Annotated in this window: 56 protein-coding genes and 1 pseudogene; 30 read left to right on the forward strand and 27 right to left on the reverse strand. The window is 65.0% G+C overall.

The features are described 5' to 3' along the window. On the reverse strand, positions 1-860 hold an 860-nt coding region (locus AB0P21_RS41085), incomplete at its 3' end, for a hypothetical protein (protein ID WP_363704972.1). 798 nt (positions 861-1658) lie between these two features. Between AB0P21_RS41085 and AB0P21_RS41090 the strand changes: the two genes are divergently transcribed. From AB0P21_RS41090 to AB0P21_RS41100, 3 genes are all read left to right on the forward strand, one after another. Then, on the forward strand, positions 1659-2351 hold the full coding sequence (locus AB0P21_RS41090) for a GAF and ANTAR domain-containing protein (protein ID WP_363704974.1): 693 nt from the start codon (positions 1659-1661) through the stop codon (positions 2349-2351). Between the two features lie 454 nt (positions 2352-2805). After that, positions 2806-3099, forward strand: a complete 294-nt coding sequence (locus tag AB0P21_RS41095) for a hypothetical protein (protein WP_363704976.1) — start codon at positions 2806-2808, stop codon at positions 3097-3099. Between the two features lie 178 nt (positions 3100-3277). Then, positions 3278-3616, forward strand: coding sequence for a hypothetical protein (locus tag AB0P21_RS41100; RefSeq protein ID WP_363704978.1), 339 nt, complete (start codon positions 3278-3280; stop codon positions 3614-3616). 359 nt (positions 3617-3975) lie between these two features. On the opposite strand, the gene AB0P21_RS41105 is transcribed toward AB0P21_RS41100, so the two are convergent. After that, entirely contained in the window at positions 3976-4995 is a 1020-nt protein-coding gene (locus AB0P21_RS41105; protein WP_363704979.1) for a WYL domain-containing protein, read from the reverse strand. A 103-nt stretch (positions 4996-5098) separates the two neighbouring features. Here AB0P21_RS41105 and AB0P21_RS41110 point away from each other — a divergent pair, with 103 nt between their 5' ends. The 4 genes from AB0P21_RS41110 (at position 5099) to AB0P21_RS41125 (ending at position 8021) form a co-directional block, all read left to right on the forward strand. Next, entirely contained in the window at positions 5099-5554 is a 456-nt protein-coding gene (locus AB0P21_RS41110; protein ID WP_363704981.1) for a VOC family protein, read from the forward strand. Between the two features lie 108 nt (positions 5555-5662). Continuing rightward, on the forward strand, positions 5663-6064 hold the full coding sequence (locus AB0P21_RS41115; RefSeq protein WP_363704983.1) for a DUF1761 domain-containing protein: 402 nt from the start codon (positions 5663-5665) through the stop codon (positions 6062-6064). 28 nt (positions 6065-6092) lie between these two features. Continuing rightward, on the forward strand, positions 6093-7127 hold the full coding sequence (locus AB0P21_RS41120; RefSeq protein ID WP_363704985.1) for an aldo/keto reductase: 1035 nt from the start codon (positions 6093-6095) through the stop codon (positions 7125-7127). A 144-nt stretch (positions 7128-7271) separates the two neighbouring features. Further along, a complete protein-coding gene (locus AB0P21_RS41125; RefSeq protein ID WP_363704987.1) occupies positions 7272-8021 on the forward strand; it encodes a methyltransferase domain-containing protein in 750 nt (249 codons plus the stop codon). 61 nt (positions 8022-8082) lie between these two features. Here AB0P21_RS41125 and AB0P21_RS41130 read toward each other — a convergent pair whose 3' ends face one another. After that, entirely contained in the window at positions 8083-9060 is a 978-nt protein-coding gene (locus tag AB0P21_RS41130) for a TerC family protein (protein ID WP_363704989.1), read from the reverse strand. A gap of 464 nt (positions 9061-9524) precedes the next feature. Between AB0P21_RS41130 and AB0P21_RS41135 the strand changes: the two genes are divergently transcribed. Beyond that, a complete protein-coding gene (locus AB0P21_RS41135) occupies positions 9525-10007 on the forward strand; it encodes an Asp23/Gls24 family envelope stress response protein (RefSeq protein ID WP_363704991.1) in 483 nt (160 codons plus the stop codon). A gap of 211 nt (positions 10008-10218) precedes the next feature. Here AB0P21_RS41135 and AB0P21_RS41140 read toward each other — a convergent pair whose 3' ends face one another. Beyond that, positions 10219-11076 (reverse strand): hypothetical protein, encoded by an 858-nt coding sequence (locus AB0P21_RS41140; RefSeq protein ID WP_363704993.1) that lies wholly within the window; start codon positions 11074-11076, stop codon positions 10219-10221. Between the two features lie 348 nt (positions 11077-11424). Here AB0P21_RS41140 and AB0P21_RS41145 point away from each other — a divergent pair, with 348 nt between their 5' ends. From AB0P21_RS41145 to bla, 4 genes are all read left to right on the forward strand, one after another. Then, positions 11425-13473 (forward strand): tetratricopeptide repeat protein, encoded by a 2049-nt coding sequence (locus AB0P21_RS41145; RefSeq protein WP_363704995.1) that lies wholly within the window; start codon positions 11425-11427, stop codon positions 13471-13473. Positions 13474-13662: 189 nt separating this feature from the next. Continuing rightward, a complete protein-coding gene (locus AB0P21_RS41150; protein WP_363704997.1) occupies positions 13663-13902 on the forward strand; it encodes a hypothetical protein in 240 nt (79 codons plus the stop codon). Between the two features lie 305 nt (positions 13903-14207). Further along, the gene (locus AB0P21_RS41155) at positions 14208-14834 is read left to right on the forward strand and encodes an APH(3') family aminoglycoside O-phosphotransferase (protein ID WP_363705078.1); all 627 of its coding nucleotides are present in this window, start codon (positions 14208-14210) and stop codon (positions 14832-14834) included. A gap of 206 nt (positions 14835-15040) precedes the next feature. Next, the gene (bla, locus tag AB0P21_RS41160) at positions 15041-15922 is read left to right on the forward strand and encodes a class A beta-lactamase (RefSeq protein ID WP_363704999.1); all 882 of its coding nucleotides are present in this window, start codon (positions 15041-15043) and stop codon (positions 15920-15922) included. A gap of 174 nt (positions 15923-16096) precedes the next feature. On the opposite strand, the gene AB0P21_RS41165 is transcribed toward bla, so the two are convergent. Continuing rightward, positions 16097-16414, reverse strand: a complete 318-nt coding sequence (locus tag AB0P21_RS41165; RefSeq protein ID WP_363705001.1) for a hypothetical protein — start codon at positions 16412-16414, stop codon at positions 16097-16099. A gap of 148 nt (positions 16415-16562) precedes the next feature. After that, positions 16563-16682, reverse strand: a pseudogene (locus AB0P21_RS41170) (thiamine pyrophosphate-binding protein); the annotation flags it as partial. A gap of 166 nt (positions 16683-16848) precedes the next feature. Here AB0P21_RS41170 and AB0P21_RS41175 point away from each other — a divergent pair. From AB0P21_RS41175 to AB0P21_RS41190, 4 genes are all read left to right on the forward strand, one after another. Next, positions 16849-17478: a DUF998 domain-containing protein gene (locus tag AB0P21_RS41175; RefSeq protein WP_363705003.1), complete on the forward strand. Its 630-nt coding sequence runs from the start codon at positions 16849-16851 to the stop codon at positions 17476-17478. A gap of 31 nt (positions 17479-17509) precedes the next feature. After that, on the forward strand, positions 17510-18772 hold the full coding sequence (locus AB0P21_RS41180; protein WP_363705005.1) for a histidine kinase: 1263 nt from the start codon (positions 17510-17512) through the stop codon (positions 18770-18772). Further along, entirely contained in the window at positions 18769-19425 is a 657-nt protein-coding gene (locus AB0P21_RS41185; RefSeq protein ID WP_363705007.1) for a response regulator transcription factor, read from the forward strand. The genes AB0P21_RS41180 and AB0P21_RS41185 overlap by 4 nt, the downstream gene beginning before the upstream one ends. Before the next feature lie 190 nt (positions 19426-19615). Beyond that, positions 19616-20386 carry a GAF and ANTAR domain-containing protein gene (locus AB0P21_RS41190; RefSeq protein WP_363705009.1) on the forward strand — a complete coding sequence of 257 codons (771 nt, stop codon included), beginning with the start codon at positions 19616-19618 and terminating at the stop codon, positions 20384-20386. Positions 20387-20771: 385 nt separating this feature from the next. Here the strand turns inward: AB0P21_RS41190 and AB0P21_RS41195 are convergent, their stop codons facing one another. The 7 genes from AB0P21_RS41195 to AB0P21_RS41225 are packed head-to-tail and all read right to left on the reverse strand — an operon-like array spanning position 20772 to position 30864. Further along, the gene (locus AB0P21_RS41195; protein WP_363705011.1) at positions 20772-22799 is read right to left on the reverse strand and encodes a glycosyl hydrolase; all 2028 of its coding nucleotides are present in this window, start codon (positions 22797-22799) and stop codon (positions 20772-20774) included. 12 nt (positions 22800-22811) lie between these two features. Beyond that, on the reverse strand, positions 22812-25397 hold the full coding sequence (locus AB0P21_RS41200; protein WP_363705013.1) for a glycoside hydrolase family 2 protein: 2586 nt from the start codon (positions 25395-25397) through the stop codon (positions 22812-22814). Positions 25398-25432: 35 nt separating this feature from the next. After that, positions 25433-26239 carry an ATP-binding cassette domain-containing protein gene (locus AB0P21_RS41205; protein ID WP_363705015.1) on the reverse strand — a complete coding sequence of 269 codons (807 nt, stop codon included), beginning with the start codon at positions 26237-26239 and terminating at the stop codon, positions 25433-25435. Then, the gene (locus tag AB0P21_RS41210; RefSeq protein ID WP_363705017.1) at positions 26236-27168 is read right to left on the reverse strand and encodes an ABC transporter ATP-binding protein; all 933 of its coding nucleotides are present in this window, start codon (positions 27166-27168) and stop codon (positions 26236-26238) included. Before AB0P21_RS41210 ends, AB0P21_RS41205 begins: the two co-directional genes overlap by 4 nt. After that, on the reverse strand, positions 27165-28124 hold the full coding sequence (locus tag AB0P21_RS41215) for an ABC transporter permease (protein ID WP_363705019.1): 960 nt from the start codon (positions 28122-28124) through the stop codon (positions 27165-27167). The genes AB0P21_RS41210 and AB0P21_RS41215 overlap by 4 nt, the downstream gene beginning before the upstream one ends. Before the next feature lie 14 nt (positions 28125-28138). Beyond that, positions 28139-29128: an ABC transporter permease gene (locus tag AB0P21_RS41220; RefSeq protein WP_363705021.1), complete on the reverse strand. Its 990-nt coding sequence runs from the start codon at positions 29126-29128 to the stop codon at positions 28139-28141. Between the two features lie 32 nt (positions 29129-29160). Continuing rightward, positions 29161-30864, reverse strand: coding sequence for an ABC transporter substrate-binding protein (locus AB0P21_RS41225; protein ID WP_363705023.1), 1704 nt, complete (start codon positions 30862-30864; stop codon positions 29161-29163). A 212-nt stretch (positions 30865-31076) separates the two neighbouring features. Between AB0P21_RS41225 and AB0P21_RS41230 the strand changes: the two genes are divergently transcribed. Next, positions 31077-32093: a LacI family DNA-binding transcriptional regulator gene (locus tag AB0P21_RS41230; RefSeq protein WP_363705025.1), complete on the forward strand. Its 1017-nt coding sequence runs from the start codon at positions 31077-31079 to the stop codon at positions 32091-32093. 381 nt (positions 32094-32474) lie between these two features. Here the strand turns inward: AB0P21_RS41230 and AB0P21_RS41235 are convergent, their stop codons facing one another. The 3 genes from AB0P21_RS41235 to AB0P21_RS41245 all read right to left on the reverse strand — a co-directional run bounded on the left by AB0P21_RS41235 (position 32475) and on the right by AB0P21_RS41245 (position 34240). Then, positions 32475-33146, reverse strand: a complete 672-nt coding sequence (locus AB0P21_RS41235; protein ID WP_363705027.1) for a GAF and ANTAR domain-containing protein — start codon at positions 33144-33146, stop codon at positions 32475-32477. A 129-nt stretch (positions 33147-33275) separates the two neighbouring features. Continuing rightward, positions 33276-33662, reverse strand: a complete 387-nt coding sequence (locus AB0P21_RS41240; protein WP_363705029.1) for an STAS domain-containing protein — start codon at positions 33660-33662, stop codon at positions 33276-33278. Further along, positions 33659-34240 (reverse strand): sigma-70 family RNA polymerase sigma factor, encoded by a 582-nt coding sequence (locus AB0P21_RS41245; protein WP_363705080.1) that lies wholly within the window; start codon positions 34238-34240, stop codon positions 33659-33661. The genes AB0P21_RS41240 and AB0P21_RS41245 overlap by 4 nt, the downstream gene beginning before the upstream one ends. A 463-nt stretch (positions 34241-34703) precedes the next feature. Here AB0P21_RS41245 and AB0P21_RS41250 point away from each other — a divergent pair, with 463 nt between their 5' ends. The 5 genes from AB0P21_RS41250 (at position 34704) to AB0P21_RS41270 (ending at position 37708) form a co-directional block, all read left to right on the forward strand. Further along, positions 34704-35174, forward strand: a complete 471-nt coding sequence (locus tag AB0P21_RS41250; RefSeq protein ID WP_363705031.1) for a hypothetical protein — start codon at positions 34704-34706, stop codon at positions 35172-35174. A gap of 22 nt (positions 35175-35196) precedes the next feature. Further along, the gene (locus AB0P21_RS41255) at positions 35197-35628 is read left to right on the forward strand and encodes a hypothetical protein (protein WP_363705033.1); all 432 of its coding nucleotides are present in this window, start codon (positions 35197-35199) and stop codon (positions 35626-35628) included. A gap of 310 nt (positions 35629-35938) precedes the next feature. Further along, the gene (locus AB0P21_RS41260) at positions 35939-36679 is read left to right on the forward strand and encodes a hypothetical protein (RefSeq protein WP_363705035.1); all 741 of its coding nucleotides are present in this window, start codon (positions 35939-35941) and stop codon (positions 36677-36679) included. Position 36680: 1 nt separating this feature from the next. Beyond that, a complete protein-coding gene (locus tag AB0P21_RS41265; RefSeq protein ID WP_363705037.1) occupies positions 36681-37109 on the forward strand; it encodes a phage holin family protein in 429 nt (142 codons plus the stop codon). Beyond that, positions 37085-37708 carry a DUF3618 domain-containing protein gene (locus AB0P21_RS41270; RefSeq protein ID WP_363705039.1) on the forward strand — a complete coding sequence of 208 codons (624 nt, stop codon included), beginning with the start codon at positions 37085-37087 and terminating at the stop codon, positions 37706-37708. The genes AB0P21_RS41265 and AB0P21_RS41270 overlap by 25 nt, the downstream gene beginning before the upstream one ends. A gap of 605 nt (positions 37709-38313) precedes the next feature. Here AB0P21_RS41270 and AB0P21_RS41275 read toward each other — a convergent pair. Beyond that, a complete protein-coding gene (locus AB0P21_RS41275; protein ID WP_363705041.1) occupies positions 38314-38871 on the reverse strand; it encodes a hemerythrin domain-containing protein in 558 nt (185 codons plus the stop codon). 160 nt (positions 38872-39031) lie between these two features. Between AB0P21_RS41275 and AB0P21_RS41280 the strand changes: the two genes are divergently transcribed. Further along, the gene (locus AB0P21_RS41280; protein ID WP_363705043.1) at positions 39032-39238 is read left to right on the forward strand and encodes a hypothetical protein; all 207 of its coding nucleotides are present in this window, start codon (positions 39032-39034) and stop codon (positions 39236-39238) included. An 83-nt stretch (positions 39239-39321) separates the two neighbouring features. On the opposite strand, the gene AB0P21_RS41285 is transcribed toward AB0P21_RS41280, so the two are convergent. Continuing rightward, entirely contained in the window at positions 39322-39678 is a 357-nt protein-coding gene (locus tag AB0P21_RS41285) for a lycopene cyclase domain-containing protein (RefSeq protein ID WP_363705045.1), read from the reverse strand. Continuing rightward, entirely contained in the window at positions 39675-40031 is a 357-nt protein-coding gene (locus AB0P21_RS41290; protein WP_363705047.1) for a lycopene cyclase domain-containing protein, read from the reverse strand. The genes AB0P21_RS41285 and AB0P21_RS41290 overlap by 4 nt, the downstream gene beginning before the upstream one ends. A gap of 33 nt (positions 40032-40064) precedes the next feature. Between AB0P21_RS41290 and AB0P21_RS41295 the strand changes: the two genes are divergently transcribed. The 5 genes from AB0P21_RS41295 to crtI (AB0P21_RS41315) are packed head-to-tail and all read left to right on the forward strand — an operon-like array spanning position 40065 to position 45034. Further along, complete coding sequence (locus tag AB0P21_RS41295; RefSeq protein WP_363705049.1) at positions 40065-40931, forward strand: YihY/virulence factor BrkB family protein; 867 nt, start codon at positions 40065-40067, stop codon at positions 40929-40931. Beyond that, complete coding sequence (locus AB0P21_RS41300) at positions 40928-41620, forward strand: hypothetical protein (protein ID WP_363705051.1); 693 nt, start codon at positions 40928-40930, stop codon at positions 41618-41620. Before AB0P21_RS41295 ends, AB0P21_RS41300 begins: the two co-directional genes overlap by 4 nt. Positions 41621-41667: 47 nt before the next feature. Further along, positions 41668-42432: a carotenoid biosynthesis protein gene (locus AB0P21_RS41305; protein WP_363705053.1), complete on the forward strand. Its 765-nt coding sequence runs from the start codon at positions 41668-41670 to the stop codon at positions 42430-42432. Beyond that, complete coding sequence (locus AB0P21_RS41310; RefSeq protein WP_363705055.1) at positions 42429-43550, forward strand: glycosyltransferase family 2 protein; 1122 nt, start codon at positions 42429-42431, stop codon at positions 43548-43550. Before AB0P21_RS41305 ends, AB0P21_RS41310 begins: the two co-directional genes overlap by 4 nt. Continuing rightward, positions 43547-45034, forward strand: a complete 1488-nt coding sequence (gene crtI, locus AB0P21_RS41315; RefSeq protein ID WP_363705057.1) for a phytoene desaturase family protein — start codon at positions 43547-43549, stop codon at positions 45032-45034. Before AB0P21_RS41310 ends, crtI (AB0P21_RS41315) begins: the two co-directional genes overlap by 4 nt. Positions 45035-45041: 7 nt before the next feature. Here the strand turns inward: crtI (AB0P21_RS41315) and AB0P21_RS41320 are convergent, their stop codons facing one another. From AB0P21_RS41320 to AB0P21_RS41345, 6 genes are all read right to left on the reverse strand, one after another. After that, on the reverse strand, positions 45042-45749 hold the full coding sequence (locus AB0P21_RS41320) for a CDP-alcohol phosphatidyltransferase family protein (protein WP_363705059.1): 708 nt from the start codon (positions 45747-45749) through the stop codon (positions 45042-45044). A gap of 6 nt (positions 45750-45755) precedes the next feature. Beyond that, positions 45756-45992, reverse strand: a complete 237-nt coding sequence (locus tag AB0P21_RS41325; RefSeq protein WP_363705061.1) for a hypothetical protein — start codon at positions 45990-45992, stop codon at positions 45756-45758. 22 nt (positions 45993-46014) lie between these two features. Next, positions 46015-46983 carry a phytoene/squalene synthase family protein gene (locus AB0P21_RS41330; protein ID WP_363705063.1) on the reverse strand — a complete coding sequence of 323 codons (969 nt, stop codon included), beginning with the start codon at positions 46981-46983 and terminating at the stop codon, positions 46015-46017. Beyond that, complete coding sequence (gene crtI, locus AB0P21_RS41335; RefSeq protein WP_363705066.1) at positions 46980-48503, reverse strand: phytoene desaturase family protein; 1524 nt, start codon at positions 48501-48503, stop codon at positions 46980-46982. The genes AB0P21_RS41330 and crtI (AB0P21_RS41335) overlap by 4 nt, the downstream gene beginning before the upstream one ends. A gap of 30 nt (positions 48504-48533) precedes the next feature. Further along, positions 48534-49556 carry a polyprenyl synthetase family protein gene (locus AB0P21_RS41340; protein ID WP_363705068.1) on the reverse strand — a complete coding sequence of 341 codons (1023 nt, stop codon included), beginning with the start codon at positions 49554-49556 and terminating at the stop codon, positions 48534-48536. A 394-nt stretch (positions 49557-49950) separates the two neighbouring features. Beyond that, positions 49951-51039 carry a spore photoproduct lyase family protein gene (locus tag AB0P21_RS41345; protein WP_363705070.1) on the reverse strand — a complete coding sequence of 363 codons (1089 nt, stop codon included), beginning with the start codon at positions 51037-51039 and terminating at the stop codon, positions 49951-49953. Between the two features lie 225 nt (positions 51040-51264). Between AB0P21_RS41345 and AB0P21_RS41350 the strand changes: the two genes are divergently transcribed. Then, the gene (locus AB0P21_RS41350; RefSeq protein WP_363705072.1) at positions 51265-52092 is read left to right on the forward strand and encodes a sigma-70 family RNA polymerase sigma factor; all 828 of its coding nucleotides are present in this window, start codon (positions 51265-51267) and stop codon (positions 52090-52092) included. A 25-nt stretch (positions 52093-52117) separates the two neighbouring features. On the opposite strand, the gene AB0P21_RS41355 is transcribed toward AB0P21_RS41350, so the two are convergent. Both AB0P21_RS41355 and AB0P21_RS41360 read right to left on the reverse strand, forming a co-directional pair. After that, the gene (locus AB0P21_RS41355; protein ID WP_363705074.1) at positions 52118-52357 is read right to left on the reverse strand and encodes a hypothetical protein; all 240 of its coding nucleotides are present in this window, start codon (positions 52355-52357) and stop codon (positions 52118-52120) included. Between the two features lie 45 nt (positions 52358-52402). After that, positions 52403-53062: a hypothetical protein gene (locus tag AB0P21_RS41360; protein WP_363705076.1), complete on the reverse strand. Its 660-nt coding sequence runs from the start codon at positions 53060-53062 to the stop codon at positions 52403-52405. Between the two features lie 966 nt (positions 53063-54028). Between AB0P21_RS41360 and AB0P21_RS41365 the strand changes: the two genes are divergently transcribed. Continuing rightward, on the forward strand, positions 54029-54153 hold a 125-nt coding region (locus AB0P21_RS41365; RefSeq protein WP_363705083.1), incomplete at its 3' end, for a hypothetical protein.

Raw genomic sequence — 54153 nt, forward strand, 5'->3', positions numbered from 1 at the left:
CCCGTCGAGTTGATCGCGAAATGGTTGCCCTTCACGTCGATGTCATAGCGTTTGATCTTGTCTTTCTTGGTGTTGTAGATGACGATCTGCTCGAGTGGCTTCTTGTCGTCGAGTTTCAGGACGAACCCGGCGTTCGTCGCGTCACCCCAGAACGGGTGTACGCCGTGGTCGCCGGATTTGGTCAGGAGTTTCTTGTCCTTCGACTCGATGTCGATGACGCCGACCTCGTCGTCTTTGTAGATGTGGTAGACCAGATGTGTTCCGGTCGGGTTGATCAGCACATGGTCGACCTTGCCGTCGATGGTCTTGACTGTCGTCTGCTTGCCTGTCTTGACGTCGATCGTGATGAGGTCGGATCTCTTGTCGTCGTCGTAGTTCAGCGACAAGGCGATCGTCTTTCCGTCCGCGGTCAGGGCGACGATCCCTTTGATGTCGTACTTTTTGTCCGCGGTGTAGACGGTCTGTTCCTTGTAGGGGGCGTTCAGGCTGACCCGCTTGATGGTCCTTCCTTCCCGGAAGAAGGCCTCTTCGGTCGCGGGTGAGACGTTGCTGTGGTTTCCGTCCAGTTCGTCGGAGTTGGTCACCTGCCGAAACGATCCGTTCTTCAGTGACATCAGGTACAGGTTCTGAGCGCCGTCGCGGTCGGACATGAACACGACCGAGTTCATCGAAGGAACGTACGGATCGACACCGAGGTACATCTTGTTGTCGAGATCGTTCGACGTCGTAAGTTGCTGGACCTCGTACTTCGGATCCAAAGCCTTGAGCGTTTTCCACTCCGCGTCGTACCGCTTACCCTTTTCCCCGTGGCTGCCCGAAGCCTGGGCATAGCCCAGCGACGGCAAGCTGAGTAGGCTCATCGATAGTACAACCGTCAAGAATTTCGTCTGCGCACGCTTCATGAACTTGCACTCCTCGGTCAGCGACAACCCATCGACATCACTCACAGTGTGGTTGTGACTACGGAGTGTTGTGTATAGCGTGAGTTGCGTCTGGATCACTTCTGGATCTCACTCCGACTCCGCGCAGCCTGAGTGCTCGACTTTCTACCGTGATCAGCAGGGGTGGTCCTGAGTCCCAGCAAAATCTGTCAAGCGCTGGACGCGAGCCGAAGACCGGGCGCACGGCCCCGACCCGTAGATTTCCAAGCGACCTCGTCGGAGATGGGGTGAACTGAGACACAGTGGGTACAGGACGCCTACGTTGACCAGTGAGGCCTGCAGGCGTTGCGTCATCGAGAGTGCGAGGGTTCTGACCAGCAGCCCTGGCGGTTCGGCGTGGCCGGGTCCGTGTTGAGGCTTACTTCGGTCCCGGCCACGTACCGTCAAATTTGCCCAGGTGGCTCATCCGGGGTTGACGTGGTTCGTGGACAGCAGATGACCAGGTGCTGTTTGCTCAACACCCGGCCGCCACCCGCTTACAGGGTTGTGCGTACTTCAGACCGGACTACCTCTGGGATAGGTGTGCATCACGTCGGCTGAGCGGCATCTGCGGAACCGACGCCTTGACCCGGGCAGGTCGGTGATGTTCGGGCCTCGCCGAGACGCCGCCCACAGATGAAATCCTCAGGGTATTCGTGAACTTGTTCGGACGATGAGGCAAGATACGGATGCTCCGGAAGCGTGGGCGACTGTCGCTATGCGATGGGAGATTCATCCATGCCCCAAGACCACTCGTCGGCGCAGACATTCGCTCGTCTGGCCGCTGAGTTGCACGCGCTCGATACCGTCGAGCTGACGGTGGATGGAGTGGTGCAGTACGCACTGCAGGCTGTGTGGTGTAAGTACGCCTCGGTCGTCTTGATCACCAAGAGCCGACGTCCGGAAGTAGTTGCCGCTACTGACACCAAGCTCGCGGAGTTGTACCGCCTCCAGATCGAAGCGGGCCAGGGGCCGTTGCTCACCACGATCGCCGAAGAGGCCACCGTCTATGTCCCTGACGTGGCAACGGAGGACAGGTGGTCCGATAGCTGGTCTGCTCAACTCGCGCAGGCCGGACTCGCCAGTGCCATCCACCTACCACTCATGGTGGCTGGCCGGGCCCGGGCAGTCCTGAGCCTCTACAGCGACAAGCCGCACGGCTTCGATGCCGACGACTTGGCGGTAGCGCACATTCTGGCTGAGCACGCATCGGTCGCGATCTCTACAGCTCGCCACAACCACTCCATGACCCAAGCTGTGGATGCCCGCCGTCTGGTGGGGCAGGCAATCGGCATCTTGATGGAGCGATTCCAGCTCGACAGTGACCGGGCGTTCGAAGTACTGAAACGCTACTCCCAAGACAGCAACCGCAAACTGCGGGCTGTGGCCGACGAGATCATCGCAACCCGCGAACTACCCGACCGGAAGTGAACCTCGCATCTACATCTGGACAGAGCCGGATCAGTCGCAGACTCGGATTCGATCATCCGCGGGCCGGTACCGAAAGACGTGAATTAGAGCGGCCTAGGCAACGCTCCGCAGTTAGAACCAACGCGTCGCGGGTAGATCGCCGGACTTCCGCTCTCTAGCTCCGGCCGGTGTGTCGTCGCCGGGCGTTCGTCGACGACGCGCCGGCCGGGTCCAACCCCGCGCAGTGCTGCACAGCAGTGACCAACACAACCGACGCGGCTGCAGCATCGGTGGTCCGGACGGCTGACGGAACACAGTGCTGGCGGCCGACCAGGCGAAGAACGCGCTCGATCGCAGCGACGGCCGATAAGCACGACCACTAACCGCAGCACCTCATGCGACGCGATAGGCGGCCAGGACCGCCGGTGACGGTCCTGGCCTCTCGTCATCACACCACGCGAGAGGACAACACCTAATGACCGATCGAGTACGGCCACCCGAACTGCCCCCACCCGCCCCTGAGGAGCTGGCCGCGGTCGCCGTCTTGGCTCGGCACGCGTTCCAGGTTGCTGGCCAGCTGCGACAGCTATCGGAGCGGATGAGCGATCTGGGCTGGCACACCGACGAGTACAGCTATGCCGATCTGAGCCAGATTGCGGACTCGCTGAGTGGAATGAGCGGCCGTGCCGCGATGCACTCTGGCGACACGCACGTCCTGAACGAGGTCACAGGCAAGCCCTGGAAGCTGTTGGGAGGCGATGCGCACTGAGCACCGATAATCCCGCTGGCCGACTGGATCGCCGATGCGATCCCGGTCCGGATCGAAGCTTCGAGGTGACCGTATCCAGGTCGGCTGCTTGAGGCTCAGCCGCGCGGCGGAGCCGGTGGGGTGATCCGTTAGGCCAAGGCAGGTCTCGTGGAGGGGTTGTGCAGCAGTTCGCAGCTGTTTGGCCGGGTACCGGGGGTTCAGCACGAGATCTGTTCTGATCCAGCCGAAGGAGTCAGCGACGGGCAACACAACCGAGTCGGTCGACGTCGATGTCGATGTCTCGACCGCGTACAACCAGCGGACCCAGTTCGAGTCGTTCCCGCAGTTCATGGACGGCGTCGACGAGATCACGCAGCTCGACGACACCCATCTGCCCTGGAAGACCTGTGTCTCGCGAGTTCGACGCCACCGTGACCCCAGCACCCCGACGAGCGGGTCGCATGGAAGTCCGACGACGGCACCAGTCATGCCGGCGTCATCACCTTCCACCGCCTGGGCGACCAGCAGACCCGGGTGACCGCGCAGATAGACATTGACCCTGAAGGGTTCGCTGGGACGGTCGCCGACAAGACCGCATCATCTCCCGGCAGGTCAAATCCGACATGACCAACTTCAAGAAGTTCATCGAGTCACGCGGCGGCGACGAGACCGGCGCCTGGCGCGGAGACGTCAGCAACTGAACACCTTCGTGGGGGTGGCCCATCGCTGAGGTGATGGTCCGGTGTGAGCCCGTAGTGGCGGAACCGGCTGATCGACGGGGACCGAACCTGTCGCGTCAGCCAATGCGCCGATCAGCAGGTTCGGCCATCGTGGATTCACACCCGGCGATCACCTCAGTCACAGGCCAAGGTCCGGCCGGCCCAGCATCACCTGGTTTCACCAGGTGATGCTGGGGGTGCTTGTGCTCGTTGTTGCGAATCGTTCGGCGAGGACGGCGAAGGCGGTGGCCAGTTCTGGTGGGTCGATGACTTCCATGGGTACTTCGAATCTTCCGAATGAGGCGGCCAGGGCACCCCAGGACCATGAGCCTGCTCGGAGGGTGCAGGTGTGCTCGTCGATGGTGGTGACGGTTCCGTCGCCGGCGAAGGGGAGGACCTCGCTGGTGGGGAGGTGAAGGATGACAGTGCCTTCGCAGGGCCATTGGTTGACGTCGGATCCTTTGAAGCGGGCGGAGACGAATTCGTCGGCGTCTCCGCCCGGGACCGGGCGTGGGGTGAAGCGGGGACCGTTGGGTGTGCGTGGGTGGACGCGGTCGACGCTGTAGATGCGCCAGTCGTCGCGGTCGAGGTCCCAGGCGAGGAGATACCACCGGCCGTGAGAGGTGACCAGGTGGTGCGGTTCGGCGCGGCGCGGGGGTGACAGGGCGGCCGGCCGGTCGGCGTCGGCTGTGGCACTGGTGTGAGTGGTGTCGCGAGGGCTGTAGTCGAACCGAAGGGTTTCCCGGTCGCGGATGGCGTCGGCGAGGGTGACGAGCACCTCGAGTGAGATGGACCTGAGCGCTGCGGCGCCAGGTCGGCCGATCGAGGTCACCTTGATGGCGTCGAAGCGGCGCCGCAGACGTGGAGGCATCACTTGACGGATGGTGGCCAGGGCACGGATCGCGGATTCCTCGATCCCGGCTCGGATCGCGGGGGCCGCCTGTAATGCGATGGCGATCGCGATGGTCTGGTCGTCGTCGAAGAGCAGTGGTGGGAGCTCACTGCCCGCGGCGAGTCGGTATCCGCCATCGCGGCCCATGGTGGCTTCGATGCTGTATCCCAGCTCCCGGAGGCGATCGACGTCGCGGCGGACGGTGCGATCGCTGACATCGAGGCGGGACGCGAGCAGCGATCCCGGCCAGTCTCGGCGGGTCTGCAGCAGAGACAACAGGTTGAGCAGCCGCGATGTCGTCGTCATGTCGACCAGATTAGATCGAATTTAGGACAGAAACCGACCTACTGGGCTGTCAGAGTGGATGCATCGCGCCAAACGGGCCGATCTCACGAAGGAGCAAGCAAAGATGACGATCCAGCCGACCACCCACCTCAACTTCCGTGGCGACGCCCGCGAGGCGCTGGAGTTCTACCAGTCCGTGTTCGGTGGGCACCTCGTCGTCAACACCTACGCGGAGTTCGGCATGCCGGCCGACCTGCCCGGCGCCGACAAGGTCGTTTTCGGTCTGGTTGCCGCCGAGAACGGCTTCCGGGTGATGGGCTACGACGTTCCCGGCCAGACCGAAGGCTCGATTACGGGTGGCGGCTCGACGCGGCGGGAGAACAACACCACGGTGACCGACCAGGCCCTTTTCGTCTCGATCGGCTCCGACGCCCTCGACGAGCTCCAAAAGCACTGGGACGCCTTGGCGGTGGACGCCGACATCGTCGAGCCGCTGGCCGCGTCGCAGTGGAGCGCCGGTTTCGGCATGCTCACCGACCGGTTCGGTGTCACGTGGAGCTTCAGCGTCACCGCCAACTAAATCCCTGACCCTGCACAGCGGCGCGTGGGCCGGGTCGATCCGGCTCACGCTGCTGCTTTCATCTGCCCAGACAACTCTGCTCGCGAAGGAACAGCTGTGCTCACTGCCGTGTCTGACATCAACTGGCTCGCCGTCATCACCTCCACCATCGTGTTCGCCGTGCTGGGAGGCGCCTACTTCACGGCCGTCGGCAAGCCCTACAAGGTGGCCTTGGGGAACGAGAACCGGGAACTTCCCAAGCCCGGCCCGATCTTCATCGTCGGGCCACTGATCTCCAGCCTGCTCGTCGTCATCACGACCGCGACCTTGCTGCGCGCCCTGGCGATCGACACCCTCGGCGACGGCATCGTCTTCGGGTTCGTCGTCTCCATCGGTTATCTGGTCGCACAGACAGCGAACATCGCCATCAACCCGAACTTTCCCCGCCCGTTGCTCTACACCGCGATCAACGCCCCCTACTTCATCGTCTGCACGCTGGCAGCAAGCGCGATCCTCACCCTCTGGCAGTAACGCCGCACCCACCCGAAGGAGCACCACGATGAAGATGCGCCCCCTCGGACGCACTGGACTCCAGGTCAGTCCCTACTGCCTCGGCACCATGATGTTCGGTCCCCTCGGCAACCCCGACCCCGACGACTGCGCACGCATTCTCCACCGGGCACTCGACGGCGGCATCAACTTCGTCGACACCGCTGACGTCTACGGCGGCGGCGAAACCGAGGTCATCCTCGGTAAAGCGCTGACAGGGCGCCGCGACGACGTCGTCCTCGCCACCAAGTTCAGCGGCCCGATGGGCGATGACCCAAACCGTCGCGGCGCCTCCCGCCGCTGGATCGTCACCGCAGTCGAAGACTCCCTGCGGCGGTTGAACGTCGACCACATCGACCTCTACCAGATTCACCACTTCGACCCGGCCACCGACCTCGAAGAAACCCTGTCCGCGCTGACAGATCTCCTGACCGCCGGCAAGATCCGCGCGGTCGGCTCGTCCAGCTTTCTCGCCTCCGACATCGTCGAAGCACAGTGGATCAGCCAACGAAACGGCCTGGCCCGTCTGCGGACCGAACAGCCCAGCTACTCCATCCTTGCCCGCGGCATCGAACGCGACATCCTGCCCGTCTGCCACCGCTACGGCATGGGTGTCCTGACCTGGAGCCCACTGGCCTGGGGACTCCTCACCGGCAAACACCGCCCCGGACAGAACGCAAAGGTCTCACCAGGCCGGGCGAAGTGGGGACCACAGCACATGAGCGACCAGAACAAAGCCGCCGCCGTCGAGCAACTGGTCCCCGTCGCCGAACAGGCGGGTATCTCGATGACACACCTGGCGATGGCGTTCACCATGGCACATCCCGCCGTCACCTCAGCCATCATCGGGCCGCGCACCTTCGACCAGCTCGATGATCTCCTCGCCGGAGCAGACCTCAGCCTCAGCGACGACATCCTCGACCGCATCGACGAGATCGCTCCCCCCGGCACCGATATCGGCGTCAGCGAAGTCAGCTACGTCCCACCCTCACTGTCCAACACGACCCTGCGCCGCCACTCCATCAGCGACCGCGCCGCGGCATGAGAACAACAATCACGCCGCGGCTGCCTCGCCCGGACTGAATTCCGACGTGCTGAGTTCGTGGGCGACGTCCCAGTCAGGTGCGAAGAGCTGATCGGCTCGGAAACCTGTTGCGCTGAACTTACCGTCACTGATTTGCTGGCACGCATGGTTGACCTGAAGCGGACGGAGTACCCACTGTCGTCCAAGTACGACGCCGCTTGGTTGCTCAGCTGCGACATGGGGCCCAATCCGCTGTGGCTGCTCGAAGATCTCGCGCGCGATCTCGACCTGAAGTCCGGCATGAAGGTACTCGATCTGGGCTCCGGTAAGGGCGCGACCTCGGTCTTTCTGGCGAGAGAGTACGGCGTACAGGTCTGGGCGGCCGATCTCTGGGTTGATCCCTCGACCGTCGCAGCCAACTTCGATGCCCAAGGCGTCGACGCCGTCGCAATCAAGGCCGAGGCTCACGCGCTTCCGTTCGCCCACGAGTTCTTCGACGCGATCGTCTGTATCGATGCCTTCGAGTACTTCGGTACCGATGATCACTATCTTGCCTACCTGACCACGTTCCTCAAACCCGGCGGCCAACTCGGCATCGCCACCCCCGCGATGGTCCGCGAAATCCGCGACCTCGGCCATATACCCAAGCACATCAAAGAGCTGGTCGGTTGGGAGGCAACCGCCTGGCACACAGCAGACTGGTGGCGCTTTCACTGGGCGACCACCGACCTGGTTGAGGTTGTCTCCGCCCGCCTCCAGGAATCCGGTTGGCGCGACTGGCTCGCCTGGGCCGAAGCGAGTTCGGAACACAACGGCATCCCGGACGGCAGCTTGGAGATGCTCCGAGCCGACCAGGGCGAGTACCTGTCCTTCGCCCTTGTCTCCGCCCGCAAAACGAGCAAGACGCCGACCTGACCACAACGCTCGGTCGGCGCTGGGCTCCGGTGCGGATTCAATTGTCCGAACGACTTCCCCGTCAATCGGTTTCCCGGTCGGTGGAGCGACTTGCACGAAGTGATCCCGCGTGTGCGGTGACGGAAGTATCCCCGCGGGTCTTGAGCAGACTGGCGATCACCACAACGACGAGAATGGTGATGATGACGCCGAGGCTGATCGGTGTCGGTACCTCCGGGATTCGCTTGTCGATGTCTACGTGAGCCCAGTGCAAGATCAGCTTGACGCCGATGAAAGCCAGAATGATCGCTAGTCCGGCGGACAGATAGACGAGGCGGTCGAGCAGTCCCTTGACCAGGAAGAACAGTGCCCGCAGGCCGAGCAGAGCGAACGCGTTGGCGGTGAAGACGATGTACGGCTGCTCGGTGACGCCGAACACTGCCGGGATCGAGTCGAGGGCGAACAGCAGGTCGACGCCACCGATCGCGACGAGGACTACGAACAGCGGGGTGACCAGTCTCCGGCCGTCCAGCCGCGTGAACAGTTTGCCGCCGTTGTATTCGTCACTCACCGGGAGAACTCGGCGCGCTGTCTTGACGATGACGTTGTTCTCGACGTCGGGATCCTCGTTGCGGTGGCGAAACAGCTGCAAGGCCGTGTAGAGCAGCAGCGCGCCGAAAACGAGGAACATGAAAGAGAACAGTGACAGCAGCGTTGCGCCCACTGCGATGAATATTCCTCGCATCACCAGGGCGAGCAGGATGCCGAAGGTCAGCACTTTGTGCTGGTGTTCCTCCGGGACAGCAAAGGTAGCCATGATGATGACGAAAACGAAGAGGTTGTCGACCGAGAGACTCTTCTCGACGATGTAGCCGGCGAAGTACTCCGCTCCGAACACCGAGCCGTGGGCGCTAAGGAACCACAGCCCGAACCCGACAGCGACCAGTACGTAGAAAACAGACCACGCGGCGGCCTCTCGGAAGCCGACCCGATGCGGACGCACTGCTGCGACCGCCAGATCTACGGCAAGGAGCACGATGATGACGCCGATGGTCGTCATCCAGGTCACCGCGCTGATATCGAGCACTCGCCCTCCAGTTGTCCTCGGCAAGAGTCCGGCAGTTGGAAGACCGACCGTACACGCCGCATCCAGTCGCAGGGCCGAGCCTGGAGGCCGATGTCGTCTTCCCGGAGATGTCGTAGGGGATTTGTTGTTGACAGCACCTATCTCCGTGGTTTCACCACCTCCCGCGAGTTCTGATGGCCTCGCTGATGTGGGCGACGCCTCCGTGGCAGATGTCTCGACGCGATCGCCTCAACAGCAAGCGACCGATCAAGGAGCCCACACCATGTGGGCCTCTTGTCCCGCCGTTTCCAGCTGTGGCTGGTCGCGCGGACCGCTGGCACGTGACCACAGTCACAATAACCAACCTGCCACCAGGCCGTGACGAACCGGCACCAGCCGCTGTCTGACCAGTAACACCTTAAAGTCGTTACCAGAAACGCGAATCCGGAGGAAGATCGATGACCACCACTACCTCGAAGAAGACCACCGCGGTCGCGCCCGTCACCGGGACCGGAGTCGTTGCCGACAGCACCGGAGTGGTGGACGGCGGCCGGACCAGCATCGCCGACGTCGTCGTCTCCAAGATCGCAGGCATCGCGACCCGCGAGATCTCCGGCGTCTACGACCTCGGTGGTACGGCGGCTCGCACGGTCGGCATGATCCGCGACCGGATCGGCACCAAGACGAACCTGTCGCAGGGTGTGTCGGTTGAGGTGGGCGAGACCCAGGCTGCAGTCGACCTGCAGATCATCGCCGAGTACGGCGTCAGCATCGCGGACTTGGCCACCGCGATCCGCGGCAACGTGATCTCCGCGGTCGAGCGGATGACCGGCCTCGAGGTGACCGAGGTCAACATCTCGGTCTCCGATGTCCACCTCGAAGGCGACGACGAGACGACCGACGAGGCTGAAAGCGGCCTGGCTGAGCGCCATGTGCAGTGACTGTCCCCACAATTGATCCCACCGCCAGCGCGTGAGATCGACTTGGCCGAGCAGATCGCTGCCGCGGCCCGGATGGTTCCCGGAGTCGCCACCTGCACGGTGGCGCCTTCGGACAGGTCGCTACTTATCTGCCCGGCCTTGGCGAAGAAGATGACCTGGTGGTACTTCGCACCGATCACATCTCACCGGATCGGGCGGGTCGGCGCAGGGATCAACTGCCGGTGTCGGACCAGTGATTCGCGTCGTCGGTGGCGATGGGGCCGTAGTGCTTCAGGCCGTAGGTCGCGCCGACCTTGATGAGGTCGGGGTTCAAGCCTGATCTGGGCGTCGAGGTGATGGTTGTCGGGGGGCCGGTCGTGTTGGCGACAGTGATCGTGGCGGCTGTCCAGACAGTGGTCCAGTCGACCGCCATCCGGTAGCAGTGGCGGCTGTTGGCCGACGGCGAGGTCTTGTTGCCGTAGATCACCAATGCCTTCGCCAGTGCGGTTGCCGCGTTGGCCGAAGCTGTCCGGTCCGGATTGCCGTTGGCGTCTGAGTGAACCCAGCAGATGTCCACGCTGGGCTGACCGGCAGAAGGCACGAACGCGGGGACGGTGGCCGGGTCCAGGTTGTCTCTGGAGATCTTGTAGCTCCATTGCATCAGGTAGGCGCGCTGGAACGAGCGGAAGGTCGAGATGACGTCGACGTCTATGCCGGCCATCCGCATCGCGTTCTTGAATGCGTAGGCATTCGTCCGGAACGGTTCGGCGAGTTCGTCCATCGATCCCGATTTCGGGAATTTCGGCTCCCAGGACGCACCGCTGAGATGGTTGGTGTCGCAGGCCAGATAGGTGAACTCCACGGATCCGTCGGACCAGAAACAGCCGCCGCTGGCGGAACCTGTCACGGAGATGACGAATTTCTGCTGTTTGCCCTTGAAGGGGTTCTTGTGGGTCGCCGCCAGAGTGAATCCGTCGGTACTCGATCCGGGGACCACGACGTTTTGCGGTGTGGTGCCGTCACCCCAATCGATCTTGGTGGTGAAGGTACACCGAGACGTGTCGCCGACGGTGTAGTAGAAGATCCGCACCGTCGGGTTGGAGCTTTCGCATGTTCCTACGTCTTTGAAGTCACATTGTGTCACCGCGGCCGTGGTCGCCGACCGGTTACCGGCCCGCAGCGATGCTCCGGGTCCGGATCCGGCCGTCGCGGACAACAACGGCATCAGACTCGCGGCTACCATCGCCAAAAGCACCACGAGAACTCGGAACCGCATTCGTACGAACGATTGTTTCCTGTTCACTTGGACATCGACCTCCGTTGTCGTTGAGGGTCCGAGAATCTCTCGGCCGGCGTCTGCTGTCGCCGGATCCGAACAGATCCGAACGGAAGACGGAGCTGCCCTGAATGACAGGAAGGCTCAGAGAGGAGGTCTGGTATGACGGGTGAAGGCGTTCCCGAGCCCGACGGCGCGCACAACCTGGACGATTTCGCGAGCGCGTTGGTGCAGCTCCGCGAATATGCCGGACTGCCGTCGTACGGCGAACTCGTGCGTCGAATAGCGCGGATCCGGGCGGCCCGGGGCTTGCCGATCGGGGAACGGGCGCCAGGCCGGGTGACCGTGTACGAGTGTTTCCAGCCGGGACGGCGCCGGGTTGACGTCGCTCTGGTCACCGATCTCGTGCTGGCGCTCGGGCTCGCTGAGGACGAGGCCGCCCGTTGGAGCCGGGTGTGCCGCCAGCTCCAAGGGCGGACCGCGGGCGTCGTCGCGACGCGATCTACGTTGCCGCCGCCGGTGCCGACGTTTGTGGGGCGAGCCGACGAGATGGCGGCCTTGCTGGCCGCGACGGGTCCGGTCGTCATCGACGGGATGGCGGGATCGGGGAAGACCCAGTTGGCGCTGCGGGCTGGGCAGCAGTTGAGCGATCGCGGGTTGATTGACCTGGTGTTGTTCGCAAACCTGCGCGGCCACGATCCGCAGCGGTCGGCGGCGGCCCCTGCGGCTGTGATCGACCAGTTCCTGCAGATCCTGAAAGCGCCGACCGCTAGTGGTGCGTCGCGGACTGAACGGTTCCGGCAGTTGGTCGCCGGGCGGCGCGTCCTGGTCGTGCTCGACGACGCGGCCACCGCTGACCAGGTACTACCGCTGCTGGCTCCGGGCCGGATCTGGATCACCAGCCGGCGGGATCTCGGACGTCTCAAGGGCGCCGGCCGGATTCAGGTGCCGCCGTTGGGCGGCCGGGACACGCTCGAACTGCTCGGCGCCATCGCCGGGCCCGCCCGGTTCGTCGACGACGCGGCCGCGGGCGACATTGTCCGGCTGACCGGCGGTCTCCCGCTCGCGGTGAGTCTCGCAGGCGCCCAAATCGCCCGCCAACAGAGTTGGAGCCTGGCCGATCACCGTGATCGACTCCAGTTGCGCAGGCGTCAACTCCGCCTCGACGACGGGCTGACGGCGACCCTTGACGTCTCGTACGCCGGTCTCGCCCGCCGCACACAGGCGATCTTGCGAGCAGCGGCGCTACATCCCGGCGACCAGATCGGAACCGCGGAGATCGCCGTCCTCGCCGGCACCGACACAGCCACCGCCCGCTTCGAGCTGACTGTGCTCCAACGGGAGAACCTCGTCCTGCGGGTCGGGCCCGATCGTCATCTCCTCCACGACCTGGTCCGCGCGCACGCGACCCTTCAAGCTCTCGAGGAGGACTCCGCGACCAGCCGGCACGGCGCGCTCAACCGCCTGCTCGACCACTACATCCGGCGCTGCGTCACCGCGATGACAGCACTCCACCCTCAGCACGAAGCGGACTGGCACAACCTCCCCACGGCACCCGAGGACCTTGGCGAGCAGGCTGATCACTGGCTCGACGGCGAACTCCTGAACATCCTCGCCGCCGTCCGGGCAGCGATCGAGTGCGACCAGCCCGAGCGCGCGGTTCAGCTGTGGGTGCTGGTCGCCTGGCGCCTTTACCACCACGGGCAGCATGTCGACCAGCTCTCCATGTACGACGCCGTCAGCCTGGCGGCCGAACGCTGTGGAAATACCCAGGCGGCGGCGTTGATCGAGCGAAACTGCGGGTATGCGGCCAGCCGCCACGGCGACGACGCGCTGGCTCGGCGGCACTACCACTCTGCGCTGGCTTCGTTCCGCACCCATCAGGACAGGCGCAACGAAGCGGCGGTCCTCAACGGTCTCGGCGGGCTCGACATCTACAGCGGTGAGCCGGATCGAGCGATCGAGCACCTGACCCAGGCGATCCGGATCCAAGACCAACTTGGCCGGCGCAGCACCGCGGCGCTGAACAATCTCGCCGTTGCCTACTTCCGGACCGGACGCCACGACGAGGCGATGCAGTGCTACGAGCAGTCCATCCGGCTGTCGAACGAGACGGGTGACCTGCCGATGCTCAGGGTCGCGTTGTCCAACTCCAGCGGCCTGGCTATCTCCCTGGGCCAGCTGAATCGTGCCACCGAACTGGCAACCTAGGCACTCGAGCTGGCTCGGCGCCTGAAGAGCCGGAGCGGGGAAGGCCAGGTACTGATCAACATCGGCTGTATCGAGGCAGCCCAAGGCCGGTATCCGGCCGCGATCAGGACGCTGCGTCAGGCGATTGCTATAGGCAATGAACTTGGCGACCGCCACCTCGAGGTCCTGGGTCGCAACGAGCTGGGCCAGGTGCTGACCACCACGGGAGCCACCGACGAGGCATGGCGCGAACATGATCTCGCCGAGACCATCGCCACAGACATCGGCGACCACTACGAACTGGCTCGCGCCCACGACGGCCGCTCGGCGCTGCTCGCCGGTGCTGGTCAGCACGTGGCCGCGAGGGCGCACGCCGTACGGGCCTTGTCTCTGTACGACGAGCTCAGGGTTCCCGAAGCCGCCGCCTTGAGGACCAGGCACGGTTTATAGCTTCCGGTCCGACCGTAACTTCGGCGAGGCGAACGACAACTTGGCCTGACGCGGCCGATTGGAGCTTCATGCATTATTGACCGAACTGGCGGGCCGGCGAACTGTTGTCGTCGGCCGGAGCCCGCGGCACGACGCCGGCACATGGTTGGGAGCAGAGGACTGTGATGGAAACCGCGAAGCGCTTGATAAATCGTTACGCACATGGCTTCTGGGAACCCATCAGGACCGGTGCTTCCGGTGCCGAAGTGTATCGACTCTGGGGAGGCCAGCACCTGTTCGTAAAGGTGGACCGTGATTAGGCTGAGATCGCCGCCGAGGCAGACCGGTTGGCCTGGCTGGCAGGGCGAGGCGTAGCCACAGCGAAGGTTGTCGACCACGGCCAGAACGAGGAGTCCGCCTGGCTGGTCACCGAGGCGGTGACGGGTATCACCGCGGCCAGTTGGCCGAGCGGCGACCTCGCAACAGTCACTCGATCGCTCGCCGATGCAGCCAGGATGCTGCATTCACTGCCGATCGACGGGTGCCCGTTCCGTCGCGATCTGGCGACTACGGACTTGCTTGCCTCGGCTCGGGTCGAGGCCGGCTTGGTTGACCTGGATAATCTGGAGGACCAGTACGACGGCTGGACGGGTGGGCAGTTACTCGATGAACTTCGACGAATCCGGCCGACGGACGAGAACCTGGTCGTGTGTCACGGTGACCTGACTCCGGACAACGTCTTGGTCGACCCTGACAGCGGGCAGCTCACCGGCTTGATCGACGTCGGCGGCCTCGGTCTTGCCGACCGCTGGCTCGACCTCGCGATTCTCTACCGTGAGCTGAGCGATGGCCCCTTCGACCGGTCGCACGCAGCGCAGTTCCTCCGACGGTACGGCGTGACGTCGGACCCGGCGAAAATGTCGTACTACGTCTTGTTGGACGAGTTCTTCTGATCAGTTTCGACGGCGCGTCGGTGCGATCAGGGAGGTCTGAGCGCCAGGGCCTCGATAGGCATCGGCAATCGTCTTCAGTGGCAATCGGTATTGGACTGTGCCCAGCGGATCGCGCTCTACTGGAGCCTAGCCAGTGGTTGCCCACTGCAAACACTGGAGGTAGAACCATTCGCAGGCACACTCGTTCACTGCTCGCGACGCTGGCCGTGCTCACGGTCGCCTCGGGTACCGCCTGCGGTACCGACCCGGTCAGCTCGGCGAACCCGGTCAGCAGCCAGACAGCCCCGCCTGCCTCCCCGCCGCCGACTGCGCCTTACATCGCGGAGTTCGAGCGCCTCGAAAGCGACTTTGCCGCGCGCCTGGGCGTCTACGCGGTGGATACCGGCGACGGCCGCGAAGTGGCACACAACGCAGATGCTCGCTTTCCTCATGCCTCGACGTTCAAGGCGATGGCTGCGGGGGCCGTGCTCCGCAAGCACAAACTGGGGGGTCTGGACAAGCTGGTCAAGTACTCCAAGGCCGACCTGCTGCCGAACTCGCCGATCACCGAGAAGCACACCGAACTCACACTGGCCGACCTGTGCGATGCCGCCGTTCGCTACAGTGACAATGCGGCCGCGAATCTCCTCCTGGAGGACCTCGGCGGGCCCAAGGCGCTCCAGGCCGTCCTGCAGCAGCTCGGTGACGACGTGACGCGGATGGAACGCAACGAGCCCGGACTGAACCAGTGGGATCCGACAAAGGCTCGTGACACCACGACGCCGCGGGCCTTTGCCCGGGACCTGCGGTCCTTCGTTCTCGGCACCGCTCTCGACAAGCCCGAGCGTGGCCGTCTCACTACATGGCTCAAGACCAACACCACCGGCGCCAAGCTGATCCGAGCGGGCGTACCCGCCAATCGGATGGTCGGTGACAAAACGGGTGCGCCTGCGACGTACGGCGGACGCAACGACATCGCCGTCGTCTGGCCGCCGAACCGTGAACCGATCGTCATGGTGGTCTACTCGAACCGGCTGGAATCCGAGGCCGATTCTGATGACCGACTGGTCGCCGAGGCCGCGAAGGTCGTCGCTCGCACCCTCGGCTGATCACCCGCACCCAGCAGGTGTCGATGACAACTCCGTGAAGCCCAGGACGTGACCCATTGAAGGCTCAGGGTTGGACTCGTCCGTCGCACCGGAACCGCGGGTGTGGCGGGTTTCGCGGATGATCTGAAAGTCCGCGCGGCCGGCGATGGAACATGGCACACAGTGCCGGGGCTCTCAGGTCGTGTGGTCGAAGGCTGCGCGACGATCTTTGCCGTTCATGGCGGTGATCATGCTGGGATAGTCCAGCAGGTCGATGTTGCTGGCCGGCTTGTCGATGACTTTCATCAGGGGGCCGATGAGGGACAGTGCTGAGAACAGCAGGTTGCGGAGGAAGATACCTTTTCGGGTGGCTGGAGCCAGGAGCCGGCCGGCGTTGATTTTCTGCGAGACTGCGGCGTAGTCCCGGATCTTTTGTTCGTAGCAGGCGAAGGCGGTCGCGTGGTTGCCTTGGGCAAGGGCTAGTTCGCCGGCCAGGACGTAGGCGCCGACCATGGCCAGGCCGGTGCCGAATCGCTCGTTGTACGGCGGCCGGGACCTCCTGCGCGCAGCTCGGTTCGTAGCTCCACTTGATCCAGGGCTCGACCAGGGTCACCGCTCGCGGAGACGAGAAGCCCGGCTCACTCACCGCCATGTCACGGCGCGCCTGACCGGCGATGACGATCAGCGGAGTGTTGTTCCGGTACGCCGTTGCCAGGTTGCCCATCCCGTTGCCGACTCCTGCCGCGGAGTGCAGGTTGACCACGACCGGAACGCCGACAATGGCTGATAAGCCTGCCGGGTAGTACCCAGGTACTACCTGCGGGCCGGCTCAGTACTCCAGACCGACGCGACCACTCCCGGGTCGTTCATAACGTCGGGCCATGGCACAGAAAAGGAAGTCGGCCCGCGCCGTTCGTAGAGCCGCCGCACTTGGCGGGTGCGTTCTCGTGGGTGCTTCACTGGCCATCATCTGGGCAGCAAAGGCTGGTGCGGATCGCTCGCTGTACGTCAGTGGACTGGGAGCGGATGGTGAACCGACCGCAGGTGTGTTCGAGTTCGCGTTGCTGCTGTTGGTTGCCGGGGGCTACTCGGTTGCCTGGGCATTGCACGATGTTGTCGACGGTGCCGGCCCAGTCGGGCGGTGGACGCCGAGCCTGTCGCTGATTGTCTCGTCGTCTCTGTTTCTCGTGGCATCGCAGGTTCCCTGTACCGCGGGCTGCCCTGTTCCGGTGGGGGACTCGTTCACTTGGCAGGATCTGACGCATGTCGCCAGTGCTATCGCGGGATTCGCTTTCGCTGCACTTGCCATGATCCAGGTCTCGTTCGCCGGCTCACACCCGGTTCTGAGTTGGCTGTCGCGGGTCTGTGGGGTGCTGGTAGCGGTGGTGGCTGCGGCTGGTGGCCTGTCGAGTCTGTTCAGTTTCCGGACCGATATCGGGAGCATGCTCGAGTTCGTGGCGATGACCGTTGCCATGTCCTGGCTCGCGCTGACGGGCCTGGTAACGGCGGTCGAAGGGGCCGAGCCGGTCCCAAAGGATGCTGAGCGCAACGATCTGGTCGGCGCCGGAAAGCGCTGATCAGCATGTCGATGCTGGGTACAGTGGCACCGTGCGATCGCAAGTGACAGTCGGCGGAGTGGAGCTGCCGCAGCCGCCGGGTGCCTTACGGCGGTTCTGGAGCGCTCATCCACGTCTCACCGACGTACTCGTCTCTGTCGCGTACTTCGGGACTGCGTCGGTGTGGGCCTTGATCACGCCGTTGTCATCAGGACGCTGGGAACCGATCCAAACAGTGATCGTTGCGATGGCAGCCGTGGTTCTGACCGCCGGGGCGCTGCTGGTACGACGCTCTCGTCCGCGGATGACTTTTGCCGTGGCGACCTCTGCCGCTCTGCTCGGGCTGACTGTCGACAACGTGATCGACCCGCAGGGGATGGCCTTGGCCGTCTACGCATTGTTCGTTTACAGGTCGAATCGCAGTGGCTGGCGTGCCTTCGGTGTGGTGGTCGTGATCGGCGTGGTGATCCGGCCGGCCGTCTCGGTCGTCCTGCGGGAGACACCACTGTCAGCCGTCTCGGTCACGGTGTCCTCGCTGCTCTACATCATCGTGGTGCTGACGGCCGCTCTGGTCGGTGTCTCCGTTGCCGGTCGGCGCCGCTACATTCAGAGTCTCGTCGATCGCGCCGCCCAGTTGGCGGCCGAGCGTGATCAGCAAGCCCGGATCGCCACCCTTGCCGAACGCGCCCGGATCCTGCGTGAGATGCACGACGTGTTGTCGCACAGTCTGTCGGTGATGGTCTCGTTGGCCGACGGTGCCGCTGCGCTGGCGTCGAGGGATCCGGAGCGATCGCGGGAGGCGGTGGAGGAGATCGGTGCGGTCGGGCGGCAGTCTCTGTCGGAGATGCGACGACTGCTCGGAGTACTGGGCACGGAGAACCCGACCGAGCGGCCAGTGGACGACTCGACGCAACCGAGCCCAGGCATCGGTGAACTGGACGGGCTGATCACGACCTTCCGCGCCGCGCAACTGCCGGTCAGTTTGCGATTGTCCGGTCGGCCTCCGTCGTCGCCGACGGCCCAGAACACGATTTACCGCATCGTCCAGGAGTCGCTGACCAACGTTCTGCGCTACTCCCGCGCTCCTCGTCACGTGACGGTGGAGGTCAGCAGTGGAGTGGATGGTACGTCGGTGGCGATCACCGACGACGGAGTGGCGGGCCTGGCGACCGAGTCGGTGGGTCTGGGCCGTGGCCTGATCGGGATCCGCGAGCGTGCGAGCCTGTACGGCGGCACCGTGTCGGCCGGTCCGTTGCCGGACGGAGCCGGATGGCGGGTCCTTGTCGAGATGCCGCAAGCCGAAGGAGACCGATGACCACCCAGCGGATCCATATTCTCATCGTCGATGACCAGGAGTTGATGCGACGAGGCACCCGGATGCTTCTCGATGCCGAAGACGGCCTGGAGGTGGTCGGGGAGGCCTCCACTGGACAGGAAGCCGTGTACTACGCGGCGGAACTGACACCGGACGTCGTCCTGATGGACGTGCGGATGCCCGGTATGAACGGCATCGAAGCGACGCGAAGGATCGTGCTCGACACACCGCAGAGCAAGGTGCTCGTCCTGACCACGTTCGATCTCGACGAGTTCGCGTTCGGCGGCCTGCGGGCAGGAGCCAGCGGATTTCTCGTCAAGAACGCGCCACCGGCCGAGCTCGTCCATGCGATCAAGGTCGTGGCGGCAGGCGAGGCACTGGTCTCGCCCCGCGTCACGCGCAGCATGCTGGACCATTTCAGTAGCCAGTTCCCACGGGGCGCAGGGGAGGATTCCTCCCTCGCAGATCTGACCGACCGCGAAACGGAGGTGTTCGCCGCGATCGCGAAGGGCATGAACAACGCCGAGATCGCGACCAGCCTGCGGCTGTCCGAGTCCACCGTCAAAACTCATGTCGGCCGCGTTCTGGCCAAGATCGATGCTCGTGACCGGGTTCAGGCCGTGATCATCGCGTACGAACAAGGCCTGGTGTGACCTGTACTGACGACGCCACTTCATCTGTGCCGGGATCAGGATCCGGTCCCGGTGGTGGGCCTGAAACACGTCCGGCTTCTCGGCGAATCCTGGATGGCGCGAGTGACGGTGGGATCGAGTCATTGGCAGCGACAACGATGACAGCACTCCGGTGCGAAGGGCCGGCCGGCAACTACTGGTACTTTGCAGTGTGAGTGACAATCTGCTGAAGCTCGCGGACGAGCTCGTCGAGGTCGGGCGTCTGGTCTCGGGTGACGATGTGACATCCGCGCTGGCTCGTTTCGTCAAACGGGTCGTATCGACCGTCCCGGAGTGTGACGAGGCGATGATCGCTGTTCAGGCGGTCGGTGCGTCCGAGATCGTTGCCCAAGAGCATCGGTTGGCTGGGCAGTTCGATGAGGCAGCGCGCTCGGAGTTGCACATGCGGTTGGTCGACGAGGAGGGGCCGATGTACGAGGCGCTCCGGTTCGCTGAACCGCGGCGGATCGGTGACTTCGCAGCAGAGCGGCGCTGGCCTCGATTCGGCGCGGCTGTGCTGAACGCCGGACACCGGAGCTGCCTGTTCTTCCCGTTGGCATCGACTGGAGCGCAGACCGCTGTCTTCGGTCTGTTCTCGGCCACGCCAGGCGCTTTCTCCGATGTCTCGTACGATCTGGTCCTGTTGTTCGCGCTGCACGCCGGAGTGGCCTTCGACAACGTTCGCCTGTACGACGACAGCAGCAAGCTGATCGAGCAATTGCGGACCGCCCTGGACACCAGGACAGTGATCTCCCAGGCGCAAGGACTTCTGATGCAGCGTTTCGGTATCGCTTCGACAGTCGCTTTCGATGTCCTGAAGCGCCGCTCACAGGACACCAACACCAGACTCCGCGCGCTTGCCGAGAACCTGGTGGAGTCACACCACCATGGCGATCTCGACCAAGAGCTTCGCAGACTAGGTCTCAGCTCGCTCGCCGGCTGACAGTTGCGCCGGGCCGGTGATTAGATGCCGGCCCGCGTGCTCGGTGAGCAGACGATCGACCTCGGTGGTGGTCAGTGCAAGCCGGGCTCGCGAGTCCGCGACGACCGCAGCCCGCCGCGGCAGCGTTGTAGCGGGTCAGCGGGCCTGGCCTGACAGCGATGGAATGCGGCCGTCATATCCTGCACGGCCGAGTCACCGCGGCCGAAGTCACGTTCGACCAGGTGCGTGCGTCTGCTCCCGACCTGGTCGAATCACTCGGTAGTTTCGCGATACAGGTCGGCACGGTCCTCGAGCGCCAGGGCGGCGGCGCGGACGGCGTACGAAGTCGCTGCAACGCTCGGCGAGGCAGCCCAATGAAAGCCGGTCGCGGGCCTCTCCCCGCGGGCTACTCGGCTCTGATCTGGTCCACGTGGACGACGCCGGTGGTGGGCGCGCCGGCACCGTGGCCGAGGTAGAGATTGAAGGCCGTCACGTTGCTGAGGTGCGCTAGGTCAAGAACGGCGCCTGCGTGTCCGGTGTCCCAGGGGGCGGGCTTGAACTGGTCGAAGGGTGCGGTGATCTCCTGGCCGGTGGTGTTCGAGAGCGGGACTCCGTACTCGAAGTAGACGCCGTCGGCAACGATCTGCAGGGTTGCGCCGTTGGTGGAGCCGTCGCCTTGCAGCCAGAGACGGAGCGAAGTGAACGAGGACCAGTTCGCGTCGACAGGCTTGCCGATGCCGGTGTAGCCGGCGCCGGTGAAGTCGTAGGCGTAGGCCAGCCCGTAGGCTCCTGCCGCCTTGTGGGTGGGGGAGAGTGTGGTGGTGTTGGCGTTGATGTGGCTGTAGGCCTCGCTGAGGGTCAGGTCGTCTCCGGCGTACTGTTCGAAGTCGTCGACCCAGCCGGCGGCGAGTGGTGGCACCTCGCCGAGCAGCACCAGGGCCGAGTCGGTGAGGGTCTTCCTGCCGACGGTCGCGCTGATGGCGATGGTGACTTTGCGGTTGTCCAGCCAGTTGGGGTCGATTGTCCAGCCGGCCGAGTAGAAGCCCGCGGCGTCGCGGCGCAGTGGTCTGGCCGGCCCGCCGTTGATCGAGTACGTGACCCGGCTCGCCGATCCAGCGGCGATCCGGGCGCGGATGGTGGTGTGTGTCGTCGTGACCCGTTGACGGTCGGTGGGGGTGACCAGATGCAGAAACGGCTCGTTGCGCACCGGTCGGGTCCGGGGAGAGAACGCTCCGCGGACACCGGAGGCGAAGACGGTGTACGGGTCGTTGGCGAAGGCGGCGAAGTCCGGCAACAGAACGTGCGCCGGTACGCCGTCGTGCGCGGGATAGGGAACGTAGGCGCGGTTGGTGCCGCCGAAATTGGCCCAGGTGAGCATGAAGGCTACCCGGCGCGCCTGCGGATCGGCCTTGATGGCGTTCAGGAGCTTGGTGAACCACTGAGGATCGCTGCCCTCGGGACCTGATTCGCCGAACTCTGTGTAGGCCGCCACCTTGCCGCGTTCGTCGGCCAGGCGGACGACCATCGCAAGATCCTTGACCAGCCCGTCCAGCCAGGCGGCCGAACCCGAGGTGCCGTCGTACGCGTCGTAGCCGAGGATGTCCACGAACTCGTCGCCGGGGTAGGTCTTGAGATACCCGGTCGGATCACCGTTGAAGCTGCTGTTCGGTGAGTACGAGTAGAGCAGGTTGTGCACCTTCTTGGTGTCGCGCAGGTACTCCACGGTGTAGCGATAGATCTCGATGTACTCCGCCGAGGTGGCGTGGCCCGCACCCCACCAGAACCAGCCTCCGTTGTTCTCGTGGAAGGGGCGGAAGATCACCGGGATGGCGGTGCCGTCCGGCCGTTGGGCGCCTTTGACCGCAGCCGCGATGCGGTCGAGAAAGGCGTTGTAGGCGGCGTTCTTCGGTGCTCCGGGCAGGATCTGGCTCACCACCCGGCCGGAGGTGTCGTAGAAGCCGCCGCCGGTGACGAAGTTGGGCAGGTGAGCGCTCAGCGTGTTCAGTCCACCGCGCGCATCTCCTTGTTCGATCGCCGTACTGAGCGCGGCGATGTTGGTGGCCTCGGATCCGCCGGGGATGCCGGGGCGCTCCTGACCCTGCAGGATCAAGGTGTCCCAGCCGAACACTGCGGGGTAGTCGCCCACTCCGGCCAAGGTGTCGGACGCCGTGCCGTTCGGGGTGCTGAAGGTAAAGCCGTGCGAGAGGTCGTGCTGGTGGCCGAACAGGATGCCCTGGCCTTGGGTTCGTTGCAGGTAGGAGAAGAGGGCTCGCGTTTCTGGTGTCGCGTGGTCGTCAGCGATCTGTACTGCGGGCGCTGGGTTCCGTCGTGACTCCGAGGCGTGCCCCGGCACCTGTAGGCCGGAGGTCGAGAGCGCTGCGATCCCGAGAACGGTCAGGGCGCGACGCAGGGCTCGGGTTGAGATGTTGGGCATCGGCGGGCTCCTCTACAGGGCGGGTGTTCGTTGGGCGGTGAGGGTAGCGACGAGTTGGTTGGCGATGCGTAGTACCGGGGGAGTGGTGAGGTCGACCAGCTCGTCGGTGGACGCTGTCGAGACCACGAAGGACGCGGTGGCGCCCGCGGGCAGGTTCAGCAGACCTTGGTCGACGGTGGCGTCGGAGGCGATTCGATCGGCATTGAGGTGAACGGCGACAGCGAGGCTGCGTGCGGTGACGTCGACCCGGTAGCCGCCGGCGATGCGGAAGGCTTCGACATCCAGCGGTGTGGGATCGAGCTCGGCCTGAATGGGCTCGACGAAGAGGTGCACGACGGAGAGATCGTCGACCGTCGCGACGAGTGCCTCACGTCGTTCGTCGACGGCTGACGTCACTGCACCGGGGAGTGCCAACAGTTGCACGCTCCGTGCTTCGACCGCGACGGCCAGGGCCGTCTCGGCCAGTACTGCGCCATCGAACGTCTGACGGTTGACCAGGAGGGTTCCAACGAGTCGCTCGTCGGTGTCGTTGACCACCGCGACAGACAGGGCGCCGTGCCGTTCGACGACGGTCAGCAGGCGCGGCGCATACGCGTCGCGGAGGGCGAACCAGAGCGGCTTGGGGCGTTCCTCGGAGTCGATCGCAGCCCAGGACGTGACCGGCCAGCAGTCGTTCAGTTGCCAGACGATCGACCCGGCGGTCCGTGGCCACCAGGATCGGTAGTGTTCGATGCCGTAGGCAACGGCTCGGGCCTGGTTGAGTTGGGTCGCCCAGTGCCAGTCGGTGAAGTCCTCCGGTACGCCGAGGTGCGGAGTCAGGCCGCGGTCGAGTTTGCCGTTGCCGTCGTCCGCCTTCTGGTGCACGAGAAACACCGGGTCGTCCTTCGTCAGCGGACCGCGATCAGCCGGGTGAACCCAGTCCGTCAGGGTGCGCCAGGCCGGCGGTCCCTGGAAGCCGAACTCCGAGCAGAAGCGTGGGATCTCGCTGCGGTAGATGGTGTAGTCGACCCGGTTCCAGACCTCCCACTGGTGATGCGTGCCGCGGTCCGGATCGTTCGGGTGGTAGTTGGTGCTGCCCGGCGTGTACGGGCTGTTGTCGCAGTACGGGCGGGTCGGGTCGAGCTCGCGGACCAGGCGGGGGAAGAGGTCGCGGGCGTAGTACTCGCCCCACGTGAGGGACGTGCTGTCGGGCTGCTGGAGGCGATCCTTCCAGCCCCAGTCTTCGTGGCCCCAGAGGTTCTCGTTGCCGCCGTTCCACAGCACGAGCGACGGATGCGGCATCAGCCGCACGATGTTCTCGCGCGCCTCTGCCTCGATCTCGCCTCGCAGCGGCTCGTCTTCAGGGTACGCCGCACAGGCCAGCAGGAAGTCCTGCCAGACGAGCATGCCCTTCTCGTTGCACAGCGAGTAGAAGTCTTCCGACTCGTAGATCCCGCCGCCCCAGATGCGTACCAAGTTGACGTTGGCGGCGACCGCTTGGTCCAGCCGGCGGTCGAGCTGGTCGCGGGTGATGCGGGTGACGAAGTGATCGTCCGGGATCCAGTTGACGCCCTTGACGAAGATCGAGCGGCCGTTGACGAGGATGGTGAACGCCTCGCCGAACTCGTCTTCGGACATGTCGACGGCGATGCTTCGGAAGCCGATGGCGCGCGTCCAGCGATCGAGCGGCTGGAGGGCCTGCAGGCGGCCGTCGTACAGTCTGACGGTGAGGTCGGCGAGCGGTTGGGCGCCGTAGGTCGTGGGCCACCACACCGGCGCGTCCGGGACGTCGAGAACGACTTCGGCGCAGAGCTCACCCGGTGCAACGATCGCCGTGGCTCGGTGGGTTCTGCCGGAGGCGGTGACCTCGACGACGACAGTCAGCGGTGCCGATCGAGCGATGTCGGTGCGCTCGAGTTCGATCTGGGCGACGACCTTGCCAGGCGCGGTGTCCGAGCCCGGCGGCAGGGTTCCTTCAGGCCCGAGATCGACGGTCACCGAGGGACGTACCTGGGCGATTCGGGCGGTGCGCCAGCGTTCGACCCGCACTCCCTTCCAGATTCCCGCTGTCCGCAGGTCCGGTCCCCAGTCCCAGCCGAAACTGCAGGCCATCTTGCGCACGAACTGGAACGGGGTGCCGTACGGGTTGGGGCGGTCGCCCGACCGGTCCCTCTGCGCGGAGGCGTACTTCGTCACCGACGTGAAGTCGACGACCAGGTCGCGTTCGGTGCCATCAGCAAGAAACGTCGCGTCGAAGCGGTACGAGCGGTGCATGTTCACCGTTCGCCCGAGCTCCGTTCCACCGAGCGCGATCGTCGCGACCGTGTCGAGCCCGTCAAACACCAGGTCGACCCGTTCGCCCGAGTCGGCGGGTGTCAGCGTCAGCGGGCGCTGGTAGCGCCAGTCCACCCCGAACATCCAGCGCAGCGCGGACTCGTTCGCGTCGAGGTACGGATCGGGAATGATGCCCGCGGCAAGTAGATCGGTGTGGACGCTGCCAGGCACCTGGGCCGGTACCGGCCGAATGATCGTGTCTCGGGCAGGTGCGGGCGCATCGGGTGGCACAGTCGCCGGCAACGCGGTGACGGTCCAGGCGTCGTGGATCGAATCAGTGCGCAAGCGAAGCTCCTGAGAATGGGGGAGGCCGGGCGTGGTCAGCGCTGAAGTTCCGCGAGACGACGTTCGGGATCTGGCGCGGCGTTGGCGAGCAGCCGGGTGTAGTCGTGCTGGGGATGCAGAATCACGTCGTCGGCCGGCCCGTGCTCGACCACCTCGCCGCGGTACAGCACCATCACCTCGTCGCTGAAATGCCGTGCGGTCGCGAGGTCATGAGTGATGTAGAGAACGCCGAGGTTCTCTTCTCGCTGCAGGGTGGCCAGCAGATTGAGTACGCCGAGGCGGATCGAGACGTCGAGCATCGAGACCGGTTCGTCAGCCACCAGGATCCCTGGCTCCGGTGCGAGCGCCCGGGCGATGGCGACGCGCTGCCGTTGACCGCCGGACAGTTCGTGGGGCTTGCGTTGGGCGTAGTCCTCGGCCGGATCGAGCCGTACACGACGCAGCAGGTCCAGTACCCGCTTCTCTACCTGCTCGCTGGACAGGCCGGTGTGGTGAAGCCGGATCGGCCGGGCCAGGTGGTGGCCGACCGTGTGGTACGGGTTGAGGGAAGCGAACGGGTCCTGGAACACCATCTGCACGGCCTTGCGGTACTTCGAGGCACGCGTGCCGCGGTAGACCATGGGTTCGTCGTCCACCAGGATCGCACCGGAGGTCGGCCGCTCGAGCTGCATCAGCAGCTTGGCGATCGTCGACTTGCCCGAGCCTGACTGTCCGACCAGCGCGATGGTTCGTCCTGGTTGCAAGGTGAAGCTGACCTGGTCGACCGCGCGCAGCGTCGTACTGCGAAGGCCGTTGCGCAGCCGGTAGTCCTTGACCACGTTCTGCATCTCGAGCACGGTCATCGGCTCGGTACCTCCTCGGCTTCGCTCTCGGTGGCTTCAGGTGTCTGCACGGTCTCTTCCAGCGAGGTGTCCGCTCCGAGTGATCCGGTGCGGACGAAGTCACCCCGGTCTCCGGTGAGGCTGGGGAACGACGACAACAGGCGCCGGGTGTACGGATGCTTCGGTCGCGTGTAGAGGGTGAGGGCGTCCTCCAGTTCGACGATCTGCCCTGCGCGCATGACCGCGATGCGGTCGCTGATCTCGAGCAGCAGTGGCAGGTCGTGGGTGATGAAGATGACGGCGAAGCCGAGCTCGGCACGCAGCCGGGTGATCTCCTGCAGGATCTCGCGTTGCACCACCACGTCGAGCGCGGTGGTCGGCTCGTCCATCACCAGTACCTGCGGCTCGAGTGCGAGGGCCATCGCGATCATCACGCGCTGCCGCATCCCGCCCGACAGCTCGTGCGGGTAGGCGCGGAGGCGGTTGCGGTCGACGCCGACGCGTTCGAGCAGCTCGCCGCAGCGTTGGCGACGCTCTGCTTTGGCCATGCCTGGGCGGTGGGTGGTGAAGACGTCCTCGAGTTGCTCGGAGATTCGCAGTACCGGGTTGAGGGAGTTCATCGCGCCCTGGAACACCATGGCGATCTTGTCCCAGCGAAAGGCGCGCAGGTCGTCCCCGTTGAGGTCTGAGAGGTCGATGTCGAAGCCCTCCCGCGACGAGAACTGCACGTGCCCGGCGGTGATCAGAGCCGGTGGCTTCAGTAGGCGGGTGATGCCGTAGGCGAGGGTTGACTTGCCGCAGCCGCTCTCGCCGGCTAGGCCGAGGATCTCACCGCGGTAGAGGGTGAGCGATACGTCCTTGACCGCTTGCACCGTGGTCTCGGCGAGATAGTCCACGCTGAGATGCTCGATCGTGAGGACTGGATGCCGACCGGTACCGGGCGCGGTCATACGGTGGTCTCCTTGGCCTGCTTCAGTTGTCCACCGCTCATGCTCCAGCGTTTGCGGTCGGCGCGTGTCTGAGAGCGCAGCTTCGGGTTGATGATCTCGTCGATGGAGAAGTTGATGAGCGACAGCGCGGCGCCGAACAGAGCGATCGCCAGGCCGGGCGGGACGAACCACCACCAGGCGCCCAGCCGCAGGGCCAGGCCGTTCTGGGCGTAGAAGAGCATCGTGCCCCAGGTGAAGGACCCGGAGGCGCCGAGGCCGAGGAAGGACAGGCCCGCCTCGCCGAGGATCGCGAAGATCACCGCGAAGACGACCTGGGAGGCCAGCAGCGGAACGAGGTTGGGCAGGATCTCGACAAGCAGGATCCGCCATCTCTTCTCCCCGCCGACCCGGGAGGCCAGCACGTAGTCACGGCTCCGCACGCTGAGGGTGAACCCGCGGAGTACCCGCGCCGAGCCGGCCCAGCTGGTGATGGCCAGCACCGCAGCCACCAGCCAGATGGACTTGTCGGGGACGTAGCTCGAGATGACGATCACCAGCGGGAGGCCCGGGATGACGAGCACGATGTTGGTGAACAGCGAGAACGACTCGTCGACCCAGCCGCCGATGAACGCGCCGACCACGCCGAAGAAGGACGACAGGATGAGCGTGATCGCTCCGACCACTACTCCGATGGTCAGCGACCCGCGGGTCGCGTGGGCGAGTTGGGCGAAGACGTCCTGACCGGTCTGCGTGGTACCGAGCACGAAGCCGTCACCTGGGGGCGTCAGGCCGATGTCTCGCACGGTCGATGGTGAGCCGAGCACGAACGGACCGATCAGCCCGAACAGGACGATGACTCCGGCGAGGGTGAGACCGATGCCCAGCTTGAAGGTCATTGGCGGCAACGTGCGGCGCCGGCGTACGTCGGGCCGCTCCGTCCCGCTCGTCGGTGGTGGCTCGGAAGTCGTGATCGACATCAGGCCCAACCCTTCTAGGAGTGCGCTCGGGTGCGCGGGTCGATGAAGCCGTACAGGAGATCGACGAGCAGGTTGGCGCCGAGCACCGCGAGCGTGATGATCAGAAACACGCCCTGCATGAGTGCGTAGTCGTTGTTGCCGACGGCAAGTAGCAGGGCGGAGCCGATGCCGGGGTAGGAGAACACCGCCTCGGTGACGATGGAGCCGGCCACCACGAAGCCGAGCGAGATGGCGAAGCCCGAGATCGACGGCAGCACCGCGTTGCGCGCGGCGTATCGGGAGCGGATCCGCCGCGGTGTCAGGCCTTTGGCCTCGGCGGTCACGATGTAGTCCTCGGAGAGGGTGGACACCATCATGTTGCGCATCCCCAGCATCCAGCCGCCGATCGAGGACAACACGATGGTGAGCGCCGGGAGGGTTCCGTGGTACAGCACCGACTTGGCGAACGAGAACGTCCAGCTGGGGGTCACCGTGTAGACGTCGTAGCCGCCGTTGAGCGGGAAGATCGACCAGGTGCTGCTGAGCAGGAAGAGCAGCAGTAGCGCGAGCCAGAAGTACGGCACCGACTGCAGCATGGTCGTGAACGGAATGAGGTTGTCGATCCACGAGCCGCGCCGCCAGCCGGCGGCGCGGCCGAGCAGGACACCGACGGCGAACGAGATCACCGCGGCCAGGCCGATCAGTCCCACGGTCCAGGGCAGGGTCTGGCCGATGACCGAGGAGACCGGGGTGGGGAAGTACGCAACCGACGTCCCCAGGTCACCGGACACCAGTTGCTGGAGATAGGTCACGTACTGGTGCCGCAGCGACGAGTCCGAGTTGGTCCCGAGCAGCGCTTCGATCGCGGTTCGCGTCGTCGGGCTGACGGGGCCCTTGACGGCGAGCTTGGACAGCATGAGGTCGACGGGGTCGCCCGGCATCAGCCGCGGGATGAAGAAATTCAGCGTGAGTGCCGCCCAGCACGCCGCGACGTAGAACAGGAGTTTCCGCAGGAGGTAGTGCACTGGTGAGCCGTCCTTCCCCGATCGCCTCGCTGTCAGTTCGAGGGCGTGATGGTCTTGAGGACGATGCCGTTGTCCCAGCCCTTCCAGGAGGCCGGCAGCGCGTAGGTGTTCTCCTTGGTCGGCCACCCGGTCGCGCGGGAGGTGTTGAACTCGGTCAACATCGAGTTCACGTAGACCGGGATGTACGGCAGTTGGTTCGCGAGGACGGTCTGGATCTTGGCGTACTGCGCCTTCTGGGTCGCCTCGTCCGACGTTCCGGCCGCGGTCTTGAGCGCCGCGTCGACCTCAGGGTTGGAGAACCGCGCGAAGTTGCCCGCGGACGCGGTCTTGCCGACCGGTGCCGTGTTGTCGGTCGCGAGCTTTCCGTTGTACGTGAAGTAGGGGTTGGTCGAGGCGCCGAGGCCGACCGAGTCGAGCGACAACTGGAACTTGCCGTTGGTCTGGGCAGCGTTCCACTCGTTCCAGGACACCTGGCTGGGCTTCAGTTCGACGCCGATCTGGGCGAGTTGCTGCTTGAGGGTGTCGTTGATCGAGATGTAGTCGCTCCAGCCGGTCACGGTCTGGATCGTCAGTGACAGTCGCTGTCCGGCTTTGGCCCGGATCCCGTCGGAGCCCTTGGTCCAGCCCGCCTCGTCGAGGATCTTGTTCGCCGCAGCCTCGTCGGCACTCTGGGGAATCTTCTGCAGATTCTGATCGGTGATCCAACTGTCATCGCGACCGGGCAGCAGGAGAGCCGGGGATGCCACGGATGCGACCCCGCCGCCGGCGAGCTTGTTCAGTTGCTCGCGGTTCATCCCGAGGTAGATCGCCTTGCGCACCGCGGGGTCCGTCTGCGGGCCCTGACAGCCCAGGGCCGGGCTCGAGCAGGTGACCACCACCGTCGTCATGACGGGAGTGTTGAGATACGAGAGTTCCTTCTTGGACTTGATGATGCTGTCGATGCTCGGCAGGTAGGAACTCATCCAGTCGACCTTGCCCGCGACGAGCGCGGCGCTGGCGGCGTCCGCCGAGTCCAGCGAGATGTAGCGCACCTCCTTGATCGTCGGCTTGCCGGACTCCCAGTAGGAATCGTTCTTCTCGAGGGCGTAGCTCTGGGCTGTGAAGGTCTTGAGCTTGAACGGGCCGGTGCCGACCGGGTTGTCGTTGATGTTCGTGGCCGGGTCCTTGATGTCCTTCCAGATGTGCTCAGGCACGATGGCCTGGTTGGCGAGCACGGCTGGCTCCTGCATCAGGGACTTCGACGTGAACGTCAGTACGGCGGTGTCGTCCGCGGTGGCTTTCGCCGTGGCGGCGAGACCGGACGGGTTCAGCGCCGGCGTCTTGGCGATCAGATTGAACGTGAACGCGATGTCCTTGGCGGTGAACGGCTGACCGTCGTTCCACTTGACGCCCGGGCGGGTCTTGATGGTGAGCTCGGTGCCGGCCGTGTTCCAGGAGTAGCTGCTCGCGAGTACCGGGGTCGGGTCCGATTTCTTGGCGAAGTTGTACCAGTACAAGGGCTCGTAGATCACGCCCAGGGTGGGTTGCAGCGCGGTCGTGCTGAACGGGTTGAAGTTCTTCGTGATCGTGCCGGTCGCCCCGTTGAAGACGGTGATCGAGGCATCGGCCGCCGACTTGGGCTTGTCGCCGGCGCTGCTGCCCGAGCATGCGGCGATCAGGAGTGCGGCCGCGGTGACCGCTGCCGTGACGCCCAGCCGGCGCCCCACGCCCGCATGGTTCCCCACCTTGAAGTGCATGTCGTGGTCCTTTCGGAGTGTTCCGCGCCGATGACATGAAGCGGTTAAGTAAGTTGCGGATGACCGTAGAGTGCATATTTCTCTTACGTCAAGGTTTCGTTGGCTACTTCGTACTTAAGCTCTTAAGTTAATTAAGTGCGGAGCTTCAGTGGCCAGTCGCGTTCCGCCGGCGGGGGACAGGTCGGGTTTACTAGGGGCGACGAAGGAGGAGCATGAGCAAGCGACCGACCATCGCCGACATCGCGAGCCAGGCTGGTGTCTCCACCGGGGCGGTGTCCTACGCCCTGAACGGGCGGCCTGGCGTCTCGGCCGCGACCCGGGACAGGATTCTCGCGATCGCGAAGGAGATCGGCTGGCACCCCAGCGTCGCCGCCCGTTCGATGGCGGGTTCCCGGGTGAACGCGGTCGGATTGATCCTCGCCCGCCCGGCCCGGGTGCTCGGCATGGAGCCGTTCTTCATGCAGTTCATCTCCGGCGTCGAGTCCGTGCTGTCCGCGAACCGGACCGCTCTGCTCCTACAACTCGTGCCCGATCACGATGCCGCCGACGAGGCGGTCCGGTTCTGGTGGGCGGAGCGCCGGATCGACGGTGTACTGGTGATGGATCTCTGGGCGGACGATCAGCGGCCTGCGCTGCTCGCCGAGCTCGGCGTACCAGCGGTGATTGTCGGGCGCCCGCGTAAAGGGCTCGACCTCCCTGCCGTGTGGAGCGACGACGCGGCCGCGATCGATTCGGTCGTCGACTACCTGGTGACCATCGGGCACCGGCGGATCGCCCGGGTGGCCGGCTTGCCGAGCCTCGAGCACACGCAGATCCGAACGGCTGCCTTCCAGGCTGCTGCCGAGCGGCACAAGCTGGATTCAGCGCCGGTGGTCAGCACCGACTACACGTGGGAGGAGGGAGCGCAGGCGACCCGCAGATTGCTGACCTCCGCGGACCGGCCGACAGCGATCACGTATGACAACGACCTGATGGCAGTCGCCGCCCTCAGCGTCGCGCACGAGTTGTCGATCTCCGTCCCCGACCAACTCTCGATCGTGGCCGGCGACGATTCCCAACTCTGCCTGGTACAACATCCGTCCATCACCGCGCTCGCTCGCGACATCGTCGACTACGGCGCACGAACAGCCCAGGCGATGCTGGATCTGGTGGCGGACGGACGCACCGGAGTACACCAGACCCCAACTGCCACCTTGATCCCGCGAGCGAGCACCGCTGCTGCGCCATGACGAAATCGGCTGCCCTCTGCGACGCTCGGGCTTCACCGTGTGAAGCACTGGTGTCGACCTCGCGCGGCTGATGATCAGCCGTAAGTCGTGAAGAGCAGTCGCATCTATTGACCTGGACGGGCAACGATGTCACGACCGCGTACAACCACTGGACGCAGCTTCGCAACTCTGTGCTTATCATCGAATCAGAGGTCGCGTCCGTGCTCAACAAATTCGCCGCGTCGGAAACTGTTCATCTGCCGCAGATGATTTACACGTTGAGAGCGGTCCTGATGCTGCTGGGCTGAACATTCAGGACCTTAAGCTCCCTGACCTCGTCAGGTCCAGGTAGCCGTGCAGGTCCTGTGCCCATCGCGAATCATCACGTCGGCAAGAGCCCGGCTAGTCGGGGAGCTGGCCGTGGGCGATGACGTGCTGGGCGATGTCGTGCAGGCGCTGGTTGCGGTCTTGGGAGTAGCGCTGCAGCGTCGCGAACGCCTGGACGGCATCCAGTTTGTAGCGCTCCATCAGCCGCCCGACGGCCTGGCCGACGTTTTTGCGGGAGTCGATGGCCAGATTCAGGGAGGCCTCGGAGCGAGCCGAAGCGACCGCGATCGAGGCGTGCAGCGCGAGGAGTTGGGCGGCCTCGAGGTCTCCCTCGCCGAACACGTAGGGCTTGGTCGAGATGAGGTTGAGAACTCCGCTGGTGGAATGCGCGGTAAACAGCCGGATCGCGAGCGCGCTGCGGATCCCGCTCGCGGCCGCGGTCGGTGCCCATTTGGGCCACCGGTCGTCAATAACGGTGTCTTTGACGAGCACGTCGTCGTGGTCGGCGATGGCCAGCAGGCTGGGGCCTTCGCCAAGGTCGATCTGGAGCTGGTCCGCGGTGGTGACGAGTGGATCGGTCGCGGCGATGGTCTCGGCGCGGCGGCGGTTCATCAGCATCACCGACGCGGAGTCGTAGTGGAGCGCTTCGACCGCGAACTCCAGCACCGCCTCAACAGTGGCCAGTACTCCGACCTGGTCGTGCAGGTTCATCGCCATGTCACCGAACTCGCCGGCTTGGTCAGTCATCGATCTCCTACGCACCGGGCGCGCCAAAGAGACCCCCGGCGCGGTCTGCTTGGCGTTAACGAGTGTCTTGAGCATAGATCCTGCCTAAGTTCCGCGACGAGCAGCCAGGCGCTCCTCGCCAGACCTGTTTCATGGCCGAACCTGGGGTGTTCGGATTCTCGGGATATTCGCGGCATCGAGGGCGTCGGCGATGGCGGGGTGGGAGGCAATGACCCGCAGCTCGCCGTGAGCTCGGGTCGGCCGGCGCCAAATCTCCTGTAACGCACGGACAGCATCGTTGCTCAGATAGGTGCAGGCCGACAGATCAACCGTCAGAATCCCGGCGCACACCGGCCACACCTCGAACAGATCCTCGCGAAACGCCGCCGCGGTCAACCGGTCGACGTGACCGGTCGCGGTGATCGTGATGATCCCGTCGCTGACCTGGACCGTGAGCTGCTGGGACGCCGTTGGCTCGGGCCGGGCACACAGGTGGGATCTTGTGATCGCCGTCGGCTTGACAGGCCTGGCGGTCATGCGATGCCGGCCGTGGTGAGGCCATTACGGAGCCGGAGCAAGCCATCGCGGATCCGGGCTTTGACGGTGGGAAGCTTGACGCTGAGCAGATCAGCCACCTCCTGGTAGGTGTGACCCTCGTAGAAGGCCAGCACGAGCGCCTGGCGCTGCAGGTCTGTCAAGTCGAGCAGGCAGCCGCGGACCTGCTCGATCTCGGAGCCCCTGAGCACGGTCTCGGCAGTGAGGTCGAAGCTGGCCCCCGCCGCCGCACTGACGGCGTGGTCGCCATCACGGTCCTTAGCGGCGCGTTCTCGCCTGACCCGGTCGACGGCCCGCCGGTGAGCGATCGTCGTCACCCAGGTCTCCACTGAGCCGCGGTCGGCATCATAGCGGGGAGCGGTCCGCCACAGTTCGACCATGACGTCCTGGGCGATCTCTTCAGCCAGAGCCTGATTGCGCAGAACACGAAGCGCGATCCCGAACGCCCGGGACACGGTCGCAGCGTAGACGACGGCAAACGCGTCGTGGTCGCCATCGGCGACCTGTTCCATCACAACGGCCAGCTGCTTCGGTGGCCCGATCGCAGCAGGTATCGACATCGGAGTCACAGACACGGCAGCCAGCTCCCCTTTGGGATGAACACACGAATGAGGTGTGCCGCCGAGGTCCAGGGCAGCGTCGCGCGGCCCACATCGAACAGTGGACCTGTGAGTGACGGCAAATGCGTTCTCTTCTGACAGACACCCCCTTCAGGCAGGTGCCGGCAAGAGGGTGTTCGGAGCAACGAGTTCGTCGGATCGGCGACCGACCGATTCGGTTTCGTCTCGGCTTTGCAGAGGTTCGGGGCTGTTTTCGTTGCGAGGCAGACGGGTACGTTCCTACCTACCGCAACAGTTGCTGCCCAAGACCCCGGCGGCTCACCATGGAGTGCCTAGCTGGGGGTCTTACATGAATCGGACAGTTCTACCCAAGCCCCGTGCCCGCTCAGCGGCTCCCGGGGTCGAATGGGTCACTGATCGGCGTGAACTGTTGGAAGCCGCCGGCGGCGGTGACGCATGGGCTGTGGGTCAACTGTGTGACCGTCACGGCGCCGCGCTGTTCGGTCTGGCTCGCGCGATCCTGGGCGATCCCGCCCGCGCCGAGACCGTTGTGGTCGAGGTCATCGCCCGCGCCTGTATCGACCCTGGCGCTACTGCCACGGTACGTGCGCGGAGTCTGCGGCGAGAGCTGGCTCGGCTGACCTACCTGTATTCCACCCGCTGTCTGGACACCTCCTCCTCTTCACACCCAGGTGGCGGGTCGGCCATGATGGCCGGCTTGACCGACCTCGCACGCCAGCAGCGATCGGCGGTGGCGCTGGTGCAATGCGGCGATCACACTGTCGGTGACGTCGCCGGCCTGCTCGATTTGTCGGTTCCAGCTGTGGCGATGCTGTTGTGCTCCGGCCTGCGAGACCAGGAGACGGCGGACTGGTGGGCTGCCGGCGACCACGAACCCCTTCGGATGGGCCTCAGTGCACGATCTGGCTCCTGACCTCGATCAGGTTCTCCGGACGGTGCTTGAACTGGCTGTCGTCGGTGGGTATTGCGACTGGGCCACGATCAGACTCCGGGCCACCAAGTGGTACGCCGCGGTCACCATCACCTCCGACCTGCGAGACCAGGGCGGTGTGCCGGAGTCCGTCGGCGAACGGGAGACAACGAAGTCCCGCGAGTACAGCGTCCACGGCGTCGAACTGGCCGCAGGCAGGGAGTCCTTCGGCGTGATCGGCTTCTATGCGGCACACGCAAAGGGGTTCACCGCCACCGGGCAGGAAGCTGCTCGACTGGTCGCGATTCAGGCGGCGCTGACGATTGGCGCGGTCCGGTCCGCGGCTGAGCTGTCGTACAACATCAAGCTGCGCGACATCGCTCATGATGTCGTCACGTCAGGGCGCCTGCCGGCCGGCCGGCCGAGGCGAAAGCCGTCTCGTGACTTCTCTACGTAAGTCCTCTATCGATCTGGTGCCAAGCGGGTACTGAGGATCAACTCAAGCCCCTTGGAAACTGCCGTCGGACGACGATGAGGAAGTGAGAACAACTGAACCGGGCGCTGACGGTTTCGGCCGGGGAACAGGTTGACTGAATCGTTGGTGGTACGGAGAAGTGCCACTTCATCCTCATTCTTGTTGCGAGGCAGAGAAACATCGTCCCTCTGCCCCAGGCGAATCAACTTGCGACTAATTGGCTGCCCTGATGGGTGCGGCGGGTCAGACGTGCCTCGTGACGTCAATCGCCACTCCTGAAGGGAGTCGTTGCATGACGAACCACCAAACGAACGTCGGTAGCACGCCGGAAGGCGTCGCCGAAGCAGCCCGGGACGAAGCCGGGCAGCTGAAGGACACCTCGGTCGATGCGGCGCGACAGGTCGCGGAATCCGTTAAAGAGAAGGCCTCTGAGGTGACATCGGATGCTCGTGAGCAGACCCGGCGGCTTGCTGGGCAGACGCGTGACGAGCTGGTCGGACAGGCCAGTCAGCAGAAAGAGCGCGCCACCGAGAGCCTCCGGGCGGTTGGCGACGAGCTGCGTGGAATGGCCGAGCACGGGCAGTCCGGACTTGGTGCTCAGCTGGCCAGCCATGGCGCCGACTTCTCGAACCAGGCAGCGGACTTCTTGCAGAAGCATGAGCCGGGTGAACTGCTGGACGAGGTCCGGGGATATGCGCGGCGCAAGCCAGGAACGTTCCTACTGGCTGCCGCAGTTGCGGGCGTGGTCGCCGGTCGGCTGACTCGTGCCCTGACTTCAGGCGACGCGAGCTCGACAAAGTCCGGTTCGTCCGCTGGTATGCCGTCGTCGAACGGTCTTGGTGCGACGGGACACGGGGTCAGCGATGCTGCTGCTGACGACTACCTTGTTCCTCCGCCGGGCAACGCGCCGCCGATGAGCGCGCCGCCGATCGGCGAAACCACTCCGCCGCCGCCGATGCCCACACCGGTGGCTCCCACTCCGGATCCGGGAGCGCCCGTGACGCCCCGGTTCGGACCGGGTCAGGCGCAGTGAAATGACCTTCGACGGATCAGCGGTACCCGGCGGCGGTGCGAACCGCGTGTCGGTGGACGACTCGGTGGGTGAGCTGGTTTCTCAGCTGACCACCGATCTCGGAGACCTGACTCGCCAGGAGTTGGCGCTGGCCAAGGCGGAGCTCCAGGCGGAGGCGAAGAAGGCAGGCAAGGGTGCGGGCATGCTCGGGGGAGCGGCTTTGGCCGGCTGGATGGTTGCTCTCTTCCTGTCCCTGACGGTGATGTACGCCCTTGATGAGGCGATGGACCTTATCTGGGCTGCGCTGATCGTCACCGTCCTCTGGGCGATAGCTGCCTCAGTACTGGCGATGTCGGGCCGCAAGGAGCTTGCAGAGGTCAGCCCGAAACCCGACCAGACGGTCGAATCACTCAAGGAGGACGCGAAATGGCTGAAGACCCGGAAGAGCTGAAGCGCAACATCGAGCAGAGCCGGCTCAAGGTCGGTCGCGACGTCGACGCCCTGACGGAGAAGGTCAGCCCGAGTCGTGTTGTCGGGCGCCGGGTCGAGCGGGCTCGCGGCGGAGTTCATCGGTTGAAGGAGAGTGTGATGGGAACGGCGGATTCGGTGGGTGGATCGGTAAGCGACACGGCTGGTTCGGCCGCGTCGTCAGTGCATGACGCTGGTAGCAAGGTCGGCGAGGCTGTCGGTTCCGCGCCGGGTATGGCGCGGTCACGGACTCGCGGTACGCCGCTGGCGGCCGGCCTGGTCGCTTTCGCTGCTGGATGGATGGTGGCTGCTGCGTTGCCTGCTTCGACTCAGGAGCGCGAGCTGGCGGAGGAGGCCAAGGACAAGGTCGCAGGTCCGGTGAAGGAGCAGGCTGCGGCCATGGCTCAAGAGCTGAAGGACGACCTTCTGGAGCCGGCTCAGGAAGCCGTCGCCAGCGTGAAGGACTCTGCGTCCCAAGCGGCTTCAGACGTGGCTGACGACGGCCGCTCGGCGGCTCACCAGGTTGCGGACGGCGCGCACAGTTCAGCGGACAATGTCCGCCAGGCAGGCTCCTCCAGCTAACGAGCAGTCGGCGGTGCGAACTGCCGCCGATGTACGTCGACTAGCCGAGTGAGTTTCGGGCAAGAAAGCTCAGAGGGTGCCGGCATCCGAGTGCGATCTGCTGCTTCCAGCAGTTCGAGGTTCTGATGTCCGGCACCCGCTTCTGCCAGTCAGCTCCGGTCGGACTCGTCCGAGCGGCGCCAGGTCAGCCGGCCGCCGCGGAAGAGCAGGAACGTTACGCCTCCGACAACGATGACGGCTGTGCCCGCGGCAGCGATCACCAAGGGAATCCCGGACCAGTCATTTGGGTCACCGTCGCCATCACCGGGGATCGGGCGATCCGGTTGTGGTGTTGAGCCAAGACTGGGGGAGGGGGTATCGCTCACGACAGAGGCCGATGTGTGAGGGAGGGCCGGCCGGGTGGCGGACGAAGCTGTGGCGAACGCCTGCGGGGTGATCGCGAGTATCAACAGGAGGGCAGCGATGGCCCCGATGCGAGTGGCAAGTCTTCGGCAGAACACGATGCCTCCATTTCCTCAGCTGTCAGTCCCCGCGTTCAGGGCGAGCTGAACGCGGGGATCGCTCGTAACATGGAGATTTCACACGTGGGCCCGGCGAGGGTGCTGCTACTCGCTGGCTTCTTCGCGGAGTTTCTTCTGCAGGTCGTCCTTGCCGAGTGAGGAGACACCGGAGACATCGGCGTTGCGGGCCTGCTGCAAGAGCTCTTCGCGGGTGATGTCGTCCGGCTGATCGCCGAGGTGTTCCTTGCGGCTGGCTGCGAAGGCCTCGCCGAGCTCGACGCGGCGCTTCTCACTCAGGTTGGCACGGATGCCGGGCAGGACGTTGGTCTCCTCTTCCTCGACGTGGTGGCTGACCGCCTCGACGAGGTTCTGAAGCACCTTGTTGAAGTCCTTGGAGTCCGGATCGGTGGCGGCGAGCTTGGCCAGCAGTTGGTCCGCCTCGACGTGCTCCTCCTGGCTGTGGGCGACCTCGTCGGCTTCGTCGGCCTCAGCGGCGGCCGCGGGGTAGACGGCGGACTCCTCGGCGCGGCTGTGGGCCGACAACAGGGTGGTCAGCACCGGTACCAGGCCCTTGCGCTTCTCGGGGTTGTCCTTCAGTTCGTCGAACAGCCGCTCGACCTCACGGTGGTCCTGCATGATCAGATCGACGACATCGGCAGTCATGCCACTTCCCCTTCATCCGCGTCCCCGCCTTGGTCGGCGTGACTCTCAGTTACTGGTACCCGAATGCCAAACCGTGGTGGGCCGGTCCGCGAGCCGACTTTTCGGATGCGGGCGATGGGGCACTGGAGCATGGAGTGCCGAACGGAAAGAAGTGAGATCGATGGCAGTGCAACAGTCCATCTGCAATGCCGGCGAGCCGTGGACCGGCGCCGAGATCGCCCAGCTGAGAAGACTCGCCGAGAACAACCTTTCGGTGTGCGTGATCAGCTTGCGGCTCGGCCGTCCTGAGGTTGCTGTGAAGGCGAAAGCAACCCAGGCGAATATCACGCTGCTTCCCCGGAATCGCTTGCCGTACGGCAGGTTGTAGGTCGGGTTCGTGATTGGTTTGGGGCGGGTATTGGCCAGCACCAGTCGTCAGGCAGTGAGCGAGTCGGAGTGGGCCACTGCACTTCAGCGTGGGCGCTTGAGGAGCCGCATGAGTGTCGGGCGCGGGCCCGGCGGAGTCTCGGCCTGTACTCCGCGGCGTCCCCACCACACCCACCAGATCATCGATTGGGTGACGAGACTGAAGCCGAACCAGAAGTCTTCGACTGGCGCGTGACCGATGCGCCAACCGAGGATGGCATTGTCGTTGTAGTTGAAGACGCCGCGGGAGGTGAGCCACTCGTTCGTGAGGAGCTGGAAGAACAGAATGATGAGATACGAGACCCAGAACACGCGCCGGGTGAGCAATCTGGTCCGTAGCACCCACAGGTCCAGCACGACTGTGACGACGATGCTGAGCAGCGAAGCCTCGGTATGCGTCATTTCTGGTTCTTCTCATCAGCAGCGGGGCGTGGTTCGTCGCCTACCGCCCAGCCCCGCACACTGCGAACGGCCTCCAATGTCATGACGGATGCCAGCGGGACCACGACGAAGAAGAGTATTTCCTCGAGCGGCAGGCCGGCGAGCGATACCCCGAGAGTGAGTGACTCGTCGAACCACCAGTGCCCGGCCCGTACTGCGATGAGGTCCCACAGCGCGAAGGGCAACCCCGCGCAGAGCAGGACGAGCCCGAACCGGCGTGGCCGTGAGTACACCCGGGTGCGTAACAGCAACTCCAGCGGCAGCGTGGCCACGAGTACGAACGCCAGCATGGCTACGTACGTCAGTTCGCGCATAGGGCCATCCTCGCCGATGCCTCCAACATCGCGATGACAATCGCTCACCGGTCAGGTGCTGAGGTCCGGAGTCTGGCGAGGGGGACCGGCGCGGTTCTGAAGGGCCGCGACCTGGCGGCCGCCGCGGCGACACTCACCTACTTCTCGGCTGTGGCTGTTGTTCCTTGGCTGCTATTGGCTCTCTGGAGCACTACCTGGTTTCGCAGTACCGACGCTGCCGAGCGTCGCCTGCTTGACCTGCGGGTACTGGTACCTCCTGACATGGGGGGCCGACCGTTGTACGACGTGCTGGTACATGCGGGAACCCATCTCGGGCTCGTCGGCGCCCTGATCTTGTTGCTCCCCGCATCGTTCTACGGCGAGGGCATCCGGCGGGCCTGTCTGGCTCTGCGGCCGACCCCCGATCGGTTCACTGGATGGCGCGGCCGACTATTGGTGATGGCGCTGCTGGCGGTATGGCCGCCGCTCGTCTGGGCGATCCTGGCGGTCGGTGATTTGCTGGAACCGCTCTCGCCCGAGGGCGGTGGGGGCGGACTCGGCGACCAGTTGGTCCGGATCATCGCTGGTTTCGCAGTTGTCTGGCTGGCGTTGAGCATCTTGCTCACATGGACTTTTCGGGCGGTCGCTCCCGGCAAACCCCGCTGGACCGTCGCGGTAGCCGGCGCGCTGGCCACCGGTTCGTGTTTGGCCGGCCTCCTGCATGGCTTCCAGCTCTTCCTCGCGATTCCGATCGACGTCGGAGTTCCGTTCGGTGGTCTGGGTGCGGTTGGCGCTGTGGCTGCTCTCGGATTCTGGCTCTATGCCCTACACGTGTTCGTATTGCTGGGATGGGCAGTCACTCAGGCGCTTGAGAACCAGGTGCAAGGCTGGTCGTCGGAGCCCGCTGGTGGGACGGCGTGAGCGGCCTGGACGGCAACTTTGTTGAGCTGCGGATGTGGCGGGTCGCGAAGGTCGGCCCGGCCCTACTACGTATGGCCAGCGGGCGTTTCGGGCTGCGCGCGACGCCTGGCCTGCGTTTTGCGAAACTACTGGGCACCGGTTCGGGCCGCACCTTCACGCCACGCGATGCAGACCTGCACCACTGGGCCTTGCTGTCCGTGTGGGACGGTGACGAATCTGCTGATGAATTCGGCGGTGGCCGCTTGGTGCGCAGTTGGGAGGCGGCGTCGGAGGAGCATCTACGGGTACGGATGACGCCGCTGTCGGCCCGGGGCCAGTGGGCGGGCGCGCAGCCGTTCCAGGCCTCCGATCAAGTCGGTCATTGTGGTCCGGTAGCTGCGATCACGAGGGCTCGGCTGCGGCCGGCTCGAGCGCTGTCGTTCTGGCGGGCAGTGCCGCCGGTTGTGACCGCTCTCAGCACGGCGCCCGGTCTGCGGCTCGCAGTGGGGATCGGCGAGGCGCCGGTAGGTCTGCAGGGCACCTTCTCGCTCTGGGAGTCGGGACAACACCTGATCGATTTCGCCTACCGCGATGCTGCTCATCGAGCTGCTGTTCAGCAGACCGAACCGGCCCGGTGGTACGCCGAGGAACTGTTCGCCCGCTTCGCAGTGCACGAGGTCGAGGGCACTTATCGTGGGCGGATGCCGTGAACAGCTCGGTGGAGACCCGCACTCCGCGTAGCAGGGCGACGTCTTGGGTGGCAGGGACGCTGGCAGCGGTTGCGGTGCTGGTGCAGATGATCTTCCCCTTCACCGACGGTGGCACCTATGTGTTGACTGTCGCCAGCGTGCTGCTGCTTTCGACTGCCGCGCTCGTTCATGCCGTGGCCACACGGGGGGTGCGTGCCGCACTGGTTCTCCTGCTCGTGGCTGGTGGCGGCGGGCTTCTCGTGGAGACCGTAGGTGTCAACACCGGCGTGCCATTTGGTGGCTACCACTACACCGGCACACTCGGCTTCGAGCTGCTTGACGTGCCGATTCTGGTGCCGATGGCATGGGTGATGATCGCGTGGCCCGCGCTGATCGTGTCCCGGTTGCTGGTTCCGGGCCGCGGGACTTTGGTGAGGTCCTTGGTCGCGGCGTGGGCGCTCACCGCGTGGGATGTGTTTCTCGACCCGCAGATGGTCGATGCGGGCCATTGGGTGTGGGACGAACCGCGTCCCGCGCTCCCTGGGGTTGAGGGCATCCCGTTGACGAATTTCGCAGGGTGGCTGCTCGTATCGTTCGTCATCTGCGGAGCGCTTGACCGGTTGGTGGCAGCTCCGGTGGAGCTGAGGCGTGATGCTGTGCCGGTCGCGGTCTATCTGTGGACCTATGGTTCGTCGGTGCTTGCGCATGCGCTGTTCTTCGGGCGCCCTCCGGTCGCTTTGGCGGGCGGTGTGGTGATGGGGCTCGTGGCGTTTCCGTTGGCTGCGTTGGTTGTTCGCGATGTGCGGTCCAGTCATTGGATCGGCAAGTGGTGAGTACGTCCGTAGGTCGCTGGACGGTCCGTGCCGGTACCGCGCTCGCTGTCTGCTCGCTGGGACTGACTATCGACAACCTGCGCCGGCTGCGGGTTGCAACTCCCGCTGCGTCGCCAATGCCGGAAGACATCGCCGTGCTGCTGCCCGTACGGGACGAGGTCGACCGGGTCGAAGGATGTGTGCGCGAGCTGACCGCGGCCGCCGCACACTGGCCTGGGAATGCACGGGTGATTGTGCTTGACGATGAGTCCAGCGACGGTACAGCTGAGGTGCTGCGCGATCTCGGACATCTGGTCGAGGTCGTCTCGGGGGTCCGGACGCCGTCGGGCTGGCTGGGGAAGCCGTGGGCCTGCCAGCAGCTGGCTGACGCTGCGGGGGATGCATCGGTGCTGATCTTCGTCGACGCCGATGTGAACCTCGCGGTCAGCGCGTTGACCGCGACGGTGGACTTGTTGCGTTCGTCGGGCCTCGACCTCGTCTGTCCCTACCCGCGCCAGGAGGCGAACGGCGCCGCAGAGCGCCTGGTGCAGCCGCTGCTTCAGTGGTCCTGGATGAGCACGCTGCCGTTGGGTATAGCCGAGCGGTCAGCACGGCCGTCGTTGACTGCCGCGAACGGTCAGTTGCTCGCCGTTGATGCCGCCGCTTACCGGCGTGCTGGTGGCCACGCGGCAGTGCGGGCCGAGGTACTCGAGGACATCGGCCTGCTGCGGGCGCTGAAGCGTGCGGGTGGGCGTGGAGTGGTCGCCGAGGGCAGCCGTATCGCCTCCTGCCGGATGTACGACGGGTGGACCGATTTGAGGGCCGGCTACACCAAATCGCTTTGGGCTGCCTTCGGATCCCCGCTCGGTGCCGCGGCAGTGACGTTGCTGATGCTGCTCTCGCACGTCGTTCCTGCGCTGGCAGCGCTCCGGGGATCCCGGATGGGCCTGGCTGGTTACCTCGCCGGCGTGGCTACGCGGGTACTGGTCGCACGCCGTACCGGTGCCCGGGCGTACCCCGATGCGTGGGCACATCCGATTTCGGTGGCGGTGTTCTCCGCGCTCACCGCCGACTCGGTCATCGCCCGGCGACGTGGAACCTTGCGGTGGAAAGGCCGATCGGTCGAGGTGCGTCGGTGAGTCGGGCCGTCATCGTGGGGGCCGGTGTCGGCGGGCTTGCCACCGCAGCGCGCCTGAGCGCGTCAGGGCATCAGGTGGTGGTCCTCGAGCAGTCCGATGAAATCGGCGGCAAGCTAGGCATCCTGCGACGGGACGGGTTCGTCTTCGACACCGGGCCATCGCTGCTGACCATGCCGCACCTGATCACCGAGCTGTTCGCCGACACCGGACCGCCTCTGGCCGAGGTACTCACGCTGCAGCGCCTCGATGTCGCCTGTCGCTACCGCTTCCCTGACGGCACGGTCCTCGATCTCCCTGGCGAGGCCACCGCCATCCCGGCGGCTCTGGACGCTGCTCTGGGGGCTGGTCGCGGGGCACAGTGGACCGGCTTCATGCAACGAGCGCAACGGATCTGGGACATCACTCGCGAGCCGTTCCTGGAGTCCCCGGTCACGCTGAAGGACATGATTCGGCTGTCCCGTCGTCTCGACCACGTCGGCACGGTCGCGCCGTGGCGCAGCTTGCGCGGGCTTGGCTCGGCGTACCTCGAGGATCCACGTCTACGGATGTTGCTTGACCGCTATGCGACCTATACCGGTTCCGATCCTCGCCGTGCACCAGCCGCTTTGGCTGCCGTGCCGTACGCCGAGCAGGCCTTCGGATCCTGGTACGTCCCAGGCGGGCTGTACCGCATCGCCGAGGCGTTGGCAGAGCGCGCCCGGTTGCATGGCGCGCAAGTGCGGACTGGCACTGAGGTGATCGAGATCTGCGTGCGGGGCGGCCGTGCCGACGGCGTACGACTGGCGGACGGAAGCGTTGTCGAGGCCGATGTCGTGGTCGCCAATGTCGATGCCGCCCAGGTCTACGGCCGTCTTGTTTCTGGGCAGCGCGCAAGGCGAGCGGCCGCACGTATCCGCCGTACGACGCCGTCACTGTCGGGCTTCGTGCTGTTGCTGGCACTCGACCATGCCCCTGCCGACCAGCCGCATCATCAGGTGCTGTTCGCGGAAGACTATGACGCCGAGTTCGACTCTGTGTTCGGTCACGCCAGCCGGGCTCGACCGGTCGAACGCCCCACCGTGTACATCTCGGCTCCTGACGATCCGGCAACTGTTCCGTCCTCCGGTGCGAGCGCTTGGTTCGTGCTGGTCAATGCTCCGCGCCACGACCCCGTCCGGGGCGTCGACTGGGATTCTCCTGGGGTCGCTGACGACTACGCCGACCGGGTGCTTTCGGTGATGGCGTCGCGCGGCCTCGATGTCCGAAGTCGGGTGCGGCATCGCACAGTGCTCACACCGGCAGACCTGGCTCGGCGCACGCTCACTCCTGGTGGCTCCATCTACGGGACGTCGTCGAACGGAGCCAGCGCGGCTTTCCGGCGTCCGGCCAACCGTTCACCGATCTCTGGTCTCTATCTGGTCGGCGGCTCAGCTCACCCTGGAGGTGGGCTGCCGCTGGTGACGCTCTCGGCCCGGATCGTGGCCGGCATCATCGGACCGGCGTAACGCACCCTCATGCCAGGCGACGTCGTACAGCCAGCAACAGGTGACCAAGCCCGATCAGAGCGATCGTCAGACCGACACTGGTCGCACCGATGGCGATGACACCGCCGTCGAGCTGGGGGAGTAGGTCAGCACCTGCTTTGCGTGCCGTCCACTCGACACCACAGAGGAAGAGCGCGAATGCCGCCACGATCACCCGGGTAGGGCGTTCTGCAATGGTCACGGCGCCCGGTCCTTCCAAGCCCGCGGCCTGCGCGGTTGCTCGCAGCGATTCGTGCAGGAGCATCACGCCACCAAGCGCTGCGCCTAGCCACAGCGGGGCGCCGAGCACAACCAAGGTGAGTACGAGCAGCAGATCGGAGATCCGGTCGGCCAGCGAGTCGAACACCTGACCCCAGCGTGACGTCGTACCGGTCCGTGATGCGACAGCGCCGTCGACGCCATCGAGCACTGCTGCAGCCACTACAACGGGTACTGCGATCAACAGCCATGCGGACCCTGCCCATGCCAGCAGTGGCACAGCTGCCGTGACAGCTGTCCCGAAAATCGTGACCGCATTGGGGCTGATTCTGCGCAATGCAAGGGGTTTCGCGCAGGCGTCGATCAGGGATACCCAGCCCGAGACCCATATCGATCCGTGGGGGTTCAGGCCACCGTGGCGCCGTGACCACTGGGCGTGGGCATCCTCGAGCTCGTCAGGTAAGTCGGACGTCGTCACAGGCCGTCAATCGTTGCGGCGCCGGTCGCCGCGCTTTGCCATGATGACGCCCCCGGCAACGACAATCGGGATCAGAAGGCCGAAAGGTAGCCACTTCATGCCTGACCAGTCGTCCCTGTCGCCGTCGGCGGATCCAGGCGGGTTCGCGGCGGGACTGTTGGTCGATCCCAGAGTCGGACTCGGATCTGCTGCGAAAGCGAGCGAAGATGTCGTGACCATCAGCGCGAACATGAGCGTGATCACTGCCGCGATGGTCCTGCTCCGATCAGACCTCATGGTTCACCGGCGCCATGGCCCACCTCGATGCGGGGCGACGAGACCACAAAGCCTGAGCGTAGGCAGCGGCTGCGACGGTCGCTTTGCGGCGCCGGCCGACAGTTGCCCGGCGGGAGAACACGTCGTAGTCGGCGGCCTCGATCCGGTTGAGGATTTCCGAGTACAACACGAAAGCGGCCCGGACGCAGGGGCGTGAGATGGGCGACAGCATCGCGATCCCGCGTTCGGCTCGACGGTAGATCTGCCGGGTGGTGGCGATCTGGTCTGTCAGGGCCCGGGTGACGCGGGGTTCGGTGCGTCGGTGCGAGACACACCAGCCCAGCAACTCGCTGTCGACGTCGTAGGAGTCCAGCTCGTCGGCCGGTAGGTAGACGCGGCCACGCTCGAAGTCCTCAGCGACGTCGCGCAGGAAGTTGGTGAGCTGGAAGGCCAATCCCAGCGCCGCGGCCGCGGGCGCTGCCTCGGCGCGGCTGGAGACTGTCCCGAGGACCGGCAGGACCTGCAACCCGATCACCTCGGCCGAGCCACGGGTGTAGATCTCCAGCGCTGCCCGGTCGGGGTAGCTGGTAGTGAACAGGTCCATGCGCATCGAGGCGAGGAAGTCGTTGAACAGGTCGTTCGTGATCGTGTAGCGGTGAGCGGTGTCGATCACGGCGGCGAGAATCGGATCTCGGCTCTGTCCGGTACGAAGTCCACTGAACAGGGCATCGGTGACCTCGCCGAGAGCGGTCTCGATGTCGCTCGTGGTGGCGCCGGTAGGAGGTAGGTCGACGATGTCGTCGGCGAATCGGGCGAAGCCGTACAGGGCGTGGACCGCGGGGCGCTGCGCTGGGGTCAGCATCCGGGTCGCCAGAAAGTAGGTGCGACCGTGTTCGGCGTTCAGTTGGCGGCATCGGACATAGGCGTCTCGCAGATGCGGTTCGGTGATGCCGGCTGCATCGAGCTCTGAATCGGTCATGGCGGATCTCCAACAGTGGGCCGGGATCGAACAGGACGGGTGGTGGGAAGGCCGGTGATGCGGTCCGCTGCCAGTCGTCCGGAGATCAGCGCGGTCGGGACGCCGACGCCGGGCACTGTGCCACCGCCGGCCAGGACGACGTTGTCGGAGCGCCGTGGGAAGTTTCCCGGCCGGAACGGCCCCGTTTGGGCGAACGAATGCGACCAGGCGAACGGACTACCGGCTGTCATGTCCTGGCGGGCCCAGTCCGCGGGCGTGAACAGCTTGGTAGCTGTCAGGCTGGCACTCAGACCGGGGGCGATTCGCTGCTCGACGAGGTCGATGAGCTGCTCGGCGTACTGAGGTCCGTCGCGATCCCAGTCGCGGGGTCCTGTGGCCAGGTTGGGGACCGGGGCGAGGATGGAGATCACGTCGTGGCCTGGTGGGGCGAGTTGTGGGTCGGTGCTGCTGGGCCGAGTGATCAGCAGTGACGGATCCTGCATCAGGGATCCGTGGTCGATCAGTTCGGTGAAGGTGGAGCGCCAAGCGGCGCCGAAAGAGATGGTGTGATGCGCGAGCTGCGGCCAGGTGTGGTCGGAACCAGCGTGCAGCACGACTGCTGATGGGGCTGCCCGTAGGGGCACCAGTCGCCGTGGCGCGCCGCCGAGAAGCCGGTAGCTGACCGGCAGTTCGGTAGTCAGTACAACTGCGTCACAGGCGTAGCGATCCCCGTCGCTGGTACGCACGGCGTGGACACGCTGCCCAGTACGTTCGAGCTCGTCCACCGTTGTCCCGTAACGGAACTCGACGCCCGCTTTGGTCGCCGCAGCAGCCAGCGCGTCAGGGATGGCGCGAATGCCACCTTGAGGAAAGTAGACGCCGGCCACGGTGTCCATGTAGGTGATCACCGCATACAGCGCCAGCGCCTGCTGGGGTGCCTGTCCGACGTACAGGGATTGGAAGGTGAAGACTCTTCGCAGTCGCTCATCGCTGATGAATCTGCCGATCACCGGGTCGAGGCGGCCGAAGCCACGCAACGTGATCAGGCGAGCCAGCTGAGGTGAAAGCATCGACAACGGCGAGTCGAAGTTCGACGCGACGAAGCGATCGAACTCGACGCGGTGCATCGTTTCCAACCAGGTTCGCAGCCGCTGGTACCCGGCTGCGGCGTCAGCACCGGCGAAGTCGCGGACGGCTTGTGTCATCTGCTCGGGGTCGCGGTGTACGGCCAGACTGGCCCCGTCGGCGAACCTGGCCAGGTAGGCCGGGTCCAACTCGGTCAGCTGTACGTGATCAGCCAAGGTGGCACCGACGGCGGCGAGTGTGTCGTCAATGATGTCGGGCATTGTCAGCACGCTCGGTCCGGTATCGAGGTGATAGCCATCGAGGTCGAATCGGCCGGCGCGACCGCCAGGAACCTGTTCGCGCTCCAAGACGGTCACCTGACGGCCGCGGCCGGCCAGATGCAACGCCGCGCTCAGGCCGGCGAACCCGGCACCGACGACAACGACCCGGTCCGTGCGGCCGGCGACTGTCCGCATCAGTGCGATCCCTTGAGCTTGGTCATCTGATCAGTGGTCCCTGCGTGAGCACTTCTCGGCCAGCAGCATCAGGCCTTGAAGAGGCAGAGCCGGAAGCCGCGCCACCTTCAACAGATGGGATGCAGCGACGACACGTTGGTCTATCAGCTGCTCGACCCGGCTGTGTGCGCCAGTGGCGACGATCAACTTCTGCCAGGAGCAGACCCATTCCGGGTCGTCGTCCGCCGACCGTGGCAGAGCCGCGGTCAGCGTCTTCATCTGGTTGCGCTGATGGGGAGTGGCCATCTCGCGGGCTATTACGGTCACACTGGTCGCTTTGCCCTGCCGCAGATCGTCACCCAAGGGTTTGCCGGTTGTGCACGGGTCACCGAGCACGCCCAGCTGGTCGTCGCGCAACTGGAACGCTTCGCCGATCAGCGCACCGTAACGCTGTAGCGCGACTGTGTGTTCCCTGGTGCAGCCGGCCATCGCCGCACCGAGTTCCAGTGGGCGCCGGACTGTGTAGTTCCCGGACTTTCGGCGCGCGATGTCGAGGACGGCTTCCAAGCTTGGTGCCGTTGCGGTGTCGTTGAGGAGATCACTGAACTGGCCGACCGCCAGTTCGCTGCGCATCAGGTCGTACACCGGCCAAGCGCGATCCAGCTCAGCGGTCGTCAGGTCTGCCTCGCGCAACATTCGATCGGCCCAGAGCAGGCACAAGTCGCTGAGCAGGATTGCTGCCGAGCGCCCGAATCGTTGAGCGCCTTGGCCGGTGTGGTTTCGGGTGTGCCAATCGGCCAGCTGTCTGTGGACGGTCGGACGACCCCTTCGGGTCGCCGAGTCGTCCATCACGTCGTCCTGGATCAGAGCGAACGCGTGGAGCAACTCCAAGCTGGCGACCGCCTGCGCCGCAGTGCCGGACTCGGGTTGACCGCAGAGCCATCCCAGGTAGGCGAAGGTGGAGCGGACATATTTGCCGTCGGCTACGAACTCGCGGAGTACCCGACCGAGTACTGCGGTATCGGGTGCGGTGAAGTGCTCGATGCAACGCTGGGCTGTGAAAGTGGAGACCATTCCTTTCACGCCGGTGACTTGAGTCTCCAGCCACCCGTTCGGGATGGATCTGATCCCAGTGAGATCGGGGGGCGAATTGATCTCGACGCGGGACCTTCCGTTCACGATCGTCACGACATGCCCTCCACGTTTGTTCTGCCATCGAGCACTGACGAGCCCACCTCTTGTTCTGCTCAGAAGGCGTCGACGGATGCAGGCGTCGCCAAACTTTCGCGAGTCAGCTAAGGGTGGGTTCGATCGCCGACATCCAAGGCACCTCCGGCGCAGTCGTCTGATGGACTTGCTGCCAGGGGCTGGGGCAACCGGAAGCGCACGTTGAACGGTGACGACTTCCAACGCCTCGGTACCCGCGCCTGATCACAGGGAAACCAAGAGCTGCACAAGTTCTGAATCGTCAGGTCCAGTAGAGGAAGCGTGCTGACGGCAAATGGTCAGCCACTGCCTCGTTGAACCAGCTGCGCAGTTCCTTCATCTCGGTGGCGGGATAGACGTACTTCACCGCGCCGAACTTGCCGAACTTGCGGCTACGACGCTCAGGGTCCATCTCCAGCTTGGTGTTTGGATACCAGGACTCCAGTACGTCCTTGCTGCCCGGCGTGAAGCGGTGCGTGATGCACTCGACGGTGAGGTCGGTGTCGGCGGGCAATGCCGCAGCGGCGGCAGCGAGCAGCGCGGTGTACTGCTCGCGCCAGCCATCGATCGGCATGATCGGGGCAATCGTCAGGCCAACCGGATAGCCGGCGCGGGCCAGTGTGCCGAGTCCGGCCAGACGGTGCGGCACTGAGTCGGCGCCGCCTTCGAAACGGCCCGCGACGCCGTCGGCGTTCACAGATGCGCGGATGCGGGTGCGGCCGTTGTGAGGAAGATCGACCAGGCCGTCGACGAGGCCGAACTTGGTCGTTGCCCGGAGCTGGATCGGCCCAGCGAAGTCATGCGTGCCGGCATAGGTGATCGCCGCGGCGAGACTGCCGGTCACCAGCTCGATACCGAGCGGGTCGGTGTAGCAGGACGCCTCGAATGTCGTCCCTTCGCCGCTGCGGGCAGCATCGGCGGAAGTGACGGTGCCGCGCCCGACGTAGGCGTCCATGCCGGCGAGGATCTCGTCGAGATCGGCGTACACGCGGGTGATGGGAGGGCCGCTCAGTGAACCGGCCAGGTAGCAGTACTGGCAATGAGCGGGGCAGCCACGCGCCAGATCGATCCGCCAGTCGGCGCTGGGCGCGATCGGCTGGAGCTTACGGGCCGATGGCGGGCTGACCACTACGGCGAGTGTCGCTTTGGCGCGGTTGTACGCGGTGCGCTCGTCGCCTCCGCTGAGCCCGCTGATGCGGTCCGAGCGCAGAATCGTGATGTCGGTGACGCCGGCGCGTTCGGCACGAGCGAGTACTTCGCGGGTGTGTGGGTGCTCTGCGGCCGATCGTGTCACGAGTATGTGCCTGGGAATCCAGAGTTTTGGGCGACGAGATGACACGACAGGCTCCATTGATTGGTACGACGCTTGCGCAGGCGGTGGGATGCCGCCGGCCGCATCAGCGCCCGATACCCGCGCTGATCGGCGGGAAACGAGTCAGGCACAGGAGAGATCCTGCGATGCACAAGTTCAGCAGGAACATGCATCAAAAAGGGCAACGCGGGGCACCGGGCAGCCGTAGTACCTGACCGTGGTCCAGCCCCTGGCCGCGCCGTGACACATGTCGCGAGGTCAACCATGGACACAAGTATTAGTATCGAAACAGTACCGACCCGCTGCTTCACGCCGCAGCAGCGGGCGCAGCGCGAGGCTGCCACCCAGGTCTTGCTGAAGCGTCGAGCGCTCACTGGCGACGTTGCCGAGCGGCAGCGGCTCCTTGCGGACGTTGTCGAGCTGAACATCGAAATTGCTCGTGGGATCGCACGGCGTTACCACAACCGCGGACCTGAAGCCGATGACCTGGAACAGGTTGCTTGCATGGCACTCGTCAAGGCGGCCAACGGCTACCGGCTGGAATCCGGTACCCCGTTCATCGGGTACGCCGTTCCAACGATCCGCGGCGAGGTCAAGCGGTATTTCCGCGACCTGGCGTGGACCGTGCGGATCCCTCGCCGGCTGCAGGATCTTCAAGGAGTGATGACCGCCAAGGTTCCTTCGCTGGAGCAGCAGTTGGGCAGACCGCCCACTTCGACCGAAGTCGCCGAGTATCTCGGCGTCACGGTCGTCGAGATCGAACAGGCTCGAGCTGCGACGGGTTGCTTCACTGTGTTGTCGCTGGACTGGACCAACGGCAGTGCCGACGACGGTGTCACGCTGGCTGACGCAATACCGGCCCAGGACGACGGAACGATGGTGGAGATCGAGGGCCTCGATCAACTGCTTTCGCTGCTGAATGACCTGGACGACCGGTCCCGGCGGATCCTCCATCTCCGGTTCGTCGAGGCCAGATCCCAGAGCCAGATCGGCGAGGACATCGGGTGTAGCCAGATGCAGGTCTCCAGGAATTTGAAAGCGATCCTCGGCCGGCTCCGCACCCAGCTGGGCATCACGACGGTTGCCGCGTAGAAGGACCTACGCTTGCATTTGCGAGTTAGTTGTTGGTGGCTCCTGAAGGTGAGGTGAAGGCAGCGGTGTCGTAGTACGTCACGAATCGGATGATTTGATCGGCGTAGGTCGACCAGAAAGGTGCCGGCGCTTCTGCGGCGTCGGCCGGGAGTTCGGGTCTGCTCAGCTCGGCACCGTCGGCGAACAGTCCGGCAATCGGCTGTTCGTCTCCTGTCTGGTCGAGCTGGTGCAAGGCGATGGCGAACTGGTCGGCACGGTGGCTCATGAAGGACCTTCCTCGAGGGCTACGTGGTGGTCGGATTTACGAGCTTCAGTCATCGGAGGCGATGTCCTTTCGGGATGCCGGGTTGTTGAGATAGCGGGCCGGGTCTCCGGCGGCGCGGGCACCGCTGGACAACCAGCGGGCGAAGCTCTCCGGGTCCCGATGTTGTAGGGCATCAAGGTAGGCAGCCCGGATCTCGATGAGATGGATGCGATCGGCAACAGAATGGGTGTGCTCCAGTACTGCGTAGCTGAGGCGCCAGCTTCGGCACAGTTCCGCATCGGTCAAGGAGTCTGGTGAAGGCCACACAATGACCGGCGCAGGCAAAGGAGACATCGGCTCCGGACTGTGAGGCAGTTGCAGGACGGGACGGGCGGGCGACCGGTCCTGAATGCGACGCATGATCGGGGGCGATGAGGCGGCGACCAATGTCGTCAAGATCAGGCCATCGGAGCCAGCGACTTCGATCATTCCGATCGCCGCCACCGATCCGACTGCCGCTCTGAGCCCCCACGTCGCGTAACGGCTCAGTGGAACCTGACTGTTGGGCCTGTTGTAGTCGGGAACAGTGCCGGCCGCGGCGATGCCGACCACAGCCGCCATCACCACGAATGCCACCAGAGGGCTTGCGGACAAGCTGAGCAACGCTGCTGCCCAGCCGAGAATGCTGAACAAGATGGCAGCGCTGTTCCAAGCAGTTCGATACATCGGAGTTCCGTCTCGGACCGATTCGGATCTAGAACCTCGTGCTGCAGCCGTGGCGACTGCGTGGGGCTCCTACTACGCCGGCCGATGGTGGCGGCCCGGGCTACTGGTCCGTGGCAGTGTCTGGGCCCCGGCCCGCGCAGCATGTGATCTGCACCGTTCGCGATGTTGCAGTCGCCGGGGGCTGGGGCGATCCTGAGTTCCGTTCGTCAGTTCGGTACCCAGGCAAATCCTCGTCAACCGGCTCCGTCGAATTGAGGTAAGGGCCGAGCGAACTGGATGCTACGCATTGGGGTCGGTCTCTGGCGCACACGGGCCGAACGCCAGAGACCTGGATCAACCTGTCCCGGCCGGGACCCAAGGAGGATCTTGACCGCTCTGTGACCACTACGCGCCGACCTCAAACGTGCGCAGACAGTGTGCAGGTCATCATGACGTCGTGGAGTAAGGCCCTGCGGGCCACGACGAGGCCGAGGGCGAGCCGTGACGACATTCTTCTGGTCAGCAGCGCGCCGGTCACCGCCGCCAGAGCAATGGCGCTGAAGATCCAGGTCGGTGTTTTCTGGACATTCGATCCAGGGCGATGACACTTCGGTGACGCCGGCGGTGATTGCGCCACTGCCAGGCTGACCGAGTTGCCCCAGCCTGTTCGCCGGATAGTAGCCGCCTGCAAAGCAGTCCGAGAGACCTCTCCGATGGAGGGAGTACGGCGTCATGGGCGGGGTACCGCTCGTCCATCAGAGGTGGTGCTCCTTTGTCCGGGGGCTGAAATCGTTGCGTGCGGTTGGCGGGAGGATGACGTGGCGCGTCTAGGTCTGGTGGTCGTTGTGGTGACTGTGGTGGTCGTGGTTGCGCTTGTTCTCTTGGCGATGGTTGCGGGGAAGCCTCACCGCGGCGGTTCGCCTTGTCGAGGTGTTGCGACGCAGGTAAGGGTTGTTTGACTGGAGAGTCGGTGGCTACCGGTGGCAGATGCAGAAGTCACCCGGTCACGCCTATCCTCTCGGAGCCACGTACGACGGCTCCGGTACGAACTTCGCGCTGTTCTCGGAGGTTGCTCAACAAGTTGACCTGGCTCTCATCAATGACGACGGATC

It is taken from the genome of Kribbella sp. NPDC056861, from assembly GCF_040687575.1.
GTDB lineage: Bacteria > Actinomycetota > Actinomycetes > Propionibacteriales > Kribbellaceae > Kribbella.

Bases quoted from the DNA above. Each gene is read 5' to 3' on its own strand.
- AB0P21_RS41285 (WP_363705045.1), bottom strand. From the start codon at position 39,678: ATGACGCATACCGAGGCTTCGCTGCTCAGCATCGTCGTCACAGTCGTG.
- AB0P21_RS41350 (WP_363705072.1), top strand. From the start codon at position 51,265: ATGGACACAAGTATTAGTATCGAAACAGTACCGACCCGCTGCTTCACG.
- AB0P21_RS41360 (WP_363705076.1), bottom strand. From the start codon at position 53,062: ATGTATCGAACTGCTTGGAACAGCGCTGCCATCTTGTTCAGCATTCTC.
- AB0P21_RS41225 (WP_363705023.1), bottom strand. From the start codon at position 30,864: ATGCACTTCAAGGTGGGGAACCATGCGGGCGTGGGGCGCCGGCTGGGC.
- AB0P21_RS41210 (WP_363705017.1), bottom strand. From the start codon at position 27,168: ATGACCGCGCCCGGTACCGGTCGGCATCCAGTCCTCACGATCGAGCAT.
- AB0P21_RS41230 (WP_363705025.1), top strand. From the start codon at position 31,077: ATGAGCAAGCGACCGACCATCGCCGACATCGCGAGCCAGGCTGGTGTC.
- AB0P21_RS41355 (WP_363705074.1), bottom strand. From the start codon at position 52,357: ATGAGCCACCGTGCCGACCAGTTCGCCATCGCCTTGCACCAGCTCGAC.
- AB0P21_RS41205 (WP_363705015.1), bottom strand. From the start codon at position 26,239: ATGACCGTGCTCGAGATGCAGAACGTGGTCAAGGACTACCGGCTGCGC.
- AB0P21_RS41130 (WP_363704989.1), bottom strand. From the start codon at position 9,060: ATGACGACCATCGGCGTCATCATCGTGCTCCTTGCCGTAGATCTGGCG.
- AB0P21_RS41330 (WP_363705063.1), bottom strand. From the start codon at position 46,983: ATGACCGATTCAGAGCTCGATGCAGCCGGCATCACCGAACCGCATCTG.
- AB0P21_RS41340 (WP_363705068.1), bottom strand. From the start codon at position 49,556: ATGGTCTCCACTTTCACAGCCCAGCGTTGCATCGAGCACTTCACCGCA.
- AB0P21_RS41235 (WP_363705027.1), bottom strand. From the start codon at position 33,146: ATGACTGACCAAGCCGGCGAGTTCGGTGACATGGCGATGAACCTGCAC.
- AB0P21_RS41345 (WP_363705070.1), bottom strand. From the start codon at position 51,039: ATGGAGCCTGTCGTGTCATCTCGTCGCCCAAAACTCTGGATTCCCAGG.
- AB0P21_RS41275 (WP_363705041.1), bottom strand. From the start codon at position 38,871: ATGACTGCCGATGTCGTCGATCTGATCATGCAGGACCACCGTGAGGTC.
- AB0P21_RS41280 (WP_363705043.1), top strand. From the start codon at position 39,032: ATGGCAGTGCAACAGTCCATCTGCAATGCCGGCGAGCCGTGGACCGGC.
- AB0P21_RS41105 (WP_363704979.1), bottom strand. From the start codon at position 4,995: ATGACGACGACATCGCGGCTGCTCAACCTGTTGTCTCTGCTGCAGACC.
- AB0P21_RS41265 (WP_363705037.1), top strand. From the start codon at position 36,681: ATGACCTTCGACGGATCAGCGGTACCCGGCGGCGGTGCGAACCGCGTG.
- AB0P21_RS41215 (WP_363705019.1), bottom strand. From the start codon at position 28,124: ATGTCGATCACGACTTCCGAGCCACCACCGACGAGCGGGACGGAGCGG.
- crtI (WP_363705066.1), bottom strand. From the start codon at position 48,503: ATGCGGACAGTCGCCGGCCGCACGGACCGGGTCGTTGTCGTCGGTGCC.
- AB0P21_RS41095 (WP_363704976.1), top strand. From the start codon at position 2,806: ATGACCGATCGAGTACGGCCACCCGAACTGCCCCCACCCGCCCCTGAG.
- AB0P21_RS41295 (WP_363705049.1), top strand. From the start codon at position 40,065: ATGACAATCGCTCACCGGTCAGGTGCTGAGGTCCGGAGTCTGGCGAGG.
- AB0P21_RS41090 (WP_363704974.1), top strand. From the start codon at position 1,659: ATGCCCCAAGACCACTCGTCGGCGCAGACATTCGCTCGTCTGGCCGCT.
- AB0P21_RS41290 (WP_363705047.1), bottom strand. From the start codon at position 40,031: ATGCGCGAACTGACGTACGTAGCCATGCTGGCGTTCGTACTCGTGGCC.
- AB0P21_RS41240 (WP_363705029.1), bottom strand. From the start codon at position 33,662: ATGACCGCCAGGCCTGTCAAGCCGACGGCGATCACAAGATCCCACCTG.
- AB0P21_RS41270 (WP_363705039.1), top strand. From the start codon at position 37,085: ATGGCTGAAGACCCGGAAGAGCTGAAGCGCAACATCGAGCAGAGCCGG.
- AB0P21_RS41110 (WP_363704981.1), top strand. From the start codon at position 5,099: ATGACGATCCAGCCGACCACCCACCTCAACTTCCGTGGCGACGCCCGC.
- AB0P21_RS41165 (WP_363705001.1), bottom strand. From the start codon at position 16,414: ATGGTCGGCGCCTACGTCCTGGCCGGCGAACTAGCCCTTGCCCAAGGC.
- AB0P21_RS41185 (WP_363705007.1), top strand. From the start codon at position 18,769: ATGACCACCCAGCGGATCCATATTCTCATCGTCGATGACCAGGAGTTG.
- AB0P21_RS41120 (WP_363704985.1), top strand. From the start codon at position 6,093: ATGAAGATGCGCCCCCTCGGACGCACTGGACTCCAGGTCAGTCCCTAC.
- AB0P21_RS41135 (WP_363704991.1), top strand. From the start codon at position 9,525: ATGACCACCACTACCTCGAAGAAGACCACCGCGGTCGCGCCCGTCACC.
- AB0P21_RS41145 (WP_363704995.1), top strand. From the start codon at position 11,425: ATGACGGGTGAAGGCGTTCCCGAGCCCGACGGCGCGCACAACCTGGAC.
- AB0P21_RS41125 (WP_363704987.1), top strand. From the start codon at position 7,272: ATGGTTGACCTGAAGCGGACGGAGTACCCACTGTCGTCCAAGTACGAC.
- AB0P21_RS41245 (WP_363705080.1), bottom strand. From the start codon at position 34,240: ATGTCGATACCTGCTGCGATCGGGCCACCGAAGCAGCTGGCCGTTGTG.
- AB0P21_RS41195 (WP_363705011.1), bottom strand. From the start codon at position 22,799: ATGCCCAACATCTCAACCCGAGCCCTGCGTCGCGCCCTGACCGTTCTC.
- AB0P21_RS41260 (WP_363705035.1), top strand. From the start codon at position 35,939: ATGACGAACCACCAAACGAACGTCGGTAGCACGCCGGAAGGCGTCGCC.